This window comes from Paraburkholderia sp. GAS32, assembly GCF_050434225.1.
In the GTDB taxonomy this organism is placed as follows: domain Bacteria; phylum Pseudomonadota; class Gammaproteobacteria; order Burkholderiales; family Burkholderiaceae; genus Paraburkholderia; species Paraburkholderia madseniana.
The window spans coordinates 1-55,040 of record NZ_JBNPVS010000064.1 but is presented as its reverse complement, the minus strand read 5'-3'; the positions used below and the strand labels follow the sequence as shown (position 1 = coordinate 55,040).

The 55,040-nt window shown below is 58.6% G+C and carries 59 protein-coding genes and 1 pseudogene (1 of these 60 running past the window's edge); 32 read left to right on the top strand and 28 right to left on the bottom strand.

What is annotated here, in order from left to right; all coding sequences use genetic code 11:
• Both P3T25_RS43725 and P3T25_RS43720 read left to right on the top strand, forming a co-directional pair.
• Positions 1-282, top strand: the 3' portion of a protein-coding gene (locus P3T25_RS43725; protein ID WP_429363594.1) for a hypothetical protein. 72 nt of this gene lie to the left of the window's left edge; the window shows 282 of its 354 coding nt (coding positions 73-354); its start codon lies off the left edge, out of view; its stop codon occupies positions 280-282.
• A 141-nt stretch (positions 283-423) separates the two neighbouring features.
• Positions 424-726 (top strand): hypothetical protein, encoded by a 303-nt coding sequence (locus tag P3T25_RS43720; protein WP_154567491.1) that lies wholly within the window; start codon positions 424-426, stop codon positions 724-726.
• Between the two features lie 357 nt (positions 727-1,083).
• Here P3T25_RS43720 and P3T25_RS43715 read toward each other — a convergent pair whose 3' ends face one another.
• The gene (locus P3T25_RS43715) at positions 1,084-1,590 is read right to left on the bottom strand and encodes a PRC-barrel domain-containing protein (protein ID WP_154563454.1); all 507 of its coding nucleotides are present in this window, start codon (positions 1,588-1,590) and stop codon (positions 1,084-1,086) included.
• Between the two features lie 253 nt (positions 1,591-1,843).
• Here P3T25_RS43715 and P3T25_RS43710 point away from each other — a divergent pair, with 253 nt between their 5' ends.
• Positions 1,844-2,176: a DUF2442 domain-containing protein gene (locus P3T25_RS43710; protein ID WP_429363591.1), complete on the top strand. Its 333-nt coding sequence runs from the start codon at positions 1,844-1,846 to the stop codon at positions 2,174-2,176.
• Positions 2,177-2,440: 264 nt separating this feature from the next.
• Here the strand turns inward: P3T25_RS43710 and P3T25_RS43705 are convergent, their stop codons facing one another.
• A complete protein-coding gene (locus P3T25_RS43705) occupies positions 2,441-3,745 on the bottom strand; it encodes an MFS transporter (protein ID WP_429363589.1) in 1,305 nt (434 codons plus the stop codon).
• A gap of 378 nt (positions 3,746-4,123) precedes the next feature.
• Entirely contained in the window at positions 4,124-4,342 is a 219-nt protein-coding gene (locus P3T25_RS43700; protein ID WP_154563461.1) for a hypothetical protein, read from the bottom strand.
• Between the two features lie 472 nt (positions 4,343-4,814).
• Here P3T25_RS43700 and P3T25_RS43695 point away from each other — a divergent pair, with 472 nt between their 5' ends.
• From P3T25_RS43695 to P3T25_RS43685, 3 genes are all read left to right on the top strand, one after another.
• Positions 4,815-5,042, top strand: coding sequence for a hypothetical protein (locus tag P3T25_RS43695; protein ID WP_429363587.1), 228 nt, complete (start codon positions 4,815-4,817; stop codon positions 5,040-5,042).
• A 504-nt stretch (positions 5,043-5,546) separates the two neighbouring features.
• The gene (locus tag P3T25_RS43690; protein ID WP_429363585.1) at positions 5,547-5,810 is read left to right on the top strand and encodes a DUF4148 domain-containing protein; all 264 of its coding nucleotides are present in this window, start codon (positions 5,547-5,549) and stop codon (positions 5,808-5,810) included.
• A gap of 360 nt (positions 5,811-6,170) precedes the next feature.
• Positions 6,171-6,392: a hypothetical protein gene (locus P3T25_RS43685; RefSeq protein ID WP_174825308.1), complete on the top strand. Its 222-nt coding sequence runs from the start codon at positions 6,171-6,173 to the stop codon at positions 6,390-6,392.
• 26 nt (positions 6,393-6,418) lie between these two features.
• Here P3T25_RS43685 and P3T25_RS43680 read toward each other — a convergent pair whose 3' ends face one another.
• Positions 6,419-6,652, bottom strand: a complete 234-nt coding sequence (locus tag P3T25_RS43680; protein WP_154563470.1) for a diguanylate cyclase domain-containing protein — start codon at positions 6,650-6,652, stop codon at positions 6,419-6,421.
• On the opposite strand from P3T25_RS43680, the gene P3T25_RS43675 reads away from it, so the two are divergent.
• The 3 genes from P3T25_RS43675 to P3T25_RS43665 all read left to right on the top strand — a co-directional run bounded on the left by P3T25_RS43675 (position 6,566) and on the right by P3T25_RS43665 (position 10,144).
• Positions 6,566-7,393 carry an ArsB/NhaD family transporter gene (locus tag P3T25_RS43675; RefSeq protein ID WP_233464974.1) on the top strand — a complete coding sequence of 276 codons (828 nt, stop codon included), beginning with the start codon at positions 6,566-6,568 and terminating at the stop codon, positions 7,391-7,393. The two genes, P3T25_RS43680 and P3T25_RS43675, sit on opposite strands and share 87 nt — an antisense overlap.
• Positions 7,394-7,543: 150 nt before the next feature.
• Positions 7,544-8,215, top strand: a complete 672-nt coding sequence (locus P3T25_RS43670) for a DUF429 domain-containing protein (RefSeq protein WP_154563479.1) — start codon at positions 7,544-7,546, stop codon at positions 8,213-8,215.
• A gap of 930 nt (positions 8,216-9,145) precedes the next feature.
• Positions 9,146-10,144: an H-NS family nucleoid-associated regulatory protein gene (locus P3T25_RS43665; RefSeq protein WP_154563482.1), complete on the top strand. Its 999-nt coding sequence runs from the start codon at positions 9,146-9,148 to the stop codon at positions 10,142-10,144.
• A 70-nt stretch (positions 10,145-10,214) separates the two neighbouring features.
• On the opposite strand, the gene P3T25_RS43660 is transcribed toward P3T25_RS43665, so the two are convergent.
• The 3 genes from P3T25_RS43660 to P3T25_RS43650 form a co-directional block, all read right to left on the bottom strand.
• Positions 10,215-10,463 carry a hypothetical protein gene (locus P3T25_RS43660; RefSeq protein ID WP_154563484.1) on the bottom strand — a complete coding sequence of 83 codons (249 nt, stop codon included), beginning with the start codon at positions 10,461-10,463 and terminating at the stop codon, positions 10,215-10,217.
• Between the two features lie 369 nt (positions 10,464-10,832).
• On the bottom strand, positions 10,833-12,365 hold the full coding sequence (locus tag P3T25_RS43655) for a competence protein CoiA family protein (protein WP_154563487.1): 1,533 nt from the start codon (positions 12,363-12,365) through the stop codon (positions 10,833-10,835).
• Positions 12,366-12,620: 255 nt separating this feature from the next.
• On the bottom strand, positions 12,621-13,436 hold the full coding sequence (locus P3T25_RS43650; protein WP_154563490.1) for a class I SAM-dependent methyltransferase: 816 nt from the start codon (positions 13,434-13,436) through the stop codon (positions 12,621-12,623).
• A 374-nt stretch (positions 13,437-13,810) separates the two neighbouring features.
• On the opposite strand from P3T25_RS43650, the gene P3T25_RS43645 reads away from it, so the two are divergent.
• The 3 genes from P3T25_RS43645 (at position 13,811) to P3T25_RS43635 (ending at position 14,801) form a co-directional block, all read left to right on the top strand.
• On the top strand, positions 13,811-14,017 hold the full coding sequence (locus tag P3T25_RS43645) for a hypothetical protein (protein WP_154563493.1): 207 nt from the start codon (positions 13,811-13,813) through the stop codon (positions 14,015-14,017).
• Between the two features lie 179 nt (positions 14,018-14,196).
• Complete coding sequence (locus tag P3T25_RS43640) at positions 14,197-14,514, top strand: DUF1488 domain-containing protein (RefSeq protein ID WP_168435826.1); 318 nt, start codon at positions 14,197-14,199, stop codon at positions 14,512-14,514.
• A 59-nt stretch (positions 14,515-14,573) separates the two neighbouring features.
• Positions 14,574-14,801 (top strand): hypothetical protein, encoded by a 228-nt coding sequence (locus P3T25_RS43635; protein WP_154563496.1) that lies wholly within the window; start codon positions 14,574-14,576, stop codon positions 14,799-14,801.
• A gap of 88 nt (positions 14,802-14,889) precedes the next feature.
• Here the strand turns inward: P3T25_RS43635 and P3T25_RS43630 are convergent, their stop codons facing one another.
• Complete coding sequence (locus P3T25_RS43630; protein WP_154563499.1) at positions 14,890-16,224, bottom strand: tryptophan leader peptide; 1,335 nt, start codon at positions 16,222-16,224, stop codon at positions 14,890-14,892.
• Between the two features lie 337 nt (positions 16,225-16,561).
• On the opposite strand from P3T25_RS43630, the gene P3T25_RS43625 reads away from it, so the two are divergent.
• Both P3T25_RS43625 and P3T25_RS43620 read left to right on the top strand, forming a co-directional pair.
• The gene (locus tag P3T25_RS43625; RefSeq protein WP_154563502.1) at positions 16,562-16,939 is read left to right on the top strand and encodes a hypothetical protein; all 378 of its coding nucleotides are present in this window, start codon (positions 16,562-16,564) and stop codon (positions 16,937-16,939) included.
• A gap of 192 nt (positions 16,940-17,131) precedes the next feature.
• A complete protein-coding gene (locus P3T25_RS43620; RefSeq protein ID WP_154563505.1) occupies positions 17,132-17,395 on the top strand; it encodes an XRE family transcriptional regulator in 264 nt (87 codons plus the stop codon).
• A 57-nt stretch (positions 17,396-17,452) separates the two neighbouring features.
• On the opposite strand, the gene hfq is transcribed toward P3T25_RS43620, so the two are convergent.
• The 3 genes from hfq to P3T25_RS43605 all read right to left on the bottom strand — a co-directional run bounded on the left by hfq (position 17,453) and on the right by P3T25_RS43605 (position 18,734).
• Positions 17,453-17,701, bottom strand: a complete 249-nt coding sequence (gene hfq / locus P3T25_RS43615; RefSeq protein WP_233464975.1) for an RNA chaperone Hfq — start codon at positions 17,699-17,701, stop codon at positions 17,453-17,455.
• Positions 17,702-18,182: 481 nt separating this feature from the next.
• Positions 18,183-18,419: a hypothetical protein gene (locus tag P3T25_RS43610; protein ID WP_154563508.1), complete on the bottom strand. Its 237-nt coding sequence runs from the start codon at positions 18,417-18,419 to the stop codon at positions 18,183-18,185.
• A gap of 174 nt (positions 18,420-18,593) precedes the next feature.
• Positions 18,594-18,734 (bottom strand): hypothetical protein, encoded by a 141-nt coding sequence (locus tag P3T25_RS43605; protein ID WP_166618241.1) that lies wholly within the window; start codon positions 18,732-18,734, stop codon positions 18,594-18,596.
• Positions 18,735-19,397: 663 nt separating this feature from the next.
• Between P3T25_RS43605 and P3T25_RS43600 the strand changes: the two genes are divergently transcribed.
• The gene (locus P3T25_RS43600; RefSeq protein ID WP_429363578.1) at positions 19,398-20,384 is read left to right on the top strand and encodes a CHAD domain-containing protein; all 987 of its coding nucleotides are present in this window, start codon (positions 19,398-19,400) and stop codon (positions 20,382-20,384) included.
• Between the two features lie 38 nt (positions 20,385-20,422).
• On the opposite strand, the gene P3T25_RS43595 is transcribed toward P3T25_RS43600, so the two are convergent.
• Both P3T25_RS43595 and P3T25_RS43590 read right to left on the bottom strand, forming a co-directional pair.
• Positions 20,423-20,647, bottom strand: a complete 225-nt coding sequence (locus tag P3T25_RS43595; protein WP_429363576.1) for a hypothetical protein — start codon at positions 20,645-20,647, stop codon at positions 20,423-20,425.
• A gap of 166 nt (positions 20,648-20,813) precedes the next feature.
• Entirely contained in the window at positions 20,814-21,011 is a 198-nt protein-coding gene (locus P3T25_RS43590) for a DUF3562 domain-containing protein (protein WP_429363574.1), read from the bottom strand.
• Positions 21,012-21,794: 783 nt separating this feature from the next.
• On the opposite strand from P3T25_RS43590, the gene P3T25_RS43585 reads away from it, so the two are divergent.
• From P3T25_RS43585 to P3T25_RS43570, 4 genes are all read left to right on the top strand, one after another.
• Complete coding sequence (locus tag P3T25_RS43585; protein ID WP_207003354.1) at positions 21,795-22,070, top strand: metal/formaldehyde-sensitive transcriptional repressor; 276 nt, start codon at positions 21,795-21,797, stop codon at positions 22,068-22,070.
• Between the two features lie 8 nt (positions 22,071-22,078).
• Positions 22,079-23,356 (top strand): CDF family Co(II)/Ni(II) efflux transporter DmeF, encoded by a 1,278-nt coding sequence (dmeF, locus tag P3T25_RS43580; RefSeq protein WP_429363571.1) that lies wholly within the window; start codon positions 22,079-22,081, stop codon positions 23,354-23,356.
• Positions 23,357-23,358: 2 nt separating this feature from the next.
• Positions 23,359-23,607 (top strand): DUF1289 domain-containing protein, encoded by a 249-nt coding sequence (locus P3T25_RS43575; protein ID WP_429363569.1) that lies wholly within the window; start codon positions 23,359-23,361, stop codon positions 23,605-23,607.
• A 63-nt stretch (positions 23,608-23,670) separates the two neighbouring features.
• The gene (locus P3T25_RS43570; protein WP_429363598.1) at positions 23,671-24,366 is read left to right on the top strand and encodes a VIT1/CCC1 transporter family protein; all 696 of its coding nucleotides are present in this window, start codon (positions 23,671-23,673) and stop codon (positions 24,364-24,366) included.
• A 212-nt stretch (positions 24,367-24,578) separates the two neighbouring features.
• Here P3T25_RS43570 and P3T25_RS43565 read toward each other — a convergent pair whose 3' ends face one another.
• The 5 genes from P3T25_RS43565 to P3T25_RS43545 form a co-directional block, all read right to left on the bottom strand.
• Positions 24,579-25,340, bottom strand: coding sequence for a phosphatase PAP2 family protein (locus P3T25_RS43565; RefSeq protein WP_429363567.1), 762 nt, complete (start codon positions 25,338-25,340; stop codon positions 24,579-24,581).
• Positions 25,337-26,545, bottom strand: a complete 1,209-nt coding sequence (locus tag P3T25_RS43560; protein ID WP_429363565.1) for an MFS transporter — start codon at positions 26,543-26,545, stop codon at positions 25,337-25,339. The genes P3T25_RS43565 and P3T25_RS43560 overlap by 4 nt, the downstream gene beginning before the upstream one ends.
• A gap of 111 nt (positions 26,546-26,656) precedes the next feature.
• On the bottom strand, positions 26,657-29,692 hold the full coding sequence (locus P3T25_RS43555) for an efflux RND transporter permease subunit (RefSeq protein ID WP_429363563.1): 3,036 nt from the start codon (positions 29,690-29,692) through the stop codon (positions 26,657-26,659).
• A gap of 21 nt (positions 29,693-29,713) precedes the next feature.
• Entirely contained in the window at positions 29,714-30,751 is a 1,038-nt protein-coding gene (locus P3T25_RS43550) for an efflux RND transporter periplasmic adaptor subunit (RefSeq protein ID WP_429363561.1), read from the bottom strand.
• A 7-nt stretch (positions 30,752-30,758) separates the two neighbouring features.
• A complete protein-coding gene (locus P3T25_RS43545; RefSeq protein WP_429363559.1) occupies positions 30,759-31,919 on the bottom strand; it encodes a TolC family protein in 1,161 nt (386 codons plus the stop codon).
• A 292-nt stretch (positions 31,920-32,211) separates the two neighbouring features.
• Between P3T25_RS43545 and P3T25_RS43540 the strand changes: the two genes are divergently transcribed.
• The 3 genes from P3T25_RS43540 to P3T25_RS43530 are packed head-to-tail and all read left to right on the top strand — an operon-like array spanning position 32,212 to position 36,806.
• Entirely contained in the window at positions 32,212-32,886 is a 675-nt protein-coding gene (locus P3T25_RS43540; RefSeq protein WP_429363557.1) for a response regulator, read from the top strand.
• Positions 32,850-34,250 carry an ATP-binding protein gene (locus P3T25_RS43535; RefSeq protein WP_429363555.1) on the top strand — a complete coding sequence of 467 codons (1,401 nt, stop codon included), beginning with the start codon at positions 32,850-32,852 and terminating at the stop codon, positions 34,248-34,250. The genes P3T25_RS43540 and P3T25_RS43535 overlap by 37 nt, the downstream gene beginning before the upstream one ends.
• Positions 34,251-34,304: 54 nt before the next feature.
• On the top strand, positions 34,305-36,806 hold the full coding sequence (locus P3T25_RS43530; protein WP_429363553.1) for an HAD-IC family P-type ATPase: 2,502 nt from the start codon (positions 34,305-34,307) through the stop codon (positions 36,804-36,806).
• Positions 36,807-36,961: 155 nt separating this feature from the next.
• Here P3T25_RS43530 and P3T25_RS43525 read toward each other — a convergent pair whose 3' ends face one another.
• Positions 36,962-37,105: a hypothetical protein gene (locus tag P3T25_RS43525; RefSeq protein WP_429363551.1), complete on the bottom strand. Its 144-nt coding sequence runs from the start codon at positions 37,103-37,105 to the stop codon at positions 36,962-36,964.
• 169 nt (positions 37,106-37,274) lie between these two features.
• Positions 37,275-37,472, bottom strand: coding sequence for a heavy-metal-associated domain-containing protein (locus tag P3T25_RS43520; RefSeq protein WP_429363549.1), 198 nt, complete (start codon positions 37,470-37,472; stop codon positions 37,275-37,277).
• A gap of 760 nt (positions 37,473-38,232) precedes the next feature.
• Here P3T25_RS43520 and P3T25_RS43515 point away from each other — a divergent pair.
• The 7 genes from P3T25_RS43515 (at position 38,233) to P3T25_RS43485 (ending at position 43,632) form a co-directional block, all read left to right on the top strand.
• Entirely contained in the window at positions 38,233-38,535 is a 303-nt protein-coding gene (locus P3T25_RS43515; protein WP_429363545.1) for a hypothetical protein, read from the top strand.
• Positions 38,532-39,965, top strand: a complete 1,434-nt coding sequence (locus tag P3T25_RS43510) for a TolC family protein (RefSeq protein WP_429363543.1) — start codon at positions 38,532-38,534, stop codon at positions 39,963-39,965. The genes P3T25_RS43515 and P3T25_RS43510 overlap by 4 nt, the downstream gene beginning before the upstream one ends.
• 1 nt (position 39,966) lies before the next feature.
• Complete coding sequence (locus P3T25_RS43505) at positions 39,967-41,277, top strand: multicopper oxidase family protein (RefSeq protein ID WP_429363541.1); 1,311 nt, start codon at positions 39,967-39,969, stop codon at positions 41,275-41,277.
• 63 nt (positions 41,278-41,340) lie between these two features.
• A complete protein-coding gene (locus P3T25_RS43500; protein WP_408303656.1) occupies positions 41,341-41,691 on the top strand; it encodes a copper-binding protein in 351 nt (116 codons plus the stop codon).
• A gap of 67 nt (positions 41,692-41,758) precedes the next feature.
• Entirely contained in the window at positions 41,759-42,133 is a 375-nt protein-coding gene (gene copC, locus P3T25_RS43495) for a copper homeostasis periplasmic binding protein CopC (protein WP_429363539.1), read from the top strand.
• Positions 42,133-43,071, top strand: a complete 939-nt coding sequence (locus tag P3T25_RS43490; RefSeq protein ID WP_429363537.1) for a copper resistance D family protein — start codon at positions 42,133-42,135, stop codon at positions 43,069-43,071. The genes copC and P3T25_RS43490 overlap by 1 nt, the downstream gene beginning before the upstream one ends.
• A 231-nt stretch (positions 43,072-43,302) precedes the next feature.
• Positions 43,303-43,632, top strand: a complete 330-nt coding sequence (locus tag P3T25_RS43485) for a hypothetical protein (RefSeq protein WP_429363535.1) — start codon at positions 43,303-43,305, stop codon at positions 43,630-43,632.
• An 81-nt stretch (positions 43,633-43,713) separates the two neighbouring features.
• On the opposite strand, the gene P3T25_RS43480 is transcribed toward P3T25_RS43485, so the two are convergent.
• Genes P3T25_RS43480 through P3T25_RS43470 form a run of 3 tightly spaced genes read right to left on the bottom strand, consistent with a single transcriptional unit; the run spans position 43,714 to position 45,688 of the window.
• Positions 43,714-44,211 carry a TPM domain-containing protein gene (locus P3T25_RS43480; RefSeq protein ID WP_429363533.1) on the bottom strand — a complete coding sequence of 166 codons (498 nt, stop codon included), beginning with the start codon at positions 44,209-44,211 and terminating at the stop codon, positions 43,714-43,716.
• 2 nt (positions 44,212-44,213) lie between these two features.
• Positions 44,214-45,071, bottom strand: coding sequence for a TPM domain-containing protein (locus P3T25_RS43475; RefSeq protein ID WP_429363531.1), 858 nt, complete (start codon positions 45,069-45,071; stop codon positions 44,214-44,216).
• Complete coding sequence (locus P3T25_RS43470) at positions 45,068-45,688, bottom strand: LemA family protein (RefSeq protein ID WP_429363529.1); 621 nt, start codon at positions 45,686-45,688, stop codon at positions 45,068-45,070. Before P3T25_RS43470 ends, P3T25_RS43475 begins: the two co-directional genes overlap by 4 nt.
• Positions 45,689-46,464: 776 nt before the next feature.
• On the opposite strand from P3T25_RS43470, the pseudogene P3T25_RS43465 reads away from it, so the two are divergent.
• The 3 genes and pseudogenes from P3T25_RS43465 (at position 46,465) to P3T25_RS43455 (ending at position 51,243) form a co-directional block, all read left to right on the top strand.
• Positions 46,465-48,898 (top strand): annotated as a pseudogene (locus P3T25_RS43465) (heavy metal translocating P-type ATPase).
• A gap of 63 nt (positions 48,899-48,961) precedes the next feature.
• On the top strand, positions 48,962-50,926 hold the full coding sequence (locus P3T25_RS43460) for a type I restriction endonuclease subunit R (protein WP_429363527.1): 1,965 nt from the start codon (positions 48,962-48,964) through the stop codon (positions 50,924-50,926).
• 113 nt (positions 50,927-51,039) lie between these two features.
• Positions 51,040-51,243 (top strand): hypothetical protein, encoded by a 204-nt coding sequence (locus P3T25_RS43455; RefSeq protein ID WP_429363525.1) that lies wholly within the window; start codon positions 51,040-51,042, stop codon positions 51,241-51,243.
• A gap of 73 nt (positions 51,244-51,316) precedes the next feature.
• Here the strand turns inward: P3T25_RS43455 and P3T25_RS43450 are convergent, their stop codons facing one another.
• The 5 genes from P3T25_RS43450 to P3T25_RS43430 form a co-directional block, all read right to left on the bottom strand.
• On the bottom strand, positions 51,317-52,033 hold the full coding sequence (locus tag P3T25_RS43450; protein WP_429363523.1) for a hypothetical protein: 717 nt from the start codon (positions 52,031-52,033) through the stop codon (positions 51,317-51,319).
• Positions 51,979-52,599, bottom strand: a complete 621-nt coding sequence (locus P3T25_RS43445; RefSeq protein WP_429363521.1) for a 7-cyano-7-deazaguanine synthase — start codon at positions 52,597-52,599, stop codon at positions 51,979-51,981. Before P3T25_RS43445 ends, P3T25_RS43450 begins: the two co-directional genes overlap by 55 nt.
• The gene (locus tag P3T25_RS43440) at positions 52,596-53,783 is read right to left on the bottom strand and encodes a nucleoside 2-deoxyribosyltransferase (protein WP_429363519.1); all 1,188 of its coding nucleotides are present in this window, start codon (positions 53,781-53,783) and stop codon (positions 52,596-52,598) included. Before P3T25_RS43440 ends, P3T25_RS43445 begins: the two co-directional genes overlap by 4 nt.
• 146 nt (positions 53,784-53,929) lie before the next feature.
• Positions 53,930-54,316: a hypothetical protein gene (locus P3T25_RS43435; RefSeq protein ID WP_429363517.1), complete on the bottom strand. Its 387-nt coding sequence runs from the start codon at positions 54,314-54,316 to the stop codon at positions 53,930-53,932.
• 173 nt (positions 54,317-54,489) lie between these two features.
• Positions 54,490-54,906 (bottom strand): hypothetical protein, encoded by a 417-nt coding sequence (locus tag P3T25_RS43430; RefSeq protein WP_429363515.1) that lies wholly within the window; start codon positions 54,904-54,906, stop codon positions 54,490-54,492.
• Positions 54,907-55,040 lie beyond the last annotated feature (134 nt).

The window sequence follows — 55,040 nt, the reverse complement described above, 5'->3', positions numbered from 1 at the left end:
CGTTTTTGCGCGGTGCAAATCGAAAAACATCATTTCGGAAGACGCATCATGATGAAACTCGCTGGCTGTGTCCTCTTCGCTTTGAGCGTCGCCCTTGTTAATAACGCGGCCGCTGCTGGCTGCGCGAAAGGAGCGGTGGTCGGAGGCGTTGCCGGGCACGTTGCAGGAAAACACGGCGTGGCTGGGGCGGCGGCCGGATGTGCCGTTGGGCACCACGAGGCCGGTAAGAAGGCGAAGGCCGCAAGTCAGGCTGCTGCCGCGAGTGCAGCCTCTGCAAAGTAGCGTTGTCAGTCGGAATGCTCTGAGTCGGTGCCACAGAGCTCCAGACGGCCGAAACTAACCGGCACGGGAATTGCGCAGAAAAGAGGCGGCGTCGCACCAGCCTGGTTGCAACTAGCCGCTGTGCGTTCAAGGGAGACAGTGATGCGGGTTGCCAAAAAGGGAGTCATGGTTTCGATGCTGATTTTAGGCTTGTTGGGTGCGACGTATGCAATGGGAGCTGGTGGCGGCGGTGAAGGTGGTGGCGCCGGGAGTGCCGGCCAGGGCGGAACCGGAATGGGAACGCCGAACGCGAGTGGCGCTACGGACACGATGTCAGGTGCGTCCGGCGCGAACACCATGGGTAAATCGGACAGCAAGTCGAAAAAACAGATGCAGAAAAAGGGGACGATGGACTCGCCTGCTTCAGGTAGCGACATGAAGAGCGACATGAAGAAGACCTACTAGAGAATAAGCGCTGGCAAAGGAGTATCGGGGAGTCTTCCGGGGGCGGGCCAGGTATCGGCAAGGTTTGATGTGCAGACTCACGAAGGTTGGATGGACTTTATCCTGCGCCCGTAGCCGCTCGATTTCTTCGGGATATCCCAGCCCCCACGGGAGCGGTTGCTATTCGTGTGGCATTGCCTCGGCACCCCTCCGGTGACCACGATGAAACGGGCCGGGCGGGCGGGTGGCCAGATATCGCAGAGGACGCGCGCGTCGGTTGACAACCAAGGCGCCTACGCCGCCGACGTAAACACGGCGACATAGGCGCTAAAGCGACAGGAAAGCCGTCCGCGTGGGACGGCTTACATAGTAGTGTTTTCAGTGCTCTCTAGGCCGGACGACTGGGTCACTGTCCAGCGCTTCTAGCCGGACGGCGGGGTCGTTTTCCACCACTTCATGGGTCGCTAACCAGTACGGCTGCCGGTTGTAGTAGCTGTACGTTGACTCCCCCCACTTCGCATCCGCCATCGTCGGCCAGTGGTCCTTGTCGAAACCCGGGTCGTCCTTGAGGCGCTGTGCGGCAATGTCCACGACGAAGCACTTCTCGTCCGTGTCGAGAGTTAATGCACTCCACGGGATGGCGTGCAGATTAGAACCCATTCCGAGGAAGCCTCCCTCAGAAAGCACTGCATAGGCGATGCGTCCGTTCCGGACGTCCAGCATGATGTCCGAAATCTTCCCCACGTGTTCGCCATCAGAGGACACGACCTTGTTTCCATCGAGCGTTGCTGCGGCCATGACATCCGGCCCCGGCCCCTCGCCCATACCACCGCCGACGATGCCGGCTCCGAGTTGGGTGCCACTTTGCGGGTTGATTGAGCCCATGATTTACCTCCTTCGAAAAAGGTACACCAGTGGCGCGCAAGCGGTGTTCCCGAGCCGGCGGCGGCAGAAGTGGGGCCATTGCGAGAGCTTCGAGGGGGCGGCGTTGCTATCGCCATCAATGGGTTGCCCCCAAGGTGAAGAGGACACCCCACTTCAATCCCGATGCCGGGGGGCAACTTACTTGTCGGCGTTTTTTGTTGAGCGCAACCTGTGACAGTCTGTCGTTCAGATGCTTCCCGCTCAGGAGGTGACCATGCACGGCGTCGTAGTTGACGTGCGTTTCGACAATACACATCTGTTTCTCAACCTGTCCGACGGTCAGGCCGTGCGATTCCCACTGAACTGGTTTCCTGTTCTGAAGGTGGCGACGGCAACGGAACGCGAGCATTTTGCCATTTCGCTGGACCGACAGCAGTTGTTCTGGCCGGAAATCGATGAGGACGTGAACGTTCCCGCGCTGCTTTCATACCGGCCCGAAACGGTGGCTGCCGCATCCCGGGAAACGCAGGAGCAAGCGAATGCGGCGGTTCTGATTGGAGAATCAAGAAACCGGTTCTTCAATGTTGTATTTGGGCGTCTGGATTGATACAGAACATTCGGCAACCTATGAACTCATAGCCGTGGCGACAGTTCTTATCCTTGCTCACGCGGTCGATACCCTGCATAGCAGACGAGAATTCTTCTCGGGACAATGACGTCCCTTCGCCAAAGCGCGCCATTCCCGGCAGGCTCATGGCGTCTGCTTGTCGCTTTTCGGGCCACGCTGGCGCGACGCGGAGACCGGCCGGCGATATTTCGACAGTGAACAGGAACTCGACTTTGCCGATTTGCTCATTATGAGTGTCAGTGTCTATCGAGTCTGGACTTCACGCGGCTGAAGGAACGCGAGGCACGCGCCAGCGAAGAGGGCTGCGGCGATGACGTATATGCCTGCGTTGGTGCTGTTCGTCACATCTTTCATCCAGCCGACGATGGTCGGACTGACGAAGCCGGCGAGGTTGCCCACCGAGTTAATTAGCCCGATGCCCGCAGCCGCTGCGCTTCCGCCAAGCATGGCGCTCGGCCACGCCCAGAAGACTGGCATCGTTGCGAGTACGCCCGCCGTTCCGAGCGACAGGGCAATCATCGCAAGTTCAACATTCGAACCAAAGACCGTTGCAAGCAGGAGGCCCACGCTTGCCATGAGGCCGGCGGCCGCAAAATGCCAGCGGCGCTCGCGCAGCCTGTCCGCACTTCGCGCAATCAGAAGCATGGCAACAATCGCGCATCCGTAAGGAATGGCGGTCAGCATGCCAACGTCGAGCACATCCTTCACTCCGGCAGCCTTGATGAGCGTCGGCAAATAGAAGCCCACGCCATAGAGACCCATCATGCAGCAGAAGTAGATGGCGGCCATGAACCACACGCGGCCGTTGCCGAGGACACTTCCTACTGTGGCGTGCAGCTTTCCAGCACCGTCCTGCGCAATCTTCTCCTCAAGAAGCTTCTTCTCCGGCTCCGTGAGCCACTTTGCGGCGCGAATCCCATTCGGCAGATAGATGAGCGTGATGACGCCAAGAACGATGGAGGGGATGGCTTCCAGCAGGAAGAGCCACTGCCAGTTTGCGAGGCCATGAACGCCATTGAATGCCTGCATAACCCAGCCCGACAGCGGGCCGCCGATGACCCCTGCAACGGGGATGCCCATCATGAAAAGCGCATTGACACGACTGCGGCGCTCGGCCGGATACCAGTAGGTCAGGTAGAGAACGATACCGGGGAAGAAGCCGGCTTCGGCAATGCCAAGCAAAAAGCGCAATATATAAAACGAGGTTGGCGTTGACACGTAAAGCGTGGCGGACGAAATAACCGCCCATGTAATCATGATTCGGCTTATCCACAAGCGGGCGCCGAAGCGATGCATCAACACATTGCTGGGAACCTCGAAGAAGAAGTAACCGATAAAGAAGATGCCAGCACCAAGGCCATAGACTGTGTCGCTGAACTTAAGGTCGTTGAGCATCTGCAGTTTGGCGAAGCCAACGTTGACGCGGTCCAGATACGCTGCCACGTAGCAGAGGAAGAGAAAAGGGAGAAGACGCCAGGTGACCTTGGAGTAAGCGAGGGATTCCAACTTGTCCCGGTCGATACTGGGATTCAGGATTGTAGCGTTCATTGTCTCTTAATGCTTTGGGAGTTATCTGCTCGCACCCGCAGGTCCTGCGAGGACCGCGATTGCCGGACGCGCATCGGGCAGCATACTGAAAAATTTGATTTCACGCTGTCTGTCTCGTGAAAGGTCAGTTGTCGAATCGCCGACGCAAGCGAGGAGCGAGCACATCCAGACGCGACGCTTTGCCGGGCGACACGACAGCTTGGGTGAGTGCCCGGGTGTCTTCGTCTTCTTCGATATCGTCGACGAAGGACTTGTCAATCTTTAGCGTGCTGATGGGAAACCGCTAATGTACGCAAGGTTGGAGTAACCGGTCCAGAAATCGTCTGGTGCGACCTTGATGCCCATACCTGAACCCGCCGCCAGTCCAGAGGTTGCGCGTTACAGCAACTCAACGGCTTCGAGTCGCGCTTGCGCTATCTGCGCAATCTGGCCCGGGTGTTGGCTGTGGTACGTGTCAAACAGCTGCGAGCATAGCTGGGCAAGTGAAGCAAGGTCCACTGCCTGGTCGGCGTGCTCGACTTCGCACGAGTTGAGTACATCATCGAGAACCGGAGCGAGACGGCGCAGTCGCACAAACGTGCTGGCACTTAGTTTCATACTAAATCTCCTGTGACCAGACTCTGCGGCGCACCGAGTCGACCAGCGACAAGGCGAAACTCTGCGCTCCGTCAGCCTGGCTCGTTAAAAATGTCCGTTGCATGCAACGAGTTTCATGATGTCTCTACCCGCAATGGGGGTGGCGATGCGGGACCGCCATAGGTCGGAACCCGTAGTTAATCTTGACCGTTCAATACTAACCATGCGCTGACCGGCAAATTACGATTCTGTTATCTACGCCTCCACGGTCGCTCCCGTGCGGCGCGCATCGCTTTTTCAGGATGACGTCATACGGGTCAACCGCACGACAAATAGCCGGGCGTGACCAGTTACATGCGGGTACATCCGGAAAGAAAGAGGCACGCTCAAGACATAAATCGTAAAGCCAACAAACGGTTTGCCCATCCAGGGAAAACCGTTCTCTACCGGAGCCTGTGTTGCTGGCGCGCGATGCTTACCTATGCGAGCGGTAGTGCTGGTGAAACTGATGATGGTGAGGTTGGTAATGATGCCGCACAGGGGCGTGTCTTTCGTCGCGATGCATGTCGGCGAAAGACACCGCCGGGGCAGCGAATGCGGCTACGAGCAGAACAGCAAGAGCTTTCTTGAGAACGTGTTTCATGGAAATCCAGGTGGCAGTAAGGGCGTGTCGGACGAGCGATGCAATGCCACTGGCGACTGCGATGCGGGGATAGCTTAGCGCAATACTCGCTTCATAAGCGCTGCATTTCTGAAATGCAAAAGACGCAACAATCCCACGACTCAACCGGGAGCACGTTCACGAATCCGCAGCTTAGCGGTGTTCCCGCGGTATGACCGCAGCGCGAAAGGTTTCCTTCCTGGTCGACGCATTCCGGACGAATAGGAAAGCATGGACGAAAACGGACGTACAAATGCCGCACGTCAAGCGCTTGCTGCGGCTACGAGGAAGTCGCATCGCTCACCGCGTTTGTCGCCTCTCGCTCATCCTATACCGCTGATGTGCCTGACGGATTGGAAGCCGGTCGCGACGTCCCGGGAACCGCGGCTGCCACTGCCACTTTCTTCGTCGGCTTTATCGTCTTTCTCCTCATCGGGGCTTCAGTCAAGACGGAATGAGTGTTCCCGTTCATGTCTCATTTGTAATCTCGCGTTCATCCGGACGCAAGAGACATCTCTCCATACTTGTCTTTCCGGCTGTTTTCGGCGAGTCAAGGAGAGCGTGATGAAGTGGCCAGCATTTGCATTCGGTGTAGTGACCCTTGCTGCAACGGGCCTGGTGGCGGCGCAAGAAACGCAGGCCAGCCAGGGCAAGACCCGGGAGCAGGTGCATGAGGAACTTGTTCAGGCCTGGCGAGATGGATTGTTGCCCTACAAGCGGTTTGAGTATCCTCCGAGCGCTGACACCATCGCAAGAAACAAAGAGCTCTACGCAATCGCGCATCCCGAAGATGCTGCAGTGAGAGAGGCTTCCAAAGAGGCCCAGTAAGTGAATTTAAGGCCCTACACCTAGCTATTCGCTTCAGGATTTAACGCTGATTGGGCGGCCGTCTGCTGGCGTATTCGAAAGAGTACGCATGCCCATCAGGCACTTCCGAACTTTGGTTGTTAGCAACGACGGCGGCCGGCCTTTTCTCACGGTTCGCCCTCAGCGTCATTCGAGAGGAAATCGTGATTAAGTTGATTGCGTTGCTCGGCGTGGCAGCGAGCTTGGTTGGTTGCGCGGTCGCACCAGGATATGGAGGCGCCCAGCCATACGATTCGGTGTATGGCTATCCCGTCTACGGCGCGGGGTACAGAACCTGCAGTAATTGGGGCGGCTGCGGAGGTTGGGGCGGATATCACTGGCATGGCGACCGTTGGCATGGTGAATGGCACGGCGGACATGGAGGCGGCGGCGAGCATGCAGGCGGAGGCGGCCATGGTGGCGGAGGGGGGCATGGTGGCGGAGGCGGCCATGGTGGCGGCCGATGACACGTTCTCCTTGTCGGACTCAATACGGTCGCTCACGTTTCGCGTTGAATTTAATCCAATGGAATTAAGGGGCGCGGGTAGCTGTCAGAGGAGATGACCCGGCGGAGGTATGTTACTGCCGGCTCATGAAACGCGATTTCGACCTGCTTTCTTTGCGGCGTATAAAGCCCGGTCTCCTGTTTCGACGAGTTCCAATGGCTTAGTGGTGTCCGTCGGCTGTTGCGCGGCGACCTCGATACTAAGAGTAACCAAACCAAATGGACTGAACGTGTGGGGCAACCGGAGATTTTCGATTTTTTCGCGAATCCGCTCGGCGAAAACTCGTCCGCCCGCAACATCCGTGTTGCGCAGAATCAAGGCGAACTCCTCTCAACCGTAACGACCTGCCACATCGGATGCACGACCGGCCGCCGAAGAAATCGCCGAAGCGATAACGCGCAGGCATTCAACCCCTGCCTGATGACCGTACTGGTCGTTGTATGCCTTGTTGTAGTCAACATCAACCATGAGAACCGAAAGAAACCTTTCGCCCACCTCGCCGAAATTTCCTGGGCGGTGCTCCCGCTTGTCGCGGGACTCTTCGTGCTCGTTGAGGGGCTTCAGCGAACCGGCGTCATTAACAGCCTTGCCCAGGTCCTGCACGCCGCTTACCAGCATTCGGCCACACACGCCGGTTGGTGGTCAGGGGCCGCGGTCGCGCTGACTAGCAATCTCATCAACAACCTTCCTGCCGGTCTAATCGCCGGTTCAGCCCTCGCTACCGCGCATGCACCGACGCAGGTTGCAAGCGCAGCCCTGATAGGCGTCGACCTCGGTCCGAACCTGGCGGTTACAGGGTCTCTGGCCACCATTCTCTGGTTGAATGCGCTCCGGCGTGACGGCATCGAAGTCAGTGCGCTTTCCTTCCTGAAACTCGGAATCGTAGTCGCCACGCCGGCTCTAATCGCCGCGCTCGCCTCGGTCGCAATGATGAGCGGGGCGTGGCCAGAACTCAGCCTGTCGTCGTGGGTTCCGGTTCAAGTAACCTCCAGATGGAGGCACGGCAGAAGAAGGCAGGTTCGCTATACCGTCCGTTCGTGGCATCGTGGGCTGGAATGACGACAGACTTTGTCGCAGATGCCCGGGCGCGGATTCGTTGTGCACGGCCGGCCGACTGCGTGCCGACACGGCAGCGGCTGTGTTCTCGACGAATTAAACAGCGGCTTATTGCTACCAAGGTAGGCGCGCTTCGTTGAAGGAAGGAGAATTATGAGGTCACAACGAGCTGTAGCTGGGATTGATATTGGCGGAGAACGGAAGGGGAATCATCTGGTTATCCTGCGTGGTACCCAAATTGTGTGCAACCTCCGCAAAGAAGCGCCGGAGCATATGCTCGAAAAATGCTTCGAATTTGAGGTAGCAGCTGTGGGCATTGACGCACCCTGTAGGTGGCGAATTGGCGAGGGCGGCAGGAAAGCTGAGAAGTCTCTTGCTCAACAAAGAATCTTTTCGTTTGCCACACCGACTCGCGAAATGGCCATGTCCAGTAAAAGCGGATTCTACGGGTGGATGTTCAACGGCGAGCGTGTATATGACGCATTCGCCCCACACTTTCCTCTTTTCAAGAATGGTGAAGAAATCGGTGACCGAGTGTGTTTCGAGACGTTTCCCCACGCGATAACTTGCGCCTACCTTGGGAAAGAAGTCGCGTCAGCAAAAAAAAAGGGAACTCAGCGGCGGGAAATCCTCAAACATGAGGGAGTTGAAACAACGTCGCTGAGGTCTATCGACGACGTTGATGCGGCGCTGTGCGCGTTGACGGCAAATTATCTACTTGACGGAAGAGTCGAAGCGTACGGCGATGAGCTAGGGGGATTCATCGTGGTGCCTACTCCCGCTGTTCACGATAGGCGAGTTAGTTCAGACCTTTCCCACGACTGAACTAATACGGCTGATGCAATAGCGGCGCCATGTGTCCCTTGAGTCCGTTAGGCACAGACTTGAGTTCCCTCACAGGCGACAGCAGTTGTAATAGCGGCAATCACATTCCAGGAGGACTGGTGTATCCGAGACGACATTTGGTCTTGTTGCTGTCAATGGCAGCGTTTGGTTCGACCGCGGCATGGGCGAACGATATTCAGTGTGCAACCACGCGACAACCGGCTGAGCGCGTCATATGCGACCACGCCATCCTGAACAACGAGTACGAAGATATCTTCGCGCAACAGCAGGCTCTGCTGAGCAGTGGGAAACTCTCGCCCGCACAACTCGCTCGGTGGAGGCAATCGCGGAACGCCTGCACTGACGTCCACTGCATCGACGGCGTATTTGTTCGGTGGGCGGTGATAGCCAGGTCCGTCGAAACCACTTCCCGCGCTGCAGTGGCTCCGGTTATCGCCTCGGCTACTGCAATGGCCCCTGTCGGACCTACTTCAGACGCAATCGCCCTTCCCGCATCCCACGCCTTGCCGACATCGGAAGCATCTCTTGTGCATCAAGGGAGTGCCGCCGGCGTGGCGCTTCCGCAGCCTGTCGAGACTCAAGCCTCTTCGCCTACGGCCGCTTCTGCTCCTTCTAGCGCAAGTGAATCCCGTAGCGCAAGCGGCATGAGCGCCGGGCTGATGACGGCCTTGCTTGTCGCCGTTGGATTCGGCGCTCTCTTCCGACGCAGAGGGAGGAGCGGTGGAAGTAGCGGGGAACCACCAGGTAATGTTCGCGGCAAGGACAAGCCTTGAGCGGACCGAAGTGACGGGTATGGAGCGCGGCGACGCAGTGTTGTGATTTTTGGTGATACGCCGCTTTAGTCAATGCGCTAGCCTTTTCTAGCGCGAACGTGGCATATTGCGGCCACAATCATACGGAGGTCACCTGATGGCAACAACTTTGGAAGCAGTGCAGGCGAAGATGAAAAAACTGCAGGCACAGGCGGATGCGCTGATGGCAAAGCAATCGTCGGGCGTCATCGAAAAGATTCGCGAGTTGATGGCAAAACACGGCCTGACCACCGCTGACATTGACGCGCACGCTGGCGGCAAGCAGCGCGCGAAACCCGCGGCGGCAAAGACCGCCGCGAAGCCCGCTACGTCTGTTGCCAAATACCGGGACCCGAAAAGCGGCGCAACGTGGTCCGGGCACGGGCGCGCGCCACAGTGGATTGCGGCTGCCAAGAACCGCGACAAATACTTGGTCGATGCGGCTGCGGCCGCAGTGAAGCCGCTGCCTGCCAAGGCGGCGAAGTCGGTGGGAGCTTATGTTCGCGGTCCGCAGCCGGCGATGTATCAAGACCCCAAATCAGGCGCGACATGGACCGGACATGGCCGCGCTCCGGCTTGGCTTGCTAACGTCAAGGACCGAAGCAAATTCCTGATTGCAGGTAGTGCCGAAGCGACAGTTGCGACGAGCGCAGGTGCTGTGAGCAAAGCCAAGACTGTGGCCAAGAAGGCTTCGAAGGCAACCGGTGCAACTGCGGGCAAAGGCGAACGGAAAGGACCGCGGCCGGCGCTCTATCTTGACCCCAAGTCGGGCGCAACGTGGAGCGGACGTGGGCCGGCTCCGGCGTGGCTCGCTGCAGCAAAAGACCGGACGAGTTTTTTGATTGATGGCGCTGGTGCGGCGGCCGATGTGAGTGCTTCGACCAAGACGAAACCTTCGGCCAAAAAGGCAGTTGCCAAGAAAGCCGTCGTCAAGAAGGTTGCGGCGACAAAGACCGCACCGACGAAGAAGGTTGCGGTGAAGAAAGTGGTTGCCGAGAAGGCTGCGAGCGCGAAGGTTCCGGTTAAGAAGGCGCCGGCGGAAAAAGCGCCGCGCAAGAGCGTGGCTGTGCCCGCTCCGGTGGCCACAGTCGAGTCTGGCGCCGAGTTGACGACCTAAACGTAGTTACCAGGTGCCCGGTGGACCAGCGATTTTCTGGTTCCACCGGGTACACCAAGCCGACGACGTTTTATTGCGCGTGCGCTGCTTGACGTTGGGCGGCTTGCTGTTGAGCCTGCTCTTGAGCGTGCTGCTTCGCAAGGTGCCTGCCGACCATGCAGCCACCGACCGCACCAACGACGGCGTGGTGCCCCGCGTAATGCCCAGCGACCCCGCCTACCACCGCGCCCTTGAGGCAGCCTGCGGCGTTTGCCGTGCCTGCCGTTGCGAAGACTAGCGTTGTTGCAATCAAGGTGATTCGTATCGGGCTAGCTTTCATTCGAAGACACTCTGAGGTTGGATTTTTCGGATGTGGCGCCTTCCGGCGTCGTCCGCCCTTCGGGCAGTCTCGTACAGCGTCGCGACGCGAGCGATATCAGGATTTGTGCGCGGCGTCCTTTTCGCCGGTCGTGACCTGTCCTTACGCGGTCGTGCCTTCGTAATGAATTGGTCCGAGTCGGACAGAAAAGTGCGCCGTTGTTCGTCAGCGAGGTATTCGCTCTTCAGCGGCACTGCAACGGTCTATAGGAAGGTAAGTTGCCGTAGCGTCGATATTCGCGGTTACGCAATCGGCCTATAGTTGTTATCCACATCGGTTGCTGCGTTGAAGTATTGGACGCACACGACTGATGATTCACGCGATGAGGATTTAACCTGTGCGAGGCGTAGTGGCGGGTTGCCCAGCGTTAGCCCGATGGAGTGGGGTGACGGAAACTCGCGCCCGTCCGGGACCGCTGCTCTTCGCGACATCCAAGGCGAGGAGGAAGTCCAGAACACGCTCGAGTGGTTGCGCCAGTGAGGCAGCCAAGCTCCGTGCGAAATCGAGAACAGACAGGGAGGGGGCGCGTTGGCAAAAGATGTAGGCAATGCGCGTTTGGACCCAGAGTGGCATCGCCACGCCGGACCGAATCGCTGCCCACTGCACAAGCATCGCTGACGGGTACTCGCGTCGCCATGAGAAATTTTCAGCCGGCATCACATTGAGCGGCAGTACATCCCGCATCACCGCAAAGCCGGTGTCTCGGGCAGCAAGATAACCGGCACCTGCGAGCATCTCGCAGAATGCGCGCACAGCCTCAGCAATATACCGAGGGTCGGTAAGGGCGGTGTCATAGCGCGGCGTAAGCCATGCTACGACGGCATCGATTTCAATGTCGGGCCGCTCCATCAAGGCGACACCGCCCAATGCGAAGTGACGGAAGACATCGGCACGCCAAACGTAGGGTGGCACGCCGTATTCAAAGCCGAGTTCGGCCCCAACAAGAAATTCAGGCGGCCAGTCTTGACAGTAACGCTGCAGCTTGGCTTCGAGGAAGTCTACCTTTTGTTCGACGGTGGCGGCGCGGTAAACGGGCGCTGCCTTGGCGGCCTGTGCGCGCTGAGCTGCGTAGCGCTCTTCGCGTTCGGAAGCCGTCTCGTCTTCAGCGAGCTGTGCATGACGGTACTCTATGTCCTCTTGCGACCAGAGCGAAAATAGCTCCTGGTCTTCGGACTCGTCGGTATGTGCGGCTTCGGCTTGTCGTTGCCTGCATGCTTGTTCAAATAGCAGGGCGTCCAGCTCCGCTTGTGCCGCCGCTTGGCGCGGAGGCGCCAGCCAGTGCTTGTTGTGGAGGGCATCAAGGACCGTATGTCGCAGGGCTTCGATAGACTGCAGCCGCTCTTCGCGCGAGAGGTCCAGTTCAATAGCCGGTATGCCCAACGCGGAAAGGGCGCCGCGCTTTTCTGAATCGACGCGATGCGTAACGCGCACCTCGACAATAAAAGGACCCTCCGTCGTATGCGCGAGGAAATCCGGCCTGAGCGTACCGAGCTGCGCTTCGGCCCGACCTTGTTCCGTCCACTCGACTTTGCCTTCAGGGGCGACGCAGACTTCAAGTGTGCCGGCTCGCGTCTCAGCGCGGAGCATAGAGGCGGGCGTGCGAATGTAGAGCGCTTCGCAGAGTATCTGTTTGGCCATCAGGTGTAGCGCTGTCTCGGCAGCCGTGAGTCCAGTCGAGGAAGCACACGCCGCTTTGCGCTGGTGCTTGAAGTGCCATCGGTAGATATCGCCCAGGTGCGCAAAAACTCTGCCTCGACAGGCCGGGCAGAAGAAAGGGCCGGTGTCTCCCCGCGTGAGCGATGCTGCGGCGACCAGTCGATTCTCGAAAAGCGCAAACCCAATCGTTAGGGAATCAGCAGGCATTGGTTCTGGTTCCAATTGTTGTCGACATTACTCGGCACGCGAAGGGTGTAGCACCGCAATTGTGCAACAAACGAAAATTTTGTCTGCCGCGATAGTGTTCGATTCCTCGATTCGAAATCGATTTTAGTCAGCGATTGCCGGACGTTGGTCGATGCGAAAGTTAGCCACCAGACATCCTCACCGTAGCTGCCGATGACGCGCCAGACTCCCCTGTAAATTAAAGTGGCTAGCTCGAGGCACGATTTTTCGGTGGGACTAGGCCTTGAGTGCGGAAGCCAAGACGCAGGGCATGGGAACCCGTAGTTCCCCGACATCGTTCCGATATGCCTCTGCGTCGCGCGCGACGGCCCGTTCAATCAACGCCAGCGCGGCCGGCGTCTGGGCGTTTAGCGTCGCGGCAACTCGGACGCCACCGCGCATGAGCGCGTGAAACGGTGTATCCGGCGCACGAAGCACCAGGGTCTGGTCCATTTCGTGTACGTCCGGTTGGACGAACCCGGCGTCCAGCAACGCGCGCCTTGACTCCTGCCAGTCGCTGAAGCGAAAGAAGGGTGGTCCCGGCGGCACTGGCACATCGGTCGTCCCGTGCTCCTCGACTGCCCTTAACACCATAGCGAAGCCAACTGCCTTGTCCGGCGTCGCGCAGACCGTAAAGGCAATTCTGCCGCCAGGTTGCAGCACGCGAAACGCCTCCGCGAGCGCAAGCTCAGGGTGCTGAAAGTGCGACATCCCGAAACTGATACCCACCGCGCCGAAGCTTTCGTCGGGAAACGGCAAATCCTCCGCATCGCCTACGCGGAACTCGAGTCCCGGAAAGACGCGTCGTGCCTTTTCCACCATCGCGACCGAGAAATCCACACCAGCGACGTCCGCGCCACGGCGCGCGGCTGCAGCAGCGAGGTAGCCAGGGCCGGATGCGACGTCGAGAAAGCGCGTGCCACGACCAATGCCAAGCGCCTCGAGCATCGCGGGGTTCGACTGGGTGGTCAAATCACCGAAATACGTGTGATAGGGCTGAGCGACCCTCTCCCAGCCCTGATGCTCGAATGTGCTGAAGTCGACTTGTCCCAGGCTTGCCTCCCACCCGTTTGATGCCTTTACGTGTTGGAGCGCAGGCCTTCGTGTTCTCCGTGAGAGGCGTATGTCCGTCTGTCGGGGAACAATCCAGGCTGGCCAACTAAGGCCAAACAACTGTGTGGTGCAGCGCACCAACAATCGTCGTCCAGAGCCGCCGAACATGCGCTTATGGGCTACTCTTCTTTTTGTTGCTATCTTGCTGAAGCATACGCTGTTGCTTGCTTTTGGCGCTATGGTTAAAGTGGTTGTTGAAGCTCTCGATGCGGCGCGGGAAAATGGCGTCGAACATCGAGGCACCGGTTCCTGGTCGGCATTTTCGCTGTATCTGGCGAATGGGTTGCGAAAGTACCGGTGTACGGGAGCAGCAGATGAAAGACGTAAAGGCGCAGTCACTGCGATACCAAGTGGAAAAATGGCTCACCCCTACCACGCCAGTGCACGTGACCGCGTTCGGTCGTACCCGCTCAGGCAGAGCCCGCTACGTGTGCGTGGAGACTTGGCTACCGACGGGTTCGCACGCGTTGTTCTTCTTCCAGCACGACGACGGTTACTGGAACGTGTTTCCACCGAATTAGCGTCGTGAAACGCTGCGCGAGCGTCGGGGCGCCAGCCGTGGCTGTCGCGCGCGTGAGCACGTTTCGTTTAAATATAAGACAAATGACGCGCGACGCCTTTCATCGCTTTAGGTTGAGATTTTTATCGGGTCTCCAGTACGAGATAGGTAGCACACCAATCAATTTGACGAGTCTTGACCGTGGACGCCATTGAACTTGCGCCGAGCGTGGCACCCGACAGCACAAGCGTGATTTTTATGCTCTCGATTCAAGGACGTGAAGTCGAGTGTTCCGCCTCACGTGAGGCGCTTGAACAGCACTTCTGGGTGCAACCGGGAGCCAGCGATACACGCATTCTCACGGCGTTCACAGATGGCCGCAAACGCATCATGGCCGTCGCAGAAAGGAAGATACTTGCGCACTCCGGCGAACGGATTGTGTTGACCGCCGCTGATTTCGGGGGGGCGGATGTAGCGCGCCGTAGCGGCCGGGCTGCGTGCGTGCAGAAAACGAATTAAACACGGGGATGTCCAATCGGCCAGGAGATTGCGGCGGAAGCCGAATTGCTGACAGAGACATGACGACACGAAACACGCTCTCGCTGGAAGCCATTGCGCTCGAGCGCATTGCCGTCGCGGCGCGCGAAGTGCAGGCCGCGTCTGCTGTACTAGAAAAGCGCTTCGGCGGCGCCCCACGCGCGCAGCCATCGACGCTGGAGCTCGCGAGGTTCGCTGCGGCGATGCAGGAACTGCTCAGCGCGCGCGAAGAATTCGACCGCCTCATGGCCAACTCGCCGCCTCAGTAACGCGCCGGCAATGGCGAAGGCCGTCGGGCTTGTTGATGTGTGACCCGAATGCCATGCACACTGTAGGTGTATGGTGGCTGCGGATTGCTCAGGAATAGTCTCCGTCGAGGATGCGCAATTTTTCGTCAATGTCGGGAAGGGCATGGCTCCCCGTGCGGACTTCTGCCACCAGCCTGTGTGCATACGAGCGGCAGTTTTCGAGCGTGCTGTGCAGTTGTGGCTCGGTCTGTAGTGCGGCAACCGCTCTTTCAATTTCTGTCGGCGAGTCACTCAAAAGCGCTGCGACGACTTCTTGCGGCGGTATCGGCGAAGCGTGACTGCGTAGCTGGCGCATCCAGTCGGTTGCAAATAGTGCAGCATGGCGTTCCCGCTGAACGGTCTCGGCTTTCTCGAGTGCGGCGAGATGGCGGGCATTGTTGTGAAGCGCCGAGCGCCAGACGTCCATGACCTTGCCCCGCAGTTCTGCGATTGCGCCTCCGAGCGACTCGTTTTCGCCCCCCGCCATCAGACGATGGTCTTCCAGCTTGTCCAACCGCTCTCTCAGCCCGTTCAGAAGTGGGTGCCAGTCGGCGGCCAACTCTGTGAGTCCGTAAAACTCCCGGGCGAGTTCAGCGAGTTCGTTGCGAATATTAGCCAGCGCCTCATAATCCGCGACACGCGCTGCATAGACGTCGCTTGAGGTGACAACCTGGCGATGTAGGGGAAACAGGGGATTGTTATAGCGCCGCTGCAGATGCCGCTCCATGGCACCCTGCGCCGCGCTCCATTTCCACCGTGGCAGGGTGCGGGCGTCAAAGCCCTGGATAGCCTGTACCATCGGTTTGAAAAGCGGCAGTGCTTCCTCAGTGGCACTGCGAAGGCAACCCGCCAGCTTGATGTCGTTGCCCTCGAAGTCGACACCCGAGCGACCATGGTAAGGCGAGTCAGGGGACTGAAGCAGGAAGCCTGTTGCCAGAAAAAACTCCATTGGCAGCGTCACCATCTGGCCACTTTGTACGAAGCTGCGTTGTTCAATCGGAGTCGCGTCGAATGACTGGATAAGGCGATTTTCCAGTTCAATCAGATTGTCGAGAACGTCACCCGTGGCCGGCTGAGCCTCGTCCGCGAGCAGGCAAAACGTGTCGCGAGCCATTCTCGCGGCGACCACCCCATGCTTTTCTGCAAAGACCCAGAACCAGAGGGCGAGCAGATAGCCTTTCGTCGCACTCTGCGCGACGTTCTCAACGTTGGGCGCGAACACCATATCAGGTGCGTGCCAGTTCGAAAAAGGCGGCGTGTCTGCTTGCATCAGCATACCAAGCAGATGCCGCAACGCCTCATAGGTGTCGGTTGGCCGTTCGGACGCACCGGGAGCAGGCGAGCTTGTCTTGTTCCAGAACTTCCAGTCCACGATTTCCTCAACGGTCGATTTCAGGCCATTCATGCCGTAGTCGGCACACTAGATTTCGTTCTCGTAGTAGACGATGACCGTACCGCTCATGACGCGATACCGGCCTCGATAGCGTGAATCATTCAGTTCGATTTCAATTTCTCTGGTTGTTTCATAGCCTGCGTCCATCGACTACTGCCCTGCGGTAACTCTGAGTCAACGAACTTACCTAGCCACTTTGGTCGAGTCAACGTGGAAAAAGAAAGAAAGTATTACCTGTCTCGAGTGCGACTTACTCAGCGTTGGGCTGCGCGATGGTGCTCTCCGAGCGCCGGCAGATATAGGAACTGCAAAAGACAGAAATTACAGGACGTGACGGTTGAGATGTCAGTTGAATCGGCCTACTGCCGGGGCACTTTGTGAAGAAGCGCTTTTTCTCGCGGCGACCCACTGGATTCTTCTGCGCCCTTCATTGCGTTGGCGCTGTCGCCCGGCGGTCATCATCGCGATGTGTGACGAAGTCGCGGAACAGCACGTCCCTCTGTTTCCAGGAGAGTCCGTGTTCTGCCAGTGGAACTTCCTCGACCCGCTGGCGACAAAAGCGGGTGATGACAATCGGGAGTGGACCTTCGAGCAAGTGTTCCGAAATACTCTTCGTCGGGTGAGCGTCTTTATTGCGCTGCTACTTCACTCGAGAAAAGCGGCTACGCGACTGCTAGTCGTGAACGCGATAGCTGAAACTGCATCCGTGTCGATTGCCATCGACTGAACGTCGGCTTATCGCGACGCGGGGACGACGTGCAGCAAGGGGCGTTTCGATGCACTGAAGCTTACGCGAACGACACGCCTGTCCGGGCGCTAGCGCTCGACCGCAAGCATCAGCTTTGGCGCCGCGTCATACATTCGTAGCGTGAAACACATAGGTTTGGTCGGCATGAAGTCACATGGAGCATTGCACGCCATGAATCGTCGTATGAATTTAGATGCACATCTGGAGAGCACTCGCAAAAACAACAGTTCAAGGCGGGCCTTCGCCGCACGCCTGGACATGACCATCAAGCGCGCAAAGGTTACTTCCAGTCGGGTGGCCAGGTCTCTCGGCGTACCGGAAGATGACGTGACCCTTTGGCGCGCCGGAGTTACCGTTCCGAAGAGCACGGATTGCGAGCGCCTGTCTGAACTTCTCGACGTGGATGTCGCCTGGCTATGCGCAGGTCAGGCGTAGGCAACAGCGTGTCATGGCAGTTTTCGTCGGACGCGACCTCGCAAGTGGTTCGACTTGTCACCACTCGACGGCACCTCGGTCGGCTCGCGGTGCCGGGCTCTTGCCATTGACCGGCATCACGGTGGAAATCGCATGTTTGAAAACAAGTTGCACGCCTGGACCAGACTCCAGCAGAACTGCAAACTGGTCAAAGCCGGCCAGTTGACCACTCAGTCTGATGCCGTTCACGAGGAATACGTTTACGGTGGTCTTGTCCTTTACGAGCGTCTGCAGAAAGTCGTCTTGTACGCACGGGTGTGTAGTCACGTTCTGAGGTCAATGCGATAGGTCCGTCCATTGTACCGGCGACACCTGAAGCCGCCAGTCAGTCCAGAGGAAGTGTGTTACTGCGACTCGAGGGCATCGAGGCGCGCTTCCGCTATCTCGCCCGTGTGTTGGCAGTGGTACGCATCCTTCGAGCGGTTGGTTGAATGCATTGTCAGACCTGCGGTTTACCCATAGCGTGCGGCGATGCGGTGAAGCAATCGTTGCAGTCGTTCCTGCTGGATTCGCGTGAGCCCTGGCGTCGCGCATGCCTGAAGAATTCGACCCTGCCAGTAGGCTTTAGGGAATAACGAATGGCTTCCTTCCGAACTTAGGACCCGCTCGAGATGGGTGATTACGATATCGACGTCTTGGAGCGTGTAGGGACTCGTACCCTTTCGGCTTCTATCAGGCGACTTCACTGCATGCTCTCCGATTGTGGCTGCCTTTTCTGTCCGACGTCCGTGTACGGCTAGGCACCAAATCAACCAGCGCCCAGCACCCGCAGTACGGCATTTCCTTCGTTTGTAATCGCGAACCTGGCTGTGCCTTGTCCAGAGTCAACCAGTTTGGCGAAGCCGGCATCGCGAAGTGCCATTACGTCCGGCGTCGCCGCCATCGCATCGCAAGGTGCTTGAAGGAGCACCAGGAGCGTCGCCAGTTCATGTGCACTCAAACACTGGACTGCTTCGGGTGCATCGTTGCGTTCAATAATCTTCATGGCCAACCTCCTGTTTGGCGCAGATGCTTTGCACGTTGTATGTCAATTGCCCGCATGCATGTCGTCGTCGTTGCGATGACGACGCGGACGTCAAGATGTATTCAGCACTCGCTGTCTGCCAGTTGCACTAGCTCGTACTTGACATTCTTGCGTGTGCCGAATCATCGCTGAAAACTATGAGACGAGAGTTTTGAGGCGCTGCCAGAATGCGGCGAATCTGTGCGGTTCGCGGGTTTGCAGTGCGAGCATGGCGTCGTAGTGGACGCGCGATTCCTGGACGTGGGGCAGTTGCGACACGAGGAGACCGAAGTTCATGATATTTCTCCGAGCGTTTGGTTTAATGTGATTCGCGGAAAGCCAGCAGACTCGGAGCTTGGGCGCATCATGCGCGGCGACGAACGTCTACTCGCTTCCCTTAGGCAAAGGTAAAAGTGAGCGGCATATGGGGTAACTGTCACAGTCCGGCATGGCGACTCCTTATCGGCGTCGGGAACGCATGTGTTTATCCATGTGCCCGACCGCACCAATGAATTAAAAATGCGCGAGCGAACGCAGCCGCGAGTTGACGCTCGCGAATCGGTGCCAAGCGAACGCGCGCAATCGCTGCGTCCAGATGGCGCTCATCAGGGTGCACGGAGAAAGTGGCTACGGCGCGCACCATCTGCCTGCTGGCAAGACGGTGGCTGTGAAAAAGAGAGCTCGGACGTCCTGCCGGTCAGACAGTGAAGCTGTTCGAAAATCGACGACATCGATTGTCCAAAGCACCAGTCCTCTGTTTAATGTTGTAGAAATTCTAGGCGCCCTTCAAACCCTGCGGCAAGTAAAAAGGCGGTAAAGAAAGTGCTCCTATCCGTGCAGCCCCGTAGGACCGCAAACACCCAGAAGGCTAAACCGATGACTGAATTGGTTTCCGGGCGACTGCCGTTGTACGATTGAACAGGTCGAACGTATTGCTCAGCGAGCGTACGTTGTGAAAGTATGTTGAAAGTAGGTCACGGCCTTGCGCAGTTCCTTTTCCACGTTGCTGTATTCGAGGGCGTCGCAGAAATGAGCTCCCGCTATTCCGCTTCGGCGAAGGAAGAATCTGACGCCCCCGCTTCGGGCTCCGGACAGGACGGGCCTTGTGCCGATTCGATAACCGCGGCGACGTCAGCGGCTGAAGCCTTCGTGGTCCTTGCGACGTCGACCTCCGCCGAGGCCGTTCGTCGTGCCCACACACTGCGCGCCAAGGCAGACCCCGAAGTTCTGCATAAGCTTCGGGTTGCGCTGCGTCGATTGCGTTCACTCTGGTGGGCCTACGAGCCGTTACTCGACAGGAAAGACGCCAGACTTCAGCGCGAGGAGTTCAAGTATCTGGCCTATGCCGCGGGTAGAACCCGCGACTGGGACGTGCTCCGCGACATTCTGACGGGCGACCAGCTAGCGCGGCTGTCATTGGGGCCACTTCTTCATGCAGTGGGCGAGCATCGCGCCGACGCCCTGTCATTCAGCCGCAGGACGATTCGTAGCGCTGGCGTTGAGGAGATATTGCAACGGGCAATGACCGGCGCCCGACAGCAACTGGATTCACACGTTGCGAGTCTGACGCTTGCAGAGTTTGCTCAAGAGCGTGTTGAACTGGCTGAGAAGGCGCTGAAGAAGCGGGTCAAGCGCGCAATTCAGCCTGAACATCCCGGCTACGCGGCGCTGCACGAGGTGCGAATTGCAGGGAAGAAGCTTCGATATTTGCTGGAGCTCTTTTCGCCAGCGCTCGACGGTAGCCATCAGGCAAACCTCGAACTGCTGACTGCGGTGCAGGACGAACTTGGTAAACTCAATGACCTGGTCGTCAGTGAAACGTTGCTGCGACAGTATTCGTTCCAGCTGGGCGACCCGAATGTTGTCAAGGAGGCAGTGGTATTTCTTGGCGCTCAGAAAAAACGGCACATGCGCGCCGCTCACAAAATGCTGCGCAACGTGTGGTGACCCGCTCGCCGTCGTGCTCTGCGCTATCTACAGGCCGGCTAGTCTCCGCCCGATTTTCTCTTCTTCGCTTCGAGTCGGCGCAATAGGTCGGTTAGCAGCCACTTCGCAACGACTTCGGGCCCATTTATGCCGTAGTCTGCAAACTTGATGTCATTCTCGTAGTAGACGATGACAGTGCCACTCATGACGCGATATCGGCCACGATAGCGCGAGCCATTCAGTTCGATTTCAATTTCTCTGGTCGTTTCATAGCTGTCGGCCATCAATCACTGCTCTGCGGTATCTCTGATTTAACAAAAGGTACCGAACCGGATTGTCTTCGTCAACGACAGGCAAACCCGGGAATGCCGGGACCCTGAATAGCCCTTCCAGTACGCGATATCGCCGCTGGGTATCGTGAGGCGATTTGTTGACCTTTGCGGCGGTCGCCTAGTGTCGGTCTTGCGGAGCGCCGCGCAGATTTTCACGAACGCGTTTGGAGACCAGGACGGTCAGGTAATCCAGGATTCGCGCACCGTCGCTATATTCGGCCCATGTGTCTGCATACATCTTCGATACTGTCTCGGTGGACGTATTGGTGTCAGAGGCAATCGACTTGACGACATCTTCAACGTTGGGGTGGGCCATGTTGCTCTCCTGGCGTTGAACGAGATGGGAACGGCGATTGCGGACGGCTCGATTAGACGCTGTTGTCGACTCATATGCAAATTGAATCGACCTATCGCGCTGGCGCGCGTCAGTCTTCTGTTTGTCTGCACTGGTTCGTATGCGTTGGCCGTGGTGTGCTTACTCCACAGCTCTGTGCACGACATGCTTCACCCGTTAAATGCATGCGCCGAGCGCGCACTGCACAATTCCAATCGTTTCAGCGACTTGGCCGGCTTGCTCGCGAATTGTCCACAGCCTTGCAAACAGATTGTGTGGACAACTCGACGACCTTGCGCGCAGGGTGGCACCGCACTTGCCGGTGAACGCGGCTCTGAGACTGCAGTCCCGGGGCGATGCTTTCGCGAAGCCACTAGGCGCGCAATCTCGCCTCCGCGAGCGTGGTCGATGGTCTCTGGGACGCCTTCGAAGGTGATACTGCAAAGTTGATGGGAGCGGGCGCCCGACACCAAGCGTGCGCTCCGTCCTAACTCTCCATAGTGCGACCCAGCATCGTGGTCATCCGCGAAGACTCCAGATAGTACGCGAGACAACACAGACGGCCACCACTCGGGGAGCCTCGTCACAACCAATGGTTGCGTAGGTTGGTGCGCGCTCCCTAGGGACCGGAAAGAAGGCTACTCACTGAAATCCAACGCTGAGCGTCTTCCCTAATTTCTTTCTAAAAGCTTTCGTTCACAGGAATTGATATACCCCTCTACCCTATCTGAGCTATACTCCCCCACGGTATATCGGAGGTCATCAATGAGTCACACCATTCGCGAGAAACAGAAACTGCTCAACCGCGTCCGCCGCATCAAGGGACAGGTTGAAGCCATCGAACGAGCGCTGGAAGAGGAGCGCGGATGTGTCGACGTGCTGCAACAAATCACGAGTTGCCGTGGGGCGATGAACGGCCTGCTGGCGGTCGTGCTCGAAGACCATATCCGCACCCATCTGGTGGACGCTGATACCAACGAAGAACCGGCCGGCAGTGCGACCGACCAGCTCATCGAAGTCGTCCATAGCTATTTCAAGTAGAGTCAAAAATGAGTGATTTCAAAGACGCCGCGTTCGGCGCAGGGCACGACCACATCTTTCTGGGTGCCGGTCATGAAAAGAACGAGCGCAAGACGTGGGCCGTGATTGCGCTGTGCAGCGCGATGATGCTGGTTGAAATCGTCGGCGGCAGTATGTTCGGCTCGCTCGCGCTCGTCGCCGACGGCCTGCATATGTCGACGCATGCTGGAGCAATGCTGATTGCGGCCCTCGCGTACACCTACGCGCGCAAGCACGCCACCGACTCCCGCTTCGTGTTCGGTACCGGCAAGCTCGGCGACCTCGCAGGGTTCACGAGTGCCATCGTGCTCGCAATGATTGCGCTGTTGATTGGCTACGAGGCGGTCTCGCGTTTCCTGTCGCCGGTACCCATTCACTTCGGCGAAGCGATTCCTATCGCGGTGGTGGGCCTGCTTGTTAACCTGGCAAGCGTATGGCTGCTGAGCGGCGGTGACCACGGCCATAGCCATGGTCATAGCCACGGACACGGCCATGGTCACGACGACCATGCTCATGAAGATGAGGTGCAGAAGATTTTCGCGCCGTCCGGTGTGTTTGCCGTTTCCGTCTTCGAGGATGGCGTGCCGCCCGTTTTCCGCATTACACCGACGACGGAGGGTTCGCGACTGGACGCTTCTGCGGTGTCCGCTACGACGGTGCGACCCGATGGGACGCAACAGGTATTCGCCTTGGCGGACCGTGGCGGCTATCTGGAATCGAAGGAAGACATTCCCGAGCCGCATGCTTTCAAGGTCATCGTGCGGATGCCGGACGGCGAGCACGAAGTCGAATTCGAAGAACATGAGCACGGCCACGACGTGCATGAGGCAGCGACCCGGGACCATAACATTCGGTCCGCCTACATTCACGTCATGGCTGATGCCGCGGTCTCCGTGCTGGCCATCATCGGTCTGGTGCTGGCACGCGCGTTCGGCTGGCTGTGGATGGACCCGCTGGCGGGCGTCATCGGTGCACTGGTGATTGCGAACTGGTCGTATGGCTTGATGCGTGACACCGGTGCAATCCTGCTCGACATGAGTCCCGACAGGCGCATGGCGGAGAACGTGCGTCATGCTATCGAGGACCGTGGCGACAAGGTGGTCGACCTGCATGTATGGCGGGTGGGTCCGGGACACATGAGCGCCGTGGTGTCAGTGGCAACAGGTGAACCCCAGCGAGATTCGCGCTTCTATCATGCAGTGCTCGAGCGTTTTAAGGGGCTGTCGCATGTCACCGTTGAAGTGCAGCCGTTACGAGCGGCGGCCTGACCATGGCAGTCAAGTCGCCGTGCATCGATGTGTGTGCCTTCGATGGCAAGAGCAAATTGTGCGTCGGGTGCTTTCGTACTCTCGATGAAATTCGAGGGTGGAAGAAGATGACCGACCACCGGCGTCATCAGGTGATTAACGACCGGGCGCGGCGACGGGCCAAGCTGCAGCATGAATCGTCAGGTTCGTCGGCGCCGGCAGACAATGCCATGGACTGCAAGCTCTCCGATGTCGCCATCGCAGCTGGATAATCAGGCCGCTCGCGCATCTACCGTCATGAGATAGTGCATCAACGTTTCCAGCGGGGAGGAACTATGCCTGTGCGGCATAAGGAACAGCACCGTCTCGAATCCATTAGCTGGTTGCGTGCCGCTGTGCTGGGTGCCAATGATGGCATTGTCTCGACAGCGAGCCTGGTTGCCGGCGTAGCATCGGCGCACACCGCTCACGGAAGCGTTGTGCTTACCGCTGTGGCCGGCCTGGTCGCTGGGGCGATGTCGATGGCGACAGGGGAATACGTATCAGTTTCCTCGCAGGCGGATACTGAAAAGGCGGCCTTGGTCCAGGAACAGGCAGAACTCAATGCCGACTTCTCGCGCGAGCATCGAGAATTGACTGCAATCTACGTGCGGCGTGGCCTGGATTTGCCGCTTGCCAAACAGGTTGCGGAAAAGCTGATGGCGCACGACGCACTGGGTGCTCATGCACGTGATGAGTTGGGCATTTCGGAGGTCACTTCTGCCCGACCTCTGCAAGCCGCGCTGGCTTCTGCCTGTAGCTTTGCGGTCGGCGCCGCGTTGCCGGCTATCGTTGCCGCACTCGCGCCCGAATCGGTGTTGCTTCCAACCATAGTCCTCTCTGCCTTGGTTTCGCTAGCCGCTCTAGGCGGTCTGGCCGCTACAGCGGGCGGGGCGAAAGTTGGCCCAGGTGTTATCCGCGTGGTCTTCTGGAGTGCTCTGGCAATGGGCGTGTCATCAGGCGTCGGCGCTTTGTTTGGTGCGGTAGCCTGAGCGCCGGACGCTAACCGGAGGAGATACTTCCAGGAAAACCCGACCAGGGAACCGTTGGGAAGCTCTCTACAACTGTTTATAAATCTTGCGGCCGCTACGTCCGCCTGTTAGTCCGCTCCAGCGTTCTTGCTGACATACACCAACGGAGCGCGACATGAGCACCATGCACTTGCTTTCGCCGTCTCCTGCCCCTATTAGCGTCGCTCAACAAGCTACCTCGGCGCGTAGAGAGACAGGTCGACACCGTGCTGCATGATGATGTGTACCAGTGCACTGATGACAAACGTGACGAACGACGCTACACCCAGAGAGGAAGCGTCTCTCTGGTTTTCATCGCCAAAGTGATGAAGCGCGGCCGCTATTGCTAGCCATGCCACACCGAAGCTGATTCCGGCGAGCACGTCAGAAAACCAGTGCACGCCCAGATAAAGACGTGAGAACGAAATCAGGAGAATGAACAGTGCCGTGGCAGTCGCAATACGTAGCCGTGCGGCATTGCCCCACGCGCGCGCAACGAAAAACGCCAGAAAGCCATAAGTGACGACGCTTAGCGTTGCATGATTGCTGGGAAAGGAAAACCCCTGCAAGCCCTCATACATCGATGACGGTCGCGCACGGTGCATGGCAAACTTCAGCGCTATGACGAAGGCCTGGGCAAACACGACCGCCAGAATCCAGTAAGTGGCGCTTCGCAGCCGCCTTTGCCAAACGAGCCACGCAAGGACAACGAGAATGACCGGGATGGTGACAGCAGCATCTCCCAGTTCCGAGGCGGCGACCATAAGGGAGTCGAGTAACGGGAAACGCATAGATTGCAACGCAGCGTGAATCTTGACGTCGACGGCAACAAGCGGGTCCCCACTAATGACATCCTCCAGCACGCCAAGGAAAAGCCACGTACCACCCACGGCTAGTACGCCAGCAACGAGCAGGTTGCGAATTCCGATGCGCTCAAAGAGCAAACGCCAGTTCATGTTTCACCACCAGGCGTTGTTGTCCTGGCGACGAGCACAATCAGCGTCGCGATACAGAATCCAGCTCCCGCATAAAACGTTGTGCTTGCTCCAAACCGGTCCCAGAGCTCGCCGGCGACGAGGCTTGCCACAAGCATTGCCAATCCGCTCATGAGGTTGAAGAAGCCAAACGCTGTCCCTTTCAGCTCGGGTGGTGCTGCTTTCGCAACCATGGTCGCCAGCAGACCTTGCGTGAGTCCCATATGCAGGCCCCACAGAGCGACGCCGAGCAGCACGACTGGCCAGTGACTTCCGTGCGCAAGCACGACATCCGACACAATCAGCACGACGAGACCAATGGCTAGCAGTCTGGTGTGGCTCATCGAGTCGGCTAGCTTGCCAAAGGGGTAAGCCGACGCCGAATAAACCAGGTTCATCACGACCATGACGAGTGGCACTAGCGCCACCGGTACGCCACCCTGCATGGCGCGCAGGACGAGAAACGCCTCACTGAACCGTGCGAGTGTGAATACCGCACCGACAAATACTACCCACCAGTAGGGTTTGCTCAGCTTCTTCAGGTTTCCGAGCTTCAACGGATTGACGCGCTTCGCACCTGACTGATGCGTCGGCTCCCTGACGCCAATTACAAGCAGTGCCACGGCGGCGATGCCCGGAATCACGGCCACCCAGAACACCCTGCGGAAGTCGTTTGCCCAAAGCAGCATCAGCATGACGGCCAGCAACGGACCGACGAAGGCGCCGACGGTGTCCAGCGACTGGCGGAGGCCATACGCGGCACCGCGCAGATGCGGCGGAGTGATATCCGCTACTAGCGCGTCACGCGGCGCGCCCCGCAGACCTTTCCCGACTCGGTCCGCGACGCGCGCCGTCAGGACAATTCCTGCCGTCGGCGCAAGTGCAAAAAGCGGCTTGCTGAGTGCGCCCATGCCGTAACCAATGACCGCCAGCCATTTCCGGTTGCCAAGATAGTCGCTCAGTGCACCGGAAAATATTTTCACGATGGGCGCGGTCGCTTCCGCGACACCTTCTATGAGGCCAACCATCATGGCGCTCGCCCCCAGGCTCGTCACCAGAAACATCGGTAGGAGGCTGTGGATAATCTCCGACGAGATGTCCATGAACATGCTTACGAAGCCGAGCATCCAGACGCCACGGGGAATCTGGCTGAGCGTGCGTGCGCGAGGCTTGATGTCGGTCTGCATTCTTCTCGATTCTGTAATTGTCCGGTTCGACGGCGGTATGGTCGCACGTCGGGGCAAAATCAATATGAGGCGCTACCAGTGGTATTGGGCGATGTTCCAGCCTGAACGGGTCTAGGTTACCTTCCGATGCTGCTTCTCACGCCTGTACACATAAAGCGCCGGTAACAGGTTTGTACTTAGCAGACCGCTCCAGACCAGACCGCCCAGCGTAACGATGGCGAGCCCCTGTTCAGGGGCGGCGCCTTTACCGAAACCGAGCGCGGTCGGCAGCAGGCCCAGTGAGGCTGTCAGCACAGTCAGGAGAATCGGCCGGAAGCGCACGTCAACAGCGTCGCGCACGGCTTCGACCACCGGGAGTCCTTGCGCTTCGTTTCGCTTGACCAACTGCAGCAAGACGATGCCGTGGTTCAGGCTCACCCCAATCAGGGTAAGAAACGCAATCAAACCGATGGCGTTGAGACCGACACCACTCACCACCAGCGCAATTGCTCCCCCGGAGAACGCCAACGGCATCTGCAGCAGAAGCAGACCGGGCACGAGGAGGCCATCAAATTGCAGCGTCAGGATGCCCAACATTAACGCGAGAGCCACTATGGCCGCCACACCTACATTGAGCGCGGCATGTTCGAGTTGCGGATACAGGCCACCAAACCTCACCTCGTATCCCGCCGGTAAGGGAAGCGTCGCTAGCGCTTTCTTTGACGCAGAAATTACCTGACCGAGCGGCGCAGTAGGTGTCGCCAGAATCTCCACCGCTCGCAGTCCATTCAGATGTCGTATGACGTTGGGTCCGGTGACCATGTGAACGTCTGCCACGTCTTTCAATGCGACCCACCCGCTGGTCATCACAGGAATCTGATTGAGTTGCTCAATGGACAAGTGCGTTGGGTCGGCGAGTCTCAAGAACACATCCAGGTGACCATTACCCTCCGGAACGGTAGCGACCGTTTGTCCGGCCAGCAGGATGTGCAACTGGGAAAAAAGCTGTACCGGTGTAATGCCGTGAAGCGCGAGACCGTCGGGGTTGGGCGTAATTCGAAGTTCGGTCACGGGATAGGCATCGTTGTTGAAGACATCGGAGCGGTCGGATACGCCTGAGAGCCGATGCGTGACTTCGTTCGACAGCGATTGCAACGCTTCAATCGAGTCGCCGTAGACATCGATGACAAACGGCTGCGGCAGGCCCGAAAGCGTTTCGCCCACTCGTTCAAGAGTCGGCGTTCCAATCACCGTCTGGACCGCCGGGAGCTTCGACGCATCCAGAACCTGTTTGCCGATTTTGTCGAGACTGCTCGCGTTCACATCTGGCTTTAGCGCAATCTGAATCTCGCCAGCATAGGCAGGCTCGGTGTATGACGTACCCGACGCAGAGCCGACCCGAGAAAATACGTGTGCCACAGGGTCGAGGCCGAGCAATCGCTGGGTAATGCGGTCCGACGCGTCCTGGGCATCATGCAATGACGTTCCAGGGGGCAGCGTAAAACTTTCGAGCAGTACGGCCTCGTTTGGAAGCGGCAGGAAATCGACAGGAACTAGTACAAGCCCAGCCACCGAGACCACGAAAATGGCGACGCAAGACCATAGCGAGACTCGCGGACGCCGCAGGGCAAAGTCGAACAGACGCAAGTTGTGCCTCTTGAGCCACGCGACCGCGCGCGAACCCGAAGTGGAGCGCTTCTCGATATGCGGACCGATGAATCCCAGCACGAGCGGAATCAGACTGAGCGAGATGAATAGTGATGCAATGAGACTCACCGTCATCGCAACAGAGAACGGGACGAAGAAAAGTCCGGCGAGTCCTCCCACAAACACAAGCGGCAGGAATACCGCGACGGTCGTCATCGTTCCTGAAATGTCGGGACCGGCTATGTCGCGCAAGCCACGTGCAACACCTTCCCAGCGACCGTCACCAGCCTCCCAGCGGTGATAAATGCTCTCGAGTACGATGATGGCGTCGTCGGCGAGCAGGCCGACGGCCACTGACAAGGCGCCGAACGTCAGCAGATTCAGCGTCTGTCCCATCAGGTACAGCCCTGCGATACCGAGCAGCAGCGACAACGGAATGCTCAGCGCGAGCGCCCATATTCCGCGACTCGCGCCAAGCATCCAGAACAGGACCCCAACCGCGAGCACGGCCCCAATGGCCAGATTCCTGGTCAAATCTGAGGCGACCACGCCGACAATGTGCCCCTGGCTGTAGATGCGCACGAAGCGTGCGCCGCCGGGCAGCTGGGGTTCGAGTTCCTGCAGAGCCTTATCAACCGCGTCGACGACAGGTAGCGTCGAGGCCCCCGGTTGCTTGAACACGACAAGCGCAATGGTTGGCCGGTTGTCGAGTTTCACCGAATGGTGAGACGGGAGCGCAGACCGTACAACATCCGCAATCGAGCCCAGCGGAACAGTAATGCCTGATGCTGCCACAGGCACGCGAGTGTAGTCGGATGGCTTTGTCGGGAGACTTCTCCCTTCCATGAACACATCCTGGTGACCCAGGTCGACGTATCCGCTCGGCACCATCGCTGTCGTCGCGTCCAGTGATGCCGCGAGAGCCAAAGCAGAGACGTTGAAACGTTGCAGCTTTGCCAGGTCGGGGCGCACCCATATGGCGTCGGCTCCTGGGCCGGCGACCGACACGCGCTGCACACCAGCGACCGCCCGGATACGTGGTGCGAGATTTGACTCGACGATACGCTGGATTTGGGACGCATCCACGCCATCAGGAATCTGGATTGCGTAGTCCGCGACCTCATTTATCGCATTGCCGGAGATTTCCGTCGTCAGATTCGTACCTTTTGGTAACGAACTGTTGATGCGTCCGATAACACCGTTGACATCCTGCAGGGCGCTTGCTGCGGAAGTCCCTTCAGAAAAGCGCGCCTCAATCTTGACGGAACCTTGTCCTATGACTGTCCTCACGTCACTCAGTGACGCGAGCGACGACAGTTCGGCTTCGACAGGTCGGGCAATCAGCCCCTCCAGGTCCAGCGTCGTCGCGCCCGGCAACTGCGCGACGACGCTTACTTGCGGCATGTTGAACTGTGGCAACACTTCCGCGTGAATGTTCAACAGCGCGTAGATGCCATACGCAATCAGCGCTGCGTAGAGCATGACCCAGAGTAGCGGCCTCTTGACGATATCGTTGAGCATTGTTCTTCTTTTAAAGCGACGTCAATCGGCTTGCTGATAACGCGTAGCAAAGTCCTGGTGAAAGAGAAGATAGGCGTCCTGCGTCACGACGTGTTCGCCCAGCACGAGACCTTGTCTGATTGATGTCCAACCGCCGTCCGATAGGCCTGGAACGACCTGGCGTCGACGGCTGCCGCTCCGGTCACGCACCAGTACCCACCATTGACCGGCGTCGAGAATGAGCGCGGCTGATGGGACAGCCACTTGCTTGTCGTCGGACATGGTAAGAGAAACGGTGCCAACCGCCCCCGGGTCAAGGGTGTAGCCTGGTCCAGCTTTGAGCCAGACTTCCACCTGACCCGGTGTGGTGAGACTGCGCGACACACGCTGAACAACCACTTGAACCATTGCATTGTTGCCCTCGGGCAGAAAAACGCCCTTCATGCCCGGCGCGACCGAGCTGGCATTGCTTCCAAACAGGTCGGCGACTACGTAAAGGCCAGTTGTAGGCGCGATGGCTGTGAGCGCCTGCCCCGCACTCACGTACTGGCCATCGGCAGCACTAACGGCCGTCACCATCCCAGCGGCCGGCGCACTAATGGTGGAGAGATTTGTATAGCCGCGGGATGCCGCCTGCGCCGCCGCAAGTTGTTGACGCGCGGTGTCGAGTTCGGCATGTGCGCGAATGACCGCATCGCGAGTACTGAGTTGTTCCTCCAGCTTCTGTTGTTCGATAGCGGCGGTTTGGGTCGCGGCCGTCACTCGAATCTGGGCCGACTTCAGGTCCGCTGCAAGGCGTGCGGTATCAGTCGATATGGTGGGACCGGTCAGCCGTACAATCACTTGTCCGGCCCGCACTTCCTCACCGGGAATCACGCGCAAGCTGGAGACGACGCCGGCAGTAGGCGCGCTCAGTACGGTATTGGATGCTGCCTGCACGCGTGCCGGTGCCGAGATGGTGGATGCAAGGCGCTTCTGGACCGCAGGCATCGTCACGACGTCCTCGGCAAACGCAGGATGGCCGGCGACGGAGCAGATGCCGATGGCTGCAATGAGGACCAGCAGGCGGACAGATGTCATGGGCGGCCTATTGAAGCGGTCGGTGGTCAATCGCGCTCACACCAATCAAGGTACAGAGTTCGACTTGCTGTTGAAGGACGGAATTGGCGAGCTTTGCTGTCGCAATGCGTTGATTCAGCTGCCGGACTTCAATGTCGGCCAGGACCGGAAAAGTGACGTCGCCATTACCATAGGCGAGACGTAACTGTTTCACTGATGCATTGAGCGCGGCTTCCGTGGACTGCGAGCTGTGAAGACTTTCAGTTAGCAAAGTCAGTTCAGAACTGATGCCGTCGACGGCCGTATATGCGTCATCGAGCCGTTGCCCGTATTCCTGATAGAGGCTCTCCCGAGTGGCCTTTTCGACCGCGATATTGCCCCGGTTGCCGTTGAACAGCGGCAGGGTCACAGAGACGGCAAGTCCCGAGGTATAGATGGCCGACGTGTCGCGGCCCCTTGTGACGCCGACATCGAGCCGCGGAAACTGTGCAAGGAGCGCTGCGCGATAGCGTTCGTCCTGTTCGTCGTACCCCGCACGCAGTGCTAGCAAATCGGGCCGACGCTGGCCAAGGTTTGAAAGCGCACGGGCGATGAGGTCCTGCGGGACCTCCGATGGCTCCGGCGGAGCCGCAAGCGTCAAATGCGAACCGGGGGGAAGGTCAAGCAGCCTGCTGAGTTCCTGCTCGGTCTTGAGATTTTCCTGTCGCAGCGTGCCTAGCTGCTGCACGTTGTCGCCGTACGCTACTTCCGCCAGCAAGGCCGCGTCTCGCGTTACGTCGGCGCGCGCGAGGGCCTTTTGCAATCGTTTGGTACCGTCCTTCTGATATGCCACAAGCTGCTCGACTTCTCTCTCGAGACGCTTGAGACTCACGTTATTGATGTAGAGCGCATAGGCGTGGTTCGCGACCTGCCATTTCGTCCATTCCAGTGCGAGCTGTTGCTTCTCACTGGCTTTGGCGGCCGCTCGCTTCTTTGCGGGTCGGTCAACCAGCGCCGACACCTCGTAGCTGAGTCCGGCCATGAACGCGGGTACAAAACCCTCGGCGCCGGGACGGTCGGTACTGAACGTCAGCGTCGGGTCTGGCAACAGACCGTCCGCATATTCTTTGGCGGTGGCGATATCGAGTTCCCGCTCAGCGCGCCGGATGTCGGGGCTTTGCTGAAGTGCCCGCTCGACCACCTGGTCCACCGTCAGCGGAGCGTCGGTAGTCGCTATGTCATAAGACCATTGCGGCGCCTCAGGAAGAGGCCTCGGTGCATACGAAGCACATCCGCTTAACAGTACAGTCAGCGCCAGCTGAGCGAACCGTGCGAGCGCATTTGCACCCCTACATCGCTGACCGGTTGCAGTAATTCGGTTTTGCAACCTACTATCGTAAGTACGATGGGTCACGGTGGGTATCCGGCGCAAAAAACGCTTCAGATACTACTTCGCGAGACTTAGGGTTGACTTAGCAAGTTGCTGCCGACCGGTGAGAAGTATGAGAATTCTGCTCGTAGAAGACGACGAAATGATTGGCGGCGCAATCGTGCAGGCGTTGAAAGATGCCGCCTACGCGGTCGACTGGGTATGCGATGCTGATTCGGCGACAGGTGCGCTGATAGGACGCGAGCACGATGTGGTGCTTCTTGACCTGAACCTGCCGAAACGTGATGGCATCGACGTACTCCTGTCCTTGAGGGCAAAAGGGAGCAAGACTCCGGTCGTTATTCTCACCGCGCGCGACAGTCTTGACGACAGAATTGCCGGGCTCGACGCAGGCGCCGACGATTACCTGGTGAAGCCGTTCGAAATCGGTGAGCTGCTCGCACGTCTTCGGGCGGTCACGCGCAGACTCGGTGACCATGGCGACACGAAAATGACGAACGGAAATCTGACGCTGGATTCAAATACACACGTTGCGGTGTATGGCGACACCGAGTGTAGCCTGACCGGCCGCGAGTTCGCACTGCTGAGCGCGCTCATGATGAAACCGGGGACTGTCCTGTCGAGAGGGGAACTTGAGCGGAAGGTGTACGCGTGGGAGGAGCAGGTCGAGAGCAATGCAGTGGAAGTAGTGATTCACGGTATCCGCAAGAAGTTGGGGGCGTCCGTCATTCGCAACGTACGAGGTGTGGGATGGTTGATAGACAAGGAAAGCAATCACGCTCCCTGACGTTGCAGCTGTCGGCCTGGATTGGCTGCGTGATTGTCGGGGTGGGTGTGATTGCCTGTGGGCTGTCGTTCGTGTTCGCCTATCAGGAGGCCAGAGAACTGCAGGACGGACAGCTGAAGGAAATAGCTGCTCTTATCGACAACGGGGCGCTGGCGTTTACTGGTTCTCGACCTTCTGTCGAGAGTTCGCAGGATGCAGACGTCAAGGTGGTCATTGACAGGCTCAATGGAGAGGCGACAGGTTTCGCGCAGGCGGCGGGACTCATCGTACCCAACACATTGACGGACGGTTTTCATGACCTGGAGGACAACGGGCAAAGGTGGCGCGTCAACATCAGAACGCTCCACAGCGGGGAACGCATAGCATTGGCTGAGCCTTCCGCGCTGCGTGACGAAATTGCGCGGGACGGTGCAATGAGAACGCTTGTCCCCATGCTCATTCTTCTACCGGGGTTGTGCGTCGTCATAGTGGTGATTGTCAGAACGAAGCTGGGTCCTCTTGCACGTCTGGCGAACGTTGTTGACGAGCAAACTGATGTATCGCTTGAACCGCTATCTGAAGACGGAATCACCAACGAAGCGTTGCCATTTGTCAGGTCGATTAACCGCCTGATTTCCCGATTACGTGAAGCAATCAGTCTCCAGCGTCGGTTTGTCGCGAGTGCTGCGCACGAACTGCGCTCACCGCTGGCGGCATTGTCGTTGCAGGCGGAAAACCTCCGCAAAACCATCACGTCACCGGATGCTCGTGAGCGACTGATGGCCTTCCAGTCCGGATTGCGCCGAACCCACAGGCTCGTGGAGCAATTGCTCACATTAGCGAGGTCCGAACAGGGGGGACTAGAACAGCCAACCAGGGTATCACTGCGCGCGGTGGCAACCGACGTCATCAACGCGACGATTGACATGGCCCGCGAAAAAGACATCGACCTCGGGTTCGAGCACTTCGAGGAAGTTGATGCCGTTGTGGATGTGTCGTCCCTCACTGTCGTGCTGAGAAACCTTGTCGACAACGCGGTGCGATACACGCCGGTCGGAGGAAGGGTAGATGTATCGGTCGTCCAGTCGGGCGACGAGGTGGTGTTTGAAGTAGCCGACTCGGGTCCGGGCATTCCGGAGGACGAACTCGCGCACGTATTGGAACCGTTCTATCGCCTGGACCACTCGGCGCAGTCGGGAAGCGGACTGGGTCTGTCTATCGTCTCTGAAATCTCCCGCCGCACAGGCGCGCGCCTGGTACTCACGAACCTGGAAGGCGGATTTCGAGCTCGCTACTTCCATCCGCTCCGTGTGACGGCGCGCGTTGCGGGACCGAACCCGCTCGCTCGTGAACCCAAGGACTCCATCGTGAATCAACCGAGGTGACTTGATTCACAGGGGTTCGGCAAGCGCTATCGCGAATGGAGGCAAACGAGCAACATGAGCGATAAAAACGAGGACCTGATGGAAACGCCTGGCCCGCGCGAAGACCGAACTGCCGGAGCAGCCTCGCCTTCGGCGCGCGTCTCTGCACCGCTGCAGGTCGAGCATCCGGGTGCCAGTGATGCAACTTCCGGCAGCGCCGGGCTGACGCAGGCGGAGGTGTCCGAACAATGTCGCGCAGGCAATGTAAATCTTGCGCCGAGGTTCACTACACGGACCGTGTCCGGAATCCTCCGTAGTAACGTTGTGACCGTATTCAATGGCATTCTGGTCGTATCGATTGTTGCGCTCCTCATCGTCCGTTCGAACAGCGACGCTGCGTTTTTGGCGGTTGTTACCTTCGCAAATATGCTGGTCGGAATTGTCAATGAGTTCCGTGCCAAATGGGCATTGGACCGCCTCGCCGTACTTCGGAATACCATCGTTACCGCGCGCCGTGACGGAAGCGACCAGAAAATTGGAAGTGGCGAGGTCGTCAAAGGCGACGTGTTACGCCTGAAACCCGGTGACCAGGTCGTGGCTGACGGCGAACTCGTGACCTCTGAGAGCATCGTCATGGATGAATCGCTTCTGACAGGTGAGGCGGAGGGCGTGGGGAAGCGGAAGGGGGACCCGCTGCTATCGGGCAGTCATTGCCTCAGCGGCTCTGGAGATTACGTGACTACGCGCGTCGGTATCCTCTCGGGTGTAAACCAGCTAACTGCCAAGGCGAAGACGTACGCCTCCCGGCTAACGCCCACGCAAAGAAGTATCAATACCGTCATAAAGGTCTTGACTGCAATCCTCGTACTGCTCGTCGTGTTGTTACTCATGTCGGCATACATCAAGCACCTTTCCGCCAAAGACACGATTCTGTCGCTGGTCACGGTGATTAAGGCACTGGTCCCGGAAGGTTTGGTGCTGGTGTCGACACTCGCGTTCGCCATGGGAGCGTTACGAGCCGCGCAAAAGCAGGTGCTGGTCCAAAAGCTCGGTGCGGTCGAATCGTTGAGCCACCTCACTGTGCTATGTATGGACAAGACAGGAACGCTTGGAACGAATCATCTGCAGTTTCATTCGTTGGTCCCGTTCTCCGGTTCGACTGATGCGGTCGGTCGGTTTTTGCAGCTTTTCGTCGGAGCCGTGGGTTCGCAGAACCAGACGACCGAGGCAATTGCTTCCGCCTATCCCGCGCTCAAGTGCAATGTGCTTGGCGAGTTGCCGTTCAGCAGTGAGACGAAGTTAAGCGCCGTACGGCTGAATGTCGATGGCAAGGAATTTTCTCTCTGGCTTGGAGCGCCTGAGGCGCTCGGGGAGAAACTTCTGACACCCTCCCAGAGAGAGCAGCTTGATACGCTTTTGCAGAAAGGCATGCGCGTGCTCGTCATAGGCCGTTCAGACGCGGCATTATCCGAGTCCTCAGGCGATATGCGCCTTTTGGGACTCGTTGTTCTCTGCGACGAGCTTCGTACCGATGTGGGCAGTGCAGTCCGTTTTTATGAGGACCGCGACGTCTGTCTGAAGGTGTTATCCGGCGACAATCCGCTGACCGTCGCAGCAGTCGCTCGCCTTGCTGGCATGACCGTTTACGGTTCGACCTTGAGCGGCCCGGAGCTGGCGGGCATGAACACTGAGGAATTCGACAAGGCAATCGACGACGGGCAGTTTTTCGGGCGACTCGTGCCGGCCCAAAAGCAGGAGATTATCAAGCGCCTGCAATCGCACGGCAGCTTCGTGGGCATGATAGGCGACGGAGTCAATGATGTGCTGGCGCTAAAACAGGCAGATATTGGTGTTGCCATGAACTCCGGAGCCGCCGCCGCTCGGGATGTCTCCGATATCGTTTTATTGAAAGACTCGTTTGCTCATTTGCCCGCCCTCTCCGAAGAGGGTGACAGAATTATTCACAACATCAAACGCATTCTGCAGCTATTCCTCACGAAGAATGTGTACAGCCTGTTCTTTGTCGGTTTCGTAGGTTTTGTTGGGCTCAGTTTCCCCCTGAGCCCCCGGCACATTACGTGGATTGACATCCTGACGATAGGCGTGCCCGCGACCCTTTTGACGCTGATGAAGCCGAGCATCGGAAAACAATCGACGAAACGCTTCGTCGGGGAGCCTTTGAAGTTCGCTATTCTCGCCGGCCTCGTTACCGCGTTTTGCTCACTCCTCGTGTACGCGAATTTCTTCCTGTTCCAGGACAGGGGTGAGCAATACGGTACTACAGCCAGCGTGTCGGTGATTGTACTTATCGGCTTGTACGTGCTTACGCTGGTGACAACCCAGGAGCGGGGAAAGGCCGGCACGGTGTTGCAGCGTCTAACCATTACTACATTTTTGGCCGCAGCCCCGCTGCTTCAGCTTGCGGCAGTTTATTGGCCACCCTTGCAGAATGCGCTCGGCATGGTCCCACTTGATGCAGACTCCTGGATTACCATCATCATCGCTTCAGTGCTCGGAATGACGACTTTGCACTACGTTCTCAAGGATGCAATTCGCAAGCGATTTGTGGGCGTCTGATGGTGGTGGTGCTTTTAAACTGGTGTGTATCGCGCTATGCGACGGACCCGTCTGCGAGACCGTCACCTTGTCGGCAGCCGGTGCGGGACACGGAGCGCTATTCCAAGAGTTTCCAGGAACGGGGCGCGCGTTGAGCAACAGGGCCTACATCGCCGCTACCGTGGTGAATAGACCGCGGCCGCGCCAAAAATAAGTTGTAGCACCCATGCACTCCGCCCTTCGAGCTGCTCCCGCATCGCCGACGTCGTTCGCTCCGTCAGCGTCTTGGCTTCGGCCTCGCGACGAGCACGGTCGTCCATCGCCACTCCGGCCAGACAAAGGCCACACAGGCACTGCGGGTTGGCACCCCTTCGGCACTTTGCAATGTCATTTGTCGTAGTGCTTCGCCTGCCAACGCTGCATGAACGCACTCTCATCGTGTTGGGCCTTGAAGATGTGCATGTCAGCTATCTCCGCGGCGCGCTGTGATTACGCGCGGACCGTTGGATGAAACCCCGCGTCCTCGATGGCGGCAACCAGACGCTGAACCGGCAACGCCGAATCGATTTTCACGATTTTTGAGGTGACATCGATGTCGAGCTTCGCTGTCGGGTCGACGTTGGCGACGGCGCGCGTAATCGAGTTGGCACACCCGCCGCATGACATATCCTTAACTTCGAATTCCATTTTTGCCTCCAGTAGCAAATCAGAACCCTCAGCATGAACCTTCCCACTGTAGGAAGGTCAAGAACCGGCGTGACGCGCCTGCCCTTGGTGTCCATCCGAACCGCCTGGACGGCGGCCGGGCGCGGAAAATACAAGGTGAAGGTCGTCCGTTCGGCATGGCTTGCGACGTCGACCTGGCAGTTGTGGTCAAGGGACACGCAGTTACACCCTGAGACGGTTTCGGCCTTACAGTCTTCTTAAACTGCGTGCTAGACTCCGTACCCATGTCTTACTGGCGCAAACTCTTCGTCATCGTGCTGCTGGCATTGAGCCTTCCGGTTCAGTCGTTCGCGGCCGTCTCCATGAAATGCGGGTCTTCGCATTTCGGGAGTGATGTCGCGTCGGCGCAGCATGTGGACGCGGACGAGTCGACTCCGCAGCACCGTCACACGCATGATGTGACGATGGCTGACGGTGACCGTCACGGCCATTCGCATGGCGGCGATGTGCACCATGCCCATTCGTGCTCGACCTGTGCGTCCTGCTGTTTCGGAGGGGCCTTGCCAGCAGCCCCCACAGTAGCGACATCCGCCGACGTTGTTCATTTTGCTGTTCTGTTTCCCACATCGGACCGTGTCGCGTCGTTTCTGACCGACGGCATCGAACGACCTCCCCGAATCTCCCTCGTCTAGTCCTTCTGTCGCGGCCAAAGCCGCAATGCGGAATTTCGACCTGACGGCCGCCTGTCGGCCATCCAGGTGACTTACGACGAGAAAAATCCATGCGAATGTTTATCGCGGCGCTGCCCGGCGCGGCGGCATTGTTGCCGGCGCTCGTGCTCGCCACTACAACACTTCCTGACCCGACAGATGCGGCAGCATCGGTTCCGGCCGTCAGCGTGCCGTCTGTGTTTGCGGACTATCAACCGTATCGTGACCAGAAAGCGCCCACGTGGCAGGAGCTCAATCGGGCAGTGACGACCACGTCCGGAAAGCCGGGGATGAGCCACAGTCAGATGCGGTCAGGCGGCAGCGATGCCATAAATAACGAGCACAGCTCCCATCACGAGGAGCCGGCGAAATGATGCGGCACTTCTTTTCGGGCGTCCGCGTGATTGCTTTCGCGACGGCGGTTGCGTTCTTGGCCGGCTGTACGACCTTTTCGAAGGACGGCGGCTTCAATACCGTTTCGACGACCGCTTCCGAGCGTCTGGGGAAAGACGCCGTACTGCTGAAGACCGACGAAGACCGGGACGCTGTCGCAAAGCGAACGCAGGAACTGCTTTCCAGACCATTGAGCATGGATGACGCAGTCCAGATTGCGCTGCTGAACAACCGGGGCCTGCAGGCCTCGTACGGTGAGCTCGGCATTTCCGAGGCGGACCTGGTTCAGGCCGGACGGCTTCCGAACCCCGGCTTCAGCTTTAGCCGCACGCATGGCGGCAACGACCTGAGCATCAGCCGCACGTTCACGCTCGGATTGTTAAACGTGCTCACATTGCCGCTGGCGACACGCATCGAGAGCCGCCGCTTCGAGCAGACCAAGCTCCTGGCAGCAGACGCGATGCTCAAGGTTGCCGCCGACGCGCGACGGTCCTATATCGGCGCGGTCGCAGCGCAGCAATCTGCCGCTTACGCGGAACAGGTGAAGGATTCGGCGGAGGCCGGCGCCGAACTCGCACTGCGGATGCAGCAGGCTGGCAACTTCAGCAAGCTCGACTACGCTCGCGAGCAGGCGTTTTACGCAGACGCAGTGGCTCAACTGGCGAAAACGCGCCAGAAGTCTGTATCCGCGCGGGAAAAGCTTACGCGGACGATGGGTCTGTGGGGTGCCGGGACGCAGTACACACTTCCCGACCGTCTGCCTGACCTTCCCAAGACCCGGCCTGAGCTGAACGACCTCGAGAGCTTCGCGATGCAGAACCGGCTGGACATCCAGGCGGCAAAGCTGCAGACGCAGAGTGTCGCAAGCTCGTTGGGGCTCAGCAAAGCGACGCGTTTCATCAACGCGCTGGACGTCGGATATCTGAACAATTTCACGACCTCCGACGGCCACGAACAGGGCTATGAAATCAGCGTTGAGATTCCCATCTTCAACTGGGGCGGTTCGAAGGTTGCGCGCGCCGAAGCGATTTACATGCAGTCGGTCAACCGCGTCGCCGAAACCGCGATTAACGCTCGGTCCGAAATCCGGGAGTCGTATTCGGCCTATGTAACCGACTACGACGTTGCAAAGCATTACCGCGACGAAGTCGTACCAATCCGGAAAACCATTTCGGACGAACTGCTGCTTCGCTACAACGGCATGCTCGCGAGCGTATTCGAACTGCTGTCCGATTCACGTGACCAGGTCGGCGCGGTGAACAGCTATATCGACGCACTCAAAGACTACTGGCTCGCGGAAACCGACCTGCAGCAGGCAGTCGGTGGCCGTCTCCCGCCGCTCGCGATGGCTCCAGCGCCATCCGCACCCACGACGCAACCGGCGTCGCCTACAGATTCAGAAGGTAAATGAAATGGTGTCACGTCGAAAATTTATCGGCGGCTCGGGGGCCGCGTTGCTCGGAGCAGCATTGGTGAGCAAGGCTGGTGCTGCGTCGCTGCCTGAGGCGCCCACGATGGCCAAGGCCACGATGGCCAAGGCCACCATGCAACCGCCCCTCACGCCTCCGAATGGACGGCCGTACACGCCTGTTGCCACGCTGAACGGCTGGTCGCTGCCATGGCGCATGAAAAACGGCTGGAAGGAATTTCACCTGACTGCTGAGCCTGTCGTGCGCGAAATGGCTCCGGGTATGAACGCGAATCTTTGGGGTTACAACGGTCAGGCCCCAGGCCCAACCATCGAGGCAGTGGAGGGCGATAAGGTCCGCATCTTCGTGACCAACAAGCTACCGGAGCACACCACCGTTCACTGGCACGGGATGCTGTTGCCATCGGGCATGGATGGCGTCGGAGGGCTCACGCAACCACATATCCCTCCAGGCAAGACGTTCGTCTACGAATTCGAGCTGGAGAAGCACGGCACTTTCATGTATCACCCGCACGCCGACGAGATGGTGCAGATGGCAATGGGGATGATGGGGACGTTCATCGTCCATCCGAAAGACCCCGGTGTCATGCAGGTGGACCGTGACTTCGTGTTCATCATGTCCGCGTACGACATCGACCCGGGCAGTTTCACGCCGCGCGTCAATGAGATGACTGACTTCAACATGTGGACCTGGAATTCGCGGGTCTTTCCAGGCATCGACCCGTTGCCGGTACGTGCGGGGGACCGCGTGCGTATCCGCTTCGGCAATCTGACGATGACCAACCACCCCATCCACCTGCATGGCTATCACTTCGAGGTCGCGGGCACGGATGGCGGATGGATTCCACCGGCTGCACGCTGGCCTGAGGTGACCGCCGATGTCGCGGTCGGCCAGATGCGCGCCATCGAATTCACGGCGAACCGGCCCGGCGACTGGGCGTTTCACTGCCACAAGTCCCACCACACGATGAATGCAATGGGGCACTCCGTACCCAACCTGATTGGCGTGCCGCAGAAGGACCTCGCGAAACGCATCAACAAGCTGGTGCCGGACTACATGGCAATGGGCAGCACAGGCGGTGCGATGGGCGAGATGGAAATGCCGCTCCCCGACAACACGTTGCCGATGATGACCGGCACCGGCCCATTCGGCCCGCTGGAGATGGGCGGCATGTTCACCGTCGTGAAGGTTCGGGAGGGGTTGGGGCGCAAGGACTATCGCGACCCGGGCTGGTTCAAACACCCCAAAGGAACGGTTGCCTACGAATACACCGGCGAGTTGCCGGACAGCTGATTTTGATTCCGCCGGACTCAATACCCGGCTCGTTTTTGTCTTTTAAACACTGGAGAAAGCATGATGAAGAACGTATTTGTATCGATTGCAATTGGCTGCGCATTGGCAATTTCAGCATCGGCCTATGCAGCTGGCGAAATGGGCAACATGGACATGGGCGGTAGCGGCGCCAAGCAGGCTGGCGAGGCAAAGGGCGGCATGTCGCATGGGGAAATCAAGAAGGTTGACGCGGCAGCCGGAAAGCTGACCATCAAGCACGGCCCGCTGGAAAACCTGGGCATGGACGCCATGACGATGGTGTTCAAGGTCAAGGACCCGGCAATGATTTCGCAGGTCAAGGTCGGCGACAAGATTGATTTTGTGGCCGAAGAAGTTGACGGCGCACTGACGGTGACGAAGCTGCAGAAGAAGTAAGGGTTCACGGGGTGTTGCGACCTAACGCAGGCAACACCCACTTTGACTATTCAGGATGCGCAAGAACATGAAAACATTCACTCGCAAGCAGCTCACGGGACTGGCCACGGCGGCCGCAATCGCACTGGTGCCGGCTGCCGCGTTCGCACACGGCAAGCTCGAAAACGCCGTTCCTGCGTCCGGTGCCACCCTCGATGCGGCACCGGACGCGCTGCGGCTAACTTTCAACGAAGACCTTGAGTCCACTTTCAGCACGGTGAAAGTGTCCGATGCAAACGGCGCCGCCGTGACCAGGGAAAAGGCCAAGGTCGACGCTTCTAACCCGCGCGTGCTGGCGATAGCTCTCCCGAAGCTGTCGTCCGGCTCGTACTCTGTGCAGTGGTCTGTCATGACACATGATGCCCATAAGACCAAGGGCACGTACACCTTCCAGGTGAAGTGATGAACGACGGTCTCCTTGGCATCCTGCGGCTTGCTTTCGTTGCGCTGCAAAACCTTGGCTTTGCGGTTGCCGTAGGCGTACTGCTCAGTGACCGGTGGCTCGCGCGCCGAGCATCGTCGTGGCAGGCGAGCGTTAGCCAGCGGCTTGTTAGCGCCCTGCGTATCGCATCTGTCGGCGCGCTGCTGTCGAGCACGTTCGCCTTCTGGATTCATTGTGCGTTGATGAGCGAGTCCACACTTCCTGAGGCGGGGCCCGCTGTCCGCTCGATGCTGGTCGAGACCGGCTTTGGTCACGCATGGCTGGTCGGCGCCGGGCTGATGCTATGTGTGGTCATCCTTTCCTTTATCCAGGCAGGGAAATCAATCCGGTTTTCTCTGGCCATCTGGTTAGCGCTGGCTGGAGTTGCGCTGGCTCGCAGCAATGGAGGACATCCGGTCGATGCTGGCTTGTTCAGCCTGCCGGTATGGGCGGACTGGGTACATCTGCTCGCCATCAGTGCGTGGGTGGGGCTTGTACTGGTTGCGACGTACGTTGTTGCGCCACGTTTTTTCCACGCGCCGGGAAGCGAGCGTGTGAACAGCGCGGCCTATATCCAGTCCCTGTCGGATGCCGCAACGCTTGCGCTGGTCATCCTTTTTGCTACAGGCGCCTATAACGGCTGGCGTGGCGTCAGGTCGCCGGGCGACCTTCTGGAATCGGGCTATGGGCAGATTCTGTTGTTGAAGCTCGCGCTGGTGTTCGTGGCTGCCGTCCTCGGAGGACACAACCGTTTCTTCGAAATGCCCAAGCTGCTCGCATCGTTGAAGAATGCCTCCTCGACGTCACCCCTGAAGCCTCTAAAACGCTTTGCCGCCGTGTTGCATGTCGAATCGGTGGTGCTTGCGGGTGTGCTTGTCGCTGCTGCTATCCTTGTGTCTAGTCCGTTACCTGGCACGTGACGACAACAAAGGAGTTCGCCGGATACCAGACGTTTTGTGTAACTGGTGCAACACTTAATGCAGTTCCGCGCCGAGAGGTAGCCAGTGTTAGATATCGAGACGAGAAAGCGCCGGACATATCATCGGCCTCTTTGCGCCTGGCTTCTAGCGGCCACAGGCGCTGCGACAATCCTCATCGGCATCTATTTCATATTCATACGGCCGCCCTTGCTGCCGGAAGACCTGCGCTACATGGGGACGTCCAGCGAACGTTTGCTGGCTGCAACGCCCAAACTCGCTCGCTGGCTCGGATTGGTCTTCACGGTTCTCGGTGGCTACATCGTGGGCGCGGGCGTGCTGCTCGCGCATCTGGCACTCGGCGCCTTTGCCGGACGCAAACCCTACGCTTTTTTGGTGGCTGCGCTGGGCGGCGGCTTCACGATTGGATTGATGTCCGTTGTGAATCTGGTCATCGATTCGGATTTCAAGTTCATCCCATTGGCGATTACGGCGCTGTGGCTCGCGGCGCTCATTTGCTATGGCTTTACGACGCGCGGACCGTCCGGGGTCGGCCTGGATTAGAGTTCGAAGCCCGGGCGTCCCTAGCGTCGCATGGGCTAGCGACTATGAGGTGCGCGTCGTGCCAAGTCTAAATTCACGATTTCACAGTACGATTGGCGAGACTGGCAATTCACCCTTCTCGGGCTGGGCAACAGGAAAGTGCGTTGCCAACAGTTCTGTCACCCTCCGTACACCTCGAACAGCACCAGATTCGTATCGACCTCGCCTGAACTCGCTTTCCATCTCGCGGCAGATTGTCTCCCACTCATCCCAACCGACTCTCACATGAATGCCCCGGTCCGCCACAATCTCGACGTCCCGGTCGGCTAGCAGAAGATAGATGAGGACGCCGTTGTTATGCTCGGTGTCCCAGACGCGAAGCTCCGAAAACACCTCAATCGCGCGTTGTCTCGCGGACTCTCCGGTCAACAGGGCAGTGCTGTGCAGCGCGCCTTCGACCGCGAACCGAATCTGGCCGATGTGCGCCCGATGACTCTCGCTGACGGCGTTCCCAATTGCTGTGAGCGAGCGGGCGGGAAACGCTGAATTTACATGCCAGCGGGTCATAAACAGATGTCTGATGATTCGATACAGGTTCATGATTACCACCTGCCGGAGGCGCCGCCGCCGCCAAAGCCGCCTCCGCCTCCGCTGAAAGTGTTGCGAGCTGAGCCGCCGCCCAATCCGCCGCGTCCACCACCGATGTAGCGGCCGCCGACGTAAGCACCAAGTCCACTGCCTACCAACGTAAAGGCAAGCGCGATTGCTCCGGCGAGGATGGCTGCGAGAAACGTTCCAGATAGCAGCCATGCCAATACGCCAATAGCACCGCCAGTAACGACGGCACCTGGGAATCGCCCGATTATCGAGCGCAAGACGCCTCCAGCCACTACGGTTAACACGAAAAGTATCGGTAACAGTTGGCCGACCCCGCTATAACCGCCGCGACTTTTTGCCGGTGCAGGTAACGGCTCCCCGCTAACAACGCGAATGATGCTATCTACGCCGGCCGCGATGCCGCCGTAGAAATCGCCCTGCTTGAATCGTGGAACAATGGTTTCATTGATGATGCGATTACTGGTCGCGTCGTTGAGCGCCCCCTCCAGTCCATATCCAACCTCTATACGCAGCGCGCGGTCGTTCTTTGCAACAATCAGCAACGCACCGTCGTCGACGTTCTTCCGACCAAGCTTCCATTGTTCAGCCACGCGTATCGAATATTGCTCGATGGTTTCTGGCAGCGTCGTTGGAACAATCAGTACGGAAATCTGACTGCCTTTCTGCGCCTCGAAGTTCTTTAAAGTTTGCTCGAGGTTGGCACGTTGCTCGCCCGTGAGTGTTCCGGTTTCGTCGGTGACGCGAGCCGTCAGCGTCGGAACCGGGACATCGGCGCGGGCGCCAGCGCCGCCGAAGGCGAGGAAAGCGACTAATAGCGCAAGCGCAGTGCGGAGGATGTTCAATTGGTCACCCCGGCGGCTGACGACGGAGCAGCGCCAAAATCTACTCGTGGCGGCCTCGAAATCTCTGCCTCGTTAGCGACAGAGAAGTTCGGCTTCTCCTGGTAACTGAGGGCTTTTGCGGTCAGGTTGTTCGGGAACGACCTGACAGTGATGTTGTACTCCTGAACCGCCTTGATGTATCTGTTGCGCGCAACGGCAATCCGATTTTCTGTCCCTTCGAGCTGGGCTTGCAGGTCCCTGAAGTTCGCGTCAGATTTCAACTGAGGATAGTTCTCGGAGACAAGCAGAAGTCTTGAAAGTGAGGATGTAAGTTGCCCCTGAGCAGCCTCGAACTTTGCAAATGCCTGAGGGTCAGCAAGAAGCTCGGGCGTTGCCTTGATGGAACCCACTTGTGAACGGGCCTCCGTGACGCGCGTCAGGACATCCTTCTCCTGGTTTGCGTATCCCTTAACGGTATTAACAAGGTTCGGAACAAGGTCTGCACGACGCTGATACTGGTTCAGCACCTCCGACCAGCTTGCCTTGACCTGTTCGTCCTGCGTCTGGATGGCGTTGTACCCGCACCCGGAAAGCCCAAGTGCAAGGGCCACGATGAAGTAAGTCAGTAATGTTCGCATGTTCGTTCTCGATGCACGTAGCACGGTACCCGGATTTCAGCCACGGCGCGCTGCGGCACCAGGCGCTCTGCCATTGATGTCGCACGGGTTTGGGATGCGGAAAAGCGCTGCATCTAGCTAAGGTATTTGAGGCAAGGTACGCGGCTTGGACGCGGAAGTCTTGATGCAGGTCAACAGAAAACTGTACGGAACCGTACGCATTGTTACGGAGAACATATGTTTTCGGCGCAGCGCCAAGATGAATTCGGAGTATTGCAGTTGATTAACCCATCGTACGCCGTCCACGACGCGCCGTCGTGATTTATTGCGCCATGTCAAAAACGGCCGACGTTGTCCAAATACACTGAATTTGAGTCGGACACAGTTGACATCAAATAACTACCTAGGGGGCCGTATGAAAGCATGAGGCCGAAGACCGTATTAGCCGTCGCAATGTCGGGGTCCGTAGCGTTCTCGGCCGAGTCGGCGACAAGTCCCGAACATGAAGCACATGGCCATTCGGACGACGCTCCAGCTACGAACGGCGCGAATTCCTCCCAGTTTGATGCGCAGCATGCAGGCGATAGACAAAAAATGATGGCGACAAAGACGCAGCAGGAACATGCTGCACTCGTGAATGAACAAAAGAAGACCATGCTGGACGGGCGTCTTCATGTACGTGAGGCTCGCGAAGCAGGAGGAGCGGGAATCCGAGCATCGATTCGGACAAGTGTGGCGCGACTTAGCGGCGCTGACTCCGCGTTTTATCCCGAAGCTGTCGGGTAAAGACGCTGCGCATGTTCACTGAAGACGATGGGGGCTACTATGCCCAAGTCAGATATTGCGGTACCCGGTGTCGCCGGCCTCCCCACCATGCATGTGCCGGCGGTGCCCGATACGACCGAGGTCGTTGACCCGGTTTGTGGAATGAAGGTCGCAACAGACTCCGCCTATCGCAACTCGTATCTGCACAGGACGTATTACTTCTGCAGCGACAAATGCCTGGAAGCTTTCCGGGCAGGGCCGGACAAGTACCTCGGCCCGATGACGAAAGCCGCTAGCGCGCCGGGTCCTGTCGGTGTCATCTATACGTGCCCGATGCATCCCCAAATACGAGCTTCTGCACCGGGCCCGTGCCCTATCTGTGGTATGGCCCTTGAGCCACTCGTTCCGGTCGCTGAGGAAGGCAGAAACCTTGAGTTGGAGTCGATGACGCGACGCTTCTGGGTCGCGCTTGTGCTGTCGATTCCGCTGCTCTTCATGACAATGGGTCGAATGATATTGCCGTTCGACCTCGACGCGGCACTCAACCAACTCTTTGCCGCATGGGCGCTGCCTCACTGGATGCCAGCGTCATGGTCGCAATGCGTTCAGGCGGTGCTTGCGACGCCAGTCGTGCTTTGGGCGGGGTGGCCGTTTCTGGAGCGCGGGTGGAAATCGTTCGTGACCTGGCAACTGAACATGTTCAGCCTCATCGGCTTGGGCGTAGCTGCGGCATACGTGTTCAGCGTATTTGCGCTGTTCTTTCCGGAGGCGTTGCCACAGGCATTCAGGCGCGGGCACGAGTTGCCGCTCTATTTCGAGGCTGCGTCGGTCATCGTGGCGCTTGTGCTCCTCGGACAGGTGCTCGAGCTGCGTGCACGCTCGCGCACGTCGAGCGCCATTCGGGATTTGCTGCATCTTGCGCCGCACACGGCGGAGCGCGTTAAGCCGGACGGGTCGGAAGAGACTGTGACGCTGGAAGCTGTTGCGGTCGGCGACACGCTTCGGGTAAAGCCGGGTTCGAAGATACCGGTCGACGGTGTTGTCATTGATGGCGGCTCGAGCGTCGACGAATCGATGATTACGGGCGAATCGATGCCTGCTGAAAAGGTTGCGGGTAGCAAGGTAACCGGTGCGACGGTCAATCAGACCGGAACGTTTCTGATGCGAGCCGAAAGAATTGGCTCAGACACGCTGCTCGCGAGAATCGTACAAATGGTCGCGGAGGCCGGGCGTTCACGCGCGCCGATTCAGAAACTCGCTGACCAGGTGGCGCGCTGGTTCGTGCTGACGGTTCTCGCCATTGCAGCCCTTTCGTTTGTCCTCTGGGCGGTAGTAGGACCAGCGCCGGCCTTGGCGAACGCGTTGGTTGTTGCCATTAGCGTTCTCATCATTGCCTGCCCGTGTGCGCTCGGTCTCGCTACCCCGGTATCCATCATCGTAGGCGTCGGCCGCGGCGCCAAAGAGGGCGTGCTCATAAAAGATGCGGAAGCACTCGAATTGATGGAGAAAGTCGATACCGTTGTTGTCGACAAGACCGGCACGCTGACCGAAGGGAAGCCACGCGTCCAGGTCGTGGTCGCGTTAAGCGGTCAACCGGAATCCCTCGTACTCGGCTATGCGTCCAGTCTTGAGGGTGCGAGTGAGCACCCTCTCGCCCAGGCAATCATCGCGCGTGCGAAGGAGTCGGGCGCGCCAACGAGTCGGGTCGACTCGTTCCAGTCGGTTCCCGGTAAAGGCGTGACAGGAAAAATCGACAGTCACGTGGTGGCCTTGGGCAACACACGGCTGATGGAAGACGCCGCGGTCGACTACTCTTCGGTCGCGCTTGACTCGGACAAGTTGCGCGAGGCGGGGCAGACCGTCATGTATCTCGCAATAGACGGCAAACTCGCAGGTTACGTTGGTGTCGCTGACCCGGTGAAGGAAACGACGCCCGACGCAGTGCGTCAGTTGCGAGCTTCTGGCATCAGGATTGTGATGCTCACCGGTGACAACCCCGTCACCGCGAACGCGGTCGCGAAGGCGCTGGCGCTTGATGGCGTCAAAGCAGGTGTGCTACCCGAGGACAAGTACAAGCATGTCCAGGAGCTTCAGCGGCAGGGACACGTCGTCGCCATGGCCGGCGACGGCGTAAACGATGCGCCCGCGCTCGCGCAGGCCAACGTCGGCATCGCTATGGGAACGGGGACTGATGTTGCGATGAACAGTGCGCGCGTGGTGCTGGTCAAGGGTGACCTGCGCGGCATTGCGCGGGCACGCGCGTTGAGTGTCGCCACGATGCGGAACATTCGCCAGAATCTATTTTTTGCGTTCGCGTACAACGCGGTGGGAATACCCGTTGCGGCCGGGGTCCTCTATCCGTGGCTCGGCATTGTGCTCAGCCCGATTATCGCCAGCGCGGCGATGGCATTGAGTTCAGTCTCTGTCATCGGGAACGCGCTGCGGCTACGGACCGCCAGGGCGTGATGAATCCTTCCAAGCGTTTGGTATCTCGCATCGGTTGCAGCGCCGAGCCGGCTCGGCGCCAAGTTGCCGTTTTCGACGACCGCTGACACGAGCTTCAGCAGACGAGACACATACCTTATCGAGACAGAGTGGTCAGGTATCGCCGACGAGGCACACCGCACCCAGTACGGATTCGAGGCGCAACTGAAAGGCAAACCGGGCCAAGAAAAGTATCAGGTTGGCTACGCGCAGCATCTGCGCGATGCGCTGCCCAACGCCACTTTCGTTGCCTTTACCGGCACGCCGGTATCGAGCGAGGACCGTGACACGCGTGCCGTGTTCGGCGAGTATATTCACGTCTACGACATGCAGCAGGCCAAGGAGGACGGCGCCACGGTCGCCATCTACTTCGAGTCGCGCCTGGCCAAGCTGTCGCTCAAGGCCGAGGACCTGCCGCACATCGACGCGGAAGTGGACGAACTGGCCGAGGACGAAGAGGAAAACGAGCAGGCCAAACTCAAGAGCCGCTGGGCCGTGCTGGAAAAGGTGGTCGGCGCGGAGCCGCGTGTTGCCGCCGTGGCGACCGACCTCGTCGCGCACTTCGAGGAGCGGAACAAGGCGCAGAACGGCAAGGCCATGGTGGTGGCGATGAGTCGCGAGATTTGCGTCCAGCTCTACGACGAAATCATCAAACAGCGCCCCGACTGGCACGACCCGGCCCCAGAGAAAGGCGCCATCAAAATTGTCATGACGGGCTCAGCGAGTGATAAGGCGCTGCTGCGGCCACATATCTACAGCGGCCAGGTCAAGAAGCGGCTGGAAAAGCGTTTCAAGGACCCGGCGGACCCGCTGCGCATCGTCATCGTGCGCGACATGTGGCTGACGGGTTTCGATGCGCCCTGCGTGCACACGCTGTACGTGGACAAGCCTATGAAGGACCACAACCTGATGCAGGCCATTGCCCGGGTGAACCGCGTCTTCAAGGACAAGCAGGGCGGACTGGTGGTCGATTACATCGGCATCGCCAACGAGCTGAAGGGCGCGCTGAAGGAATACACCGCCAGCAATGGACGAGGACGCCCGACGGTTGACGCGGCCGAGGCGTATTCCGTGCTCGAGGAGAAGCTCGACATCCTGCGCGGCATGCTCCATGGCTACGACTACAGCGACTTCCTGACCGGAGGTCACAAGTGCCTCGCTGGCGCAGCCAACCACGTATTGGGGTTGAAGGATGGCAAGAAGCGCTTCGCCGACACGGCGCTTGCCATGAGCAAGGCCTTTACGCTGTGCTGCACGCTCGACGAAGCCAAGGCTGTGCGCGAGGAAGTGGCCTTCATGCAGGCCGTGAAGGTCATATTGACCAAGCGCGAGCTGAGCGACAAGAAGAAGACCAACGAGGAGCGTGAACTCGCCATCCGACAAATCATCAGCTCGGCCGTCGTGTCCGAGAAGGTGGTGGATGTTTTCGAGGCGGTCGGCCTCGAAAAGCCGAACATCGGAATCCTCGACGAGGCCTTCCTTGCCGAAGTCCGCAACCTGCCCGAACGCAATCTCGCCGTCGAGCTGCTCGAGCGGCTGCTGGAAGGTGAAATCAAGAGCCGCTTCTCGGGCAACGTGGTACAGGAGAAGAAGTTCTCCGAGATGCTCGCCAACGTCGTGACGCGCTACCAGAATCGTGCGATTGAAACAGCCCAGGTCATTGAAGAGCTCATCGACATGGCCAAGAAGTTCCAAGCCGCTGCGACCCGGGGCGAGGAATTGGGCCTGACAGAAGACGAAATCCGCTTCTATGACGCGCTCGCCAACAACGAGTCCGCCGTCCGCGAGCTTACTGACGAGACCCTGAAGAAGATTGCCCACGAACTCACCGAAAACCTGCGCCAGAACATCACGGTGGATTGGTCAGAGCGGGAGAGCGTGCGGGCCAAACTGCGACTGATGGTCAAGCGCATCCTGCGCAAATATAAGTATCCACCGGACCAGCAAGACGGTGCGGTGGAGCTGGTTCTGCAGCAGGCACAGGCGTTGGGGGAGGCATGGAGCTATTAGCCGGTAAGTCTCGAGGCGGGTAGCCAAGTGCGGAGATGCGGCGTTGCGTGTGGCCCTTCTTTATCGTTGTGCAACTGAAAATGGGCTTTACCGCGAGCTAGCGCAAAGCTCCGATGCCATTCTATATCGGCGCGCCCTACAATCAGAGCGCGTACGCCTATGGCATCAACGTCCATGTAGGTCCCGTTTCCGGATGGCAACCTCCACGGGCGCCGGCGAGCGAAGAGAAGAGCATTCTCGGGCGCTTCAAAGACACGTTGAACTCGCCGCTCGCGTGGGTGCAGTCGGTCAGCGCGCGATTTCGTCGCGCCTCGTAACAGCCGACGGCGGAGTGGCCGCAGAGCTATTATGACGCCGCGCTTCAGGAGACTGTGGCGTCAACTACAGACTTCAGACTCCGAGGGTCAACTGCACCTGAGCCGGCGCCGCCGCTCGGCGCCAGAGCCAGGCATCAAACTCGCGTCGCGGCAGCGACAGAAGGTCGGCTGCGCAGCAAAACGACTTGCGCAGGAAGTGATAGTCATCGTTCTCGACACCTACCGTCTTTGCAAACGTCCGCACGTGGCGGTCAACTGCGATGGAGTCGATGCCGACAAGGCACGCCATGTAATCTACGGTTTTCGGACCGATACCGTTGACGGTCTGAATCGCGTCGCAAAACTCGTCTGATGCCAGAGCTGCACGCAAATCCTGAACGTCCTCAATTCCCCAATCCTTCAGGAAAGTCACCAGGCCTTCGAAGCGGCTTACCTTCTCATGGTGACGCCAGTTCAGAAATACACCCGACTTGCCATCCTGAATCAGCGCAACCAATGAGGAAATTGTCTGGCGATTCGGGTGCACCCGCAGTATGGTCAGCACCCGCGGGCGCACGACGTTCGTGTAGTTGAGTCCAGCCTGAAGCACGGAATCCGCAAGAACGGCACCTAGGTGCTCGCACGTAGCACGCGAATGCTTCTCCTCGAAAAGCGCACCCTCGTCCTTCGCATGGTTGGCGATGCGGCGCGCTGCAAGCAACACCTCGATGGCGGCCCCTTTGGCTCCAGTCCCGCTCATACGAGCTTCGCCTCTTTCAATGCATTCAGGCGCTCGACGCAGTTCGGACATGCGCCGCACGGAAACTGTGCAGACGCCTGACACGAGTAGGTCCGGCCGATAGGCACGCCAAGCTCCGCAGCCGCCCGAGCCACGTCTGCCTTGGACGAGTAGCGGAACGGAGAGTGGAAGCGAACGGGACCAATGCTCGATGTGAGTCCGTCGAGGCTGTTCATAAACGCGGTAGTGCAGTCAATTTCTTTGGCGTGGTTGCTGTTGATGAAGCCAGTATAGACATCTAGGATATCGACCGTCTGTGCGCGCGCAGCAGCAGCGGCGAAGAACAGCATCGTCCGGTACGGAATGTACAAGTCGTCGTCCTTGACCTCCTCCGTCCAGAGGTCAGCTTCGCGAATCAGCCGGGACTGCGAACCTCTGAAGATGTCCGATATGTTGAACCGCTCAGGCCGCTGCATATCGGCAGGCAAAACTTCGTTAACGCGACTCCACTCCACTTCGACGCAATGCTGCCCGTAGTCAAAAAAGATTGGTACGACCTCAACGCCCGTTGCCGTGAGTTGGTACCCAACGGTCGTTGAGTCCAGCCCGCCTGAGGCCAGAAGAAGCGCTTTTTTCATGGCGATTCGGCCCTCAATTTGGCAAGAGCGTCGAAGGTGCCATTGAGGCACGCATCAAGGTCCGCGGAGTATACCGAACTTCCGACGACCACCATCGTGTTCTCATTTTCCTTCCGAGGGTCGTAGGTGATGACGGGCTTGCCCATCTCGATTGCCATGCCGATTTCGACGAGCGTGCCAGGGTCACGGTCGAGAGGAACTGCGAAGACCGCATCGCATTCCTTCAGCAGTTGACAGTCCATGAGATACGTGCGACGCAGGTCGCCATCGCTCGCGGGCCGCTTCAACTCCCCGTTCTCCAGGATAGGACGCCGCACCCTGAAGTTGTGATACGTGAGGCTATCCACAGCACGGTCGAGTTCCTGCTTCTCGACGTACGAGACGTCCGGGCCGGCAAGGTAGACGGAGTAACGCGGTCGGTCGTGCCACGGAAGCATGGTCCCACCCAGCACCTGCAGCACATCCAACGAAAGCAGGAATCCGCGCTCCACATCGCGCTTGATGTCGTCAGGAAACGTCGACTGCGAGTACACCGTCGCAGCCTGGCATCCGCGCCATGCCGCCTCCTTCCATCCCTTGTGAGAGAGGCCGACCATCACAGAGGAATAGACGTCGCCCACGCCGACAGAGTTGACGGTCTTACCCAGCGTTGCGGGGATTTCTTCGACGCCACCATCGCTCAAATCGAAGAGCCGGCTACCGCCACGATTCTCCTTGAGCAGGAAAACATCCGGCGACAACGTCCTCACCGCATCTATCAACCCATCAACGTCGTCCTTGCCGAGCGCCCCGAACAGCGAAGACGACGTGGAGATAATTACCGCCTGCACGCGCCCGTTGAACGCCTTGAGCGACGACAGGTCATCGAGGTCATACGCGATGTCGAACGAGAACCGTGCGTCCTTCGAAAATGCGTCGGAAAGAGCACTGATGTCGAACCGGCCAGGGAAGACGACGACCTTCTCGTAAGCATCGAGGCTCGGCAGCGGGTCGTGGAATTTCACTACCTTGGTGTCACGCATCAAGTCTTCATAGCCTTGAGACGAAACCTCCGTCGCGTCACCGATGAGGATGACGTTCGGGGCGCCGACGACGTCGCCGAGCCAGATGAACTCTTTGCACCCGCACTTCGCCAGATAACGCTTAGCTTCGTCAACGAGATACTGCGGACAGAACGCCGCCACAGCGTAGTCGAGCCCTGCAGCCCAGAGTCCCCGCGCAGCGTGCCCTACCCCACCCAAACGAAGCTTGCACTTTGCACCATGTTGAGCAAGCGTAAAGTCGACAACAAGCTCCCCAACAATCAGAACTGCGTTTGTTTGAGTCATGACTATTGCGGAACGAAGTCAGCCGCTACGGTGGGGACCGGCGCGACTGCGGACGAACTCACCACTCCAACATAAGTCACGTCGCTTGCGAGGCATGCCGCGAGATAATTGAACAACGTGGGAAGTGCTCCTACCTTAACGCCGTTCACGTCGACTGCGAAGATGCGTTTCATGTCGAAGACAATGGCCAGTTGGTCGCCAGCGGCAGGGACATTCCGGAATTGCGAATAGTAGTCGCTGTTTCCGACGTCCTCCAGCAGCGCGTGGAACGCTTGCTTGCATCTGTCAACACCGCTCGCACCGCCTGCCATGCCAGCTCCGTCTCCCTCGACTTCCTTGGCCTTTGTACCTGGATAGTCCGAAAACGAACCCGAGCCTGAGCTTCCCATAATTCCCTCGTCGCGTGGTTGATGAAGTCTTTTCCTGCGGTGTACGTGCGTTTTCCTCTGAGTAAGTCTACAAAAGACCTCCTTTGGGGTACCGAACCCTACACGTCTTAGAACGACCGCCGTTGTCGTGCGTCTGATACTCGGCCTCAATGAAGCGTTGGTAATTAGCGAGGCTACGCCGTGTCTTGCGTTGCGAAATCGCTGAAATCACTACTTTGTGCCGTGACTCGTGCCTCATACCTTGCAATGATTTTGCTTATCTCGGGGTCACCTACTCGCTCCTCGGCTGCCTTTAGTTCAGCAATAGCGTCGTCGAAAACTTCATATGCGCCGGTCAGCTTGCACAGTTCGATGCCAACTTCGCAGTAAGCTGACAGCACGCTCTTGTGATTTGGAAACCTTGCAATGCTGACGATGGCCAGTTCCCGTGCCTGATTCAGAATAGCAGTTCGGTCTTCCTTGAGGAGCCCAGGCGAACGCATTGCCCGGGACGTAAGCAGGCGGATTTGATAGCGGGAGACGGGGCCGTCACGCCCAAAATCCTTATCAAAAATTCTGAGTTCGGTCTCGGCCTTCTCGAACTCGCCCATATCAATCAGATTTCTGATGAGCCTGTGTCGAGGCACTCGTGAACCGCCCCGGATTTGGTGGAGGCTCCAATTCTTGAGAAAATGGAGCTATGAACAAGTCGAACAAATTTTCTGCTGAAGTCCGCGAGCGTGCT

What these genes read in the sequence shown, in the direction of transcription:
- P3T25_RS43720 (WP_154567491.1), top strand. Translation starts at nt 424, where the DNA reads ATGCGGGTTGCCAAAAAGGGAGTCATGGTTTCGATGCTGATTTTAGGC.
- P3T25_RS43715 (WP_154563454.1), bottom strand. Translation starts at nt 1,590, where the DNA reads ATGGGCTCAATCAACCCGCAAAGTGGCACCCAACTCGGAGCCGGCATC.
- P3T25_RS43710 (WP_429363591.1), top strand. Translation starts at nt 1,844, where the DNA reads ATGCACGGCGTCGTAGTTGACGTGCGTTTCGACAATACACATCTGTTT.
- P3T25_RS43705 (WP_429363589.1), bottom strand. Translation starts at nt 3,745, where the DNA reads ATGAACGCTACAATCCTGAATCCCAGTATCGACCGGGACAAGTTGGAA.
- P3T25_RS43700 (WP_154563461.1), bottom strand. Translation starts at nt 4,342, where the DNA reads ATGAAACTAAGTGCCAGCACGTTTGTGCGACTGCGCCGTCTCGCTCCG.
- P3T25_RS43690 (WP_429363585.1), top strand. Translation starts at nt 5,547, where the DNA reads ATGAAGTGGCCAGCATTTGCATTCGGTGTAGTGACCCTTGCTGCAACG.
- P3T25_RS43685 (WP_174825308.1), top strand. Translation starts at nt 6,171, where the DNA reads ATGGCGACCGTTGGCATGGTGAATGGCACGGCGGACATGGAGGCGGCG.
- P3T25_RS43670 (WP_154563479.1), top strand. Translation starts at nt 7,544, where the DNA reads ATGAGGTCACAACGAGCTGTAGCTGGGATTGATATTGGCGGAGAACGG.
- P3T25_RS43665 (WP_154563482.1), top strand. Translation starts at nt 9,146, where the DNA reads ATGGCAACAACTTTGGAAGCAGTGCAGGCGAAGATGAAAAAACTGCAG.
- P3T25_RS43660 (WP_154563484.1), bottom strand. Translation starts at nt 10,463, where the DNA reads ATGAAAGCTAGCCCGATACGAATCACCTTGATTGCAACAACGCTAGTC.
- P3T25_RS43655 (WP_154563487.1), bottom strand. Translation starts at nt 12,365, where the DNA reads ATGCCTGCTGATTCCCTAACGATTGGGTTTGCGCTTTTCGAGAATCGA.
- P3T25_RS43645 (WP_154563493.1), top strand. Translation starts at nt 13,811, where the DNA reads ATGAAAGACGTAAAGGCGCAGTCACTGCGATACCAAGTGGAAAAATGG.
- P3T25_RS43635 (WP_154563496.1), top strand. Translation starts at nt 14,574, where the DNA reads ATGACGACACGAAACACGCTCTCGCTGGAAGCCATTGCGCTCGAGCGC.
- P3T25_RS43630 (WP_154563499.1), bottom strand. Translation starts at nt 16,224, where the DNA reads ATGAATGGCCTGAAATCGACCGTTGAGGAAATCGTGGACTGGAAGTTC.
- P3T25_RS43620 (WP_154563505.1), top strand. Translation starts at nt 17,132, where the DNA reads ATGAATCGTCGTATGAATTTAGATGCACATCTGGAGAGCACTCGCAAA.
- P3T25_RS43610 (WP_154563508.1), bottom strand. Translation starts at nt 18,419, where the DNA reads ATGAAGATTATTGAACGCAACGATGCACCCGAAGCAGTCCAGTGTTTG.
- P3T25_RS43605 (WP_166618241.1), bottom strand. Translation starts at nt 18,734, where the DNA reads ATGAACTTCGGTCTCCTCGTGTCGCAACTGCCCCACGTCCAGGAATCG.
- P3T25_RS43600 (WP_429363578.1), top strand. Translation starts at nt 19,398, where the DNA reads ATGTTGAAAGTAGGTCACGGCCTTGCGCAGTTCCTTTTCCACGTTGCT.
- P3T25_RS43595 (WP_429363576.1), bottom strand. Translation starts at nt 20,647, where the DNA reads ATGGCCGACAGCTATGAAACGACCAGAGAAATTGAAATCGAACTGAAT.
- P3T25_RS43590 (WP_429363574.1), bottom strand. Translation starts at nt 21,011, where the DNA reads ATGGCCCACCCCAACGTTGAAGATGTCGTCAAGTCGATTGCCTCTGAC.
- P3T25_RS43585 (WP_207003354.1), top strand. Translation starts at nt 21,795, where the DNA reads ATGAGTCACACCATTCGCGAGAAACAGAAACTGCTCAACCGCGTCCGC.
- dmeF (WP_429363571.1), top strand. Translation starts at nt 22,079, where the DNA reads ATGAGTGATTTCAAAGACGCCGCGTTCGGCGCAGGGCACGACCACATC.
- P3T25_RS43575 (WP_429363569.1), top strand. Translation starts at nt 23,359, where the DNA reads ATGGCAGTCAAGTCGCCGTGCATCGATGTGTGTGCCTTCGATGGCAAG.
- P3T25_RS43570 (WP_429363598.1), top strand. Translation starts at nt 23,671, where the DNA reads ATGCCTGTGCGGCATAAGGAACAGCACCGTCTCGAATCCATTAGCTGG.
- P3T25_RS43565 (WP_429363567.1), bottom strand. Translation starts at nt 25,340, where the DNA reads ATGAACTGGCGTTTGCTCTTTGAGCGCATCGGAATTCGCAACCTGCTC.
- P3T25_RS43560 (WP_429363565.1), bottom strand. Translation starts at nt 26,545, where the DNA reads ATGCAGACCGACATCAAGCCTCGCGCACGCACGCTCAGCCAGATTCCC.
- P3T25_RS43555 (WP_429363563.1), bottom strand. Translation starts at nt 29,692, where the DNA reads ATGCTCAACGATATCGTCAAGAGGCCGCTACTCTGGGTCATGCTCTAC.
- P3T25_RS43550 (WP_429363561.1), bottom strand. Translation starts at nt 30,751, where the DNA reads ATGACATCTGTCCGCCTGCTGGTCCTCATTGCAGCCATCGGCATCTGC.
- P3T25_RS43540 (WP_429363557.1), top strand. Translation starts at nt 32,212, where the DNA reads ATGAGAATTCTGCTCGTAGAAGACGACGAAATGATTGGCGGCGCAATC.
- P3T25_RS43535 (WP_429363555.1), top strand. Translation starts at nt 32,850, where the DNA reads ATGGTTGATAGACAAGGAAAGCAATCACGCTCCCTGACGTTGCAGCTG.
- P3T25_RS43530 (WP_429363553.1), top strand. Translation starts at nt 34,305, where the DNA reads ATGAGCGATAAAAACGAGGACCTGATGGAAACGCCTGGCCCGCGCGAA.
- P3T25_RS43525 (WP_429363551.1), bottom strand. Translation starts at nt 37,105, where the DNA reads ATGGACGACCGTGCTCGTCGCGAGGCCGAAGCCAAGACGCTGACGGAG.
- P3T25_RS43520 (WP_429363549.1), bottom strand. Translation starts at nt 37,472, where the DNA reads ATGGAATTCGAAGTTAAGGATATGTCATGCGGCGGGTGTGCCAACTCG.
- P3T25_RS43515 (WP_429363545.1), top strand. Translation starts at nt 38,233, where the DNA reads ATGCGAATGTTTATCGCGGCGCTGCCCGGCGCGGCGGCATTGTTGCCG.
- P3T25_RS43510 (WP_429363543.1), top strand. Translation starts at nt 38,532, where the DNA reads ATGATGCGGCACTTCTTTTCGGGCGTCCGCGTGATTGCTTTCGCGACG.
- P3T25_RS43505 (WP_429363541.1), top strand. Translation starts at nt 39,967, where the DNA reads ATGGTGTCACGTCGAAAATTTATCGGCGGCTCGGGGGCCGCGTTGCTC.
- P3T25_RS43500 (WP_408303656.1), top strand. Translation starts at nt 41,341, where the DNA reads ATGAAGAACGTATTTGTATCGATTGCAATTGGCTGCGCATTGGCAATT.
- copC (WP_429363539.1), top strand. Translation starts at nt 41,759, where the DNA reads ATGAAAACATTCACTCGCAAGCAGCTCACGGGACTGGCCACGGCGGCC.
- P3T25_RS43490 (WP_429363537.1), top strand. Translation starts at nt 42,133, where the DNA reads ATGAACGACGGTCTCCTTGGCATCCTGCGGCTTGCTTTCGTTGCGCTG.
- P3T25_RS43485 (WP_429363535.1), top strand. Translation starts at nt 43,303, where the DNA reads ATGGGGACGTCCAGCGAACGTTTGCTGGCTGCAACGCCCAAACTCGCT.
- P3T25_RS43480 (WP_429363533.1), bottom strand. Translation starts at nt 44,211, where the DNA reads ATGAACCTGTATCGAATCATCAGACATCTGTTTATGACCCGCTGGCAT.
- P3T25_RS43470 (WP_429363529.1), bottom strand. Translation starts at nt 45,688, where the DNA reads ATGCGAACATTACTGACTTACTTCATCGTGGCCCTTGCACTTGGGCTT.
- P3T25_RS43455 (WP_429363525.1), top strand. Translation starts at nt 51,040, where the DNA reads ATGCCATTCTATATCGGCGCGCCCTACAATCAGAGCGCGTACGCCTAT.
- P3T25_RS43450 (WP_429363523.1), bottom strand. Translation starts at nt 52,033, where the DNA reads ATGTCCGAACTGCGTCGAGCGCCTGAATGCATTGAAAGAGGCGAAGCT.
- P3T25_RS43445 (WP_429363521.1), bottom strand. Translation starts at nt 52,599, where the DNA reads ATGAAAAAAGCGCTTCTTCTGGCCTCAGGCGGGCTGGACTCAACGACC.
- P3T25_RS43435 (WP_429363517.1), bottom strand. Translation starts at nt 54,316, where the DNA reads ATGGGAAGCTCAGGCTCGGGTTCGTTTTCGGACTATCCAGGTACAAAG.
- P3T25_RS43430 (WP_429363515.1), bottom strand. Translation starts at nt 54,906, where the DNA reads ATGGGCGAGTTCGAGAAGGCCGAGACCGAACTCAGAATTTTTGATAAG.